Source organism: Streptomyces sp. NPDC059010, from assembly GCF_042740355.1.
In the GTDB taxonomy this organism is placed as follows: domain Bacteria; phylum Actinomycetota; class Actinomycetes; order Streptomycetales; family Streptomycetaceae; genus Streptomyces.
This window is the reverse complement of record NZ_JBHYJA010000021.1, coordinates 119,723-162,938: the sequence shown is the minus strand read 5'-3', so window position 1 is coordinate 162,938 and position 43,216 is coordinate 119,723. Positions and strand designations below refer to the sequence as shown.

Sequence of the window (43,216 nt, the reverse complement as noted above, 5' to 3'; positions counted from 1 at the left end):
GGGGCGGAGCCCCCTGGGAGCGGGGTCGAAGGGGCGGCAGCCCCTGGGGGATGGGACGGGTAGGGGCGGCGGGGGCGAGGAAGCTAACGGGTTCGCTCCACGCGGCGTTCGTCCCAGACGGGCTCGGTCGTCTCCCGTACCCGGCCGTCGCTGCCGAACACCAGGTACCGGTCGAAGGACCGAGCGAACCACCGGTCATGGGTGACCGCCAGCACCGTGCCCTCGAACGCCTCCAGCCCCTCCTGAAGCGCCTCGGCGGACTCCAGATCGAGGTTGTCGGTCGGCTCGTCGAGGAGCAGGGCCGTGACACCCTCCAGCTCCAGCAGCAGGATCTGGAAGCGTGCCTGCTGGCCACCGGACAGACGGTCGAACGTCTGCTCGGCCTGCTGGGTCAGCTCATAGCGCCGCAGCCGGGACATCGCGGCCCCCCGGTCCTGGGCATGCTCCTGCCACAGGATGTCGAGCAGGGTCCGGCCCATCAGCTCGGGGTGCGCATGGGTCTGCGCGAAGTGCCCGGGCACGACACGAGCGCCCAGCTTCCAGGCCCCGGAGTGTGCCACGTCCTCCCCCGCCAGCAACCGCAGGAAGTGCGACTTGCCGGAACCGTTGGAACCGAGGACGGCGACCCGCTCACCGTAGAAGACCTCCAGCGAGAACGGCTTCATCAGCCCCGTGAGCTCAAGCTCCTCGCAGGTGACGGCCCGCACCCCGGTACGCCCGCCCTTCAGCCGCATCCGGATGTCCTGCTCACGCGGCGGCTCCGGCGGCGGCCCCGCCTCCTCGAACTTGCGCAGGCGGGTCTGAGCGGCCTGGTAGCGGGAGGCCAGCTCATGGCTGATCGAGGCGGCCTGCCGGAGACTCAGCACCAGCTTCTTCAGCTGGGCGTGCTTCTCGTCCCAGCGCCTGCGCAACTCCTCGAAGCGGGCGAAGCGTTCACGCCGGGCCTCGTGATACGTGGCGAAGCCACCACCGTGCACCCAGGCGTCCGCCCCGGCCGGCGAAGGCTCCACCGACACGATCTTCTCGGCGGCACGGGCAAGCAGTTCACGGTCGTGGGAGACGAAGAGGACCGTCTTGCGGGTCTCCTTCAGCCGCTCCTCCAGCCACCGCTTGCCGGGCACGTCGAGGTAGTTGTCGGGCTCGTCGAGCAGCAGCACCTCGTCGGTGCCGCGCAGCAGCGCCTCAAGGACCAGCCGCTTCTGCTCACCGCCCGACAGGGTCCGCACCTGCCGCCACTGCGCCTTCTCGTACGGCACACCGAGCGCGGCCGTGGTGCACATGTCCCACAGCGTCTCGGCCTCGTACCCGCGCGCCTCGGCCCAGTCGGCGAGCGCCTGCGCGTACTTCAGCTGGGCGGCCTCGTCATCGACGGTCATGATCAAGTGCTCGGCGGTGTCGACGGCCTGCGCGGTCTCGCGGATACGCGGCGGCGCGACCGACACGAGCAGGTCGCGTACGGTCGTCTCGTCCCGTACGGACCCCACGAACTGCCGCATCACACCCAGCCCGCCACTGACGGTGACGGTGCCGCCGTGCGGCTTCAGCTCCCCGGAGATCAGTCGCAGCAGGGTCGTCTTACCGGCGCCGTTGGGCCCGACCAGCGCCACGACGGCGCCTTCGCCCACCCGGAAGGACACGTCGCCGAGCAACGCCCTCCCGTCGGGGAGGTAGTACTCAAGATGCGCGGCTTCCAGATGTCCCATGATGCCGAATTGTGCGGGCCGTCGCGGAGCTGCGGCAAACCGTTATACGGAACGCCGTCCCGGCGGCCCCGTCGCGGCCCCGTCCCCGGGTGCCTACGGCGTGTCCTCGACGACCGGCCACCCGGCGGGCCCGCCCTCTCCGGCCGGAGCCACCACCGCTCCCGCCCACGACAACGCCTTCCACCCGTCCTCGGGCGAGCCCTCAAGGATCACCACACCGGTGTTGTCGAGCGGTCGCGCGGCGGCGAAGGCCACATCCACGTTGTCCGCGCGGACAGCCGTCCACAGACGGATGACCGCGCCGTGGCTGATCATGGCGACGGTCCCGGCGCCGCTGTCCACGGCCTCGGCCACCACGGCGTCGTACCGCGCCAGCACCTCCGTGCCGTTCTCGCCGCCCGGGATGCGCTGGTCCGGGTCGCCGGCCGCCCACGCGAACACCGTCTTCATGTAGAGCCGGCCCCGATCGGAGTCGCCGGGCAGCATCTCCAGATCGCCCGCGGACACCTCGCGGATGCCGTCCCGGACGAGCACGTCGAGGCCGCGGGCGGCGGCCAGCGGGGCCGCGGTGTGCTGGGTGCGGGTGAGGGTGGAGACGTAGAGGGCCTCGATGTCCTCGTCGGCCAGCGCGGCGGGCAGGGCCGCGGCCTGCTGTTCGCCGAGTGCGGTGAGGCCCGGGCCGGGGACGGCCGTGTCCAGCAGGTGGCGCAGGTTGGACGGGGTCTGGCCGTGGCGGACGAGGAGCAGGCGCATGTGACGGGTTCCTCCGTGTGTCTCTCACCGCGGGCCGGACAGCAACCGGCGACTTCAGGGTACCCAGCCCTGTATGAGCCCAGACGTCGACCTCACCGTCCCCAGGCCCGGCCGGCACGCCCTGCGCGACCGGCTGCTCGCTCTCGACTCCCGGCTGTTCGAGTTCGCCGCCGAACAGCACTGGCCGTATGCCGAGCGGGTGCTGCCGCGGCTGAGCCGGAGCGCGAACCACGGCGTGCTGTGGTTCGCGACGGCCGCCGCCATCGCCGCCAGCCGCACGCCCCGGGCCCGTCGGGCCGCGGCGCGGGGGCTGGCCTCGCTCAGCCTGGCCTCGCTGACCATCAACACCCTCGGCAAGCGGTCGGTGCGCCGTCCCCGGCCGCTGCTGGATCCGGTACCGCTGGTCCGGCAGCTGAAGCGGCAGCCGATCACCACCTCGTTCCCGTCCGGTCACTCCGCGTCGGCGGCGGCGTTCGTGACCGGGGTCGCCCTGGAGTCGCCCACGTGGGGGCTGGTCGTGGCCCCAATCGCCTGGTCGGTCGCGCTGTCCCGGGTGTACACGGGCGTCCATTTCCCGAGCGACGTGCTGGCGGGGGCGGCGCTGGGCGCGGGCGCCGCGTTCGCCGTACGGGGCATGGTGCCGACCCGTGACCGGCTGGTGCCGCCGGCCCGGCCCCGTACGGACGTGCCGGCGCTGCCGGACGGAGCGGGTCTGGTCGTGGTGGCCAACACGGGGTCGGGCACCGCCGACCGGGTGCACGCCCTGCTGGACGCGCTGCCGCGCGCCGAGATCGTCCAGTGCGAACCGTCCGACACCAGCGAGGAGTTGCGCAAGGCGGCGGCCCGCGCCCGGGTGCTCGGCGTGTGCGGCGGGGACGGCACCGTGAACGCGGCCGCCGAGGTCGCGCTGCTGCACGGTCTGCCGCTGGCGGTCCTCCCCGGCGGCACGATGAACCACTTCGCCCATGACCTGGGCGTGGAGGACGCACACGATCTGAGCCGGGCGGTCCGGCGCGGCGAGGCCGTGCGCGTCGACGTGGGCCGGTTCACCTGCGACGGACAGCAGGGCCTGTTCCTCAACACCTGCAGCCTGGGCGTGTATCCGGAGCTGGTGCGTGAGCGGGACCGCTTCGGGGCACGGTTCGGCGCCTGGCCGGCCGGGGTGTTCGCGGCCCTGCGCGTCATGCGCCGCGAACGTCACCCGCTGCACGCCGAGGTCGCGGGCCGCGCCCACCCGTTGTGGCTGCTGTTCGCCGGGAACGGCACCTACCACCGGGTGGGCCTCGCCCCCGCCCGGCGGCTGGACCTCGCGGACGGGGTGCTGGACGTCCGCGTCGTGCACGGTGGCCGCCGGCCCGCCCTGCGCCTGCTCGCGGCAGCCCTCGCGGGCCCGCTGACCCGGTCCCCCGCCCATGCGGCGGTCCAGGTCGGCCGGCTGCGTCTGTCGGGGGTCACACCGGGCGCGCTCCTCGCCTACGACGGCGAAGTCACCGAGGTGGGCGGCGAGGTGACGCTGGAGAAGCTGCCGGAGGCGCTGACCGTCTACCGTCCGCTGCCGAACACCCGATAGTCCACATTGTAAAACGCGGGTCTCAGTATTCGACATGCGCGCGTACGGTGGTGAGCCGGTACACGAGACGAGGGGAAGAGCCATGTCGAAGGCATTGCCGAAGACTCCGTCGAAGGCCCGGGAGACCGCCGTCTACACGCACGGGCACCACGAGTCCGTGCTGCGTTCGCACACCTGGCGCACCGCCGCCAACTCGGCGGCGTACCTGCTCGGCTCACTGAAGCCGCACATGCGGATCCTGGACATCGGCTGCGGCCCGGGCACGATCACCGCCGACCTGGCGGCCCTGGTCCCCGACGGACATGTCACCGGTGTCGACCGGGCGCCGGAGATCCTGGAACAGGCCCGGGCCACGGCCGCCCGACGCGCCCTGACGAACGTCGAGTTCGCGGTCGCGGACGTGCACGCCCTGGACTTCCCGGACGACACGTTCTGCGTGGTCCACGCCCACCAGGTGCTGCAGCACGTCGGCGATCCGGTGGGCGCGCTGCGCGAGATGCGGCGGGTGACCAGGCCGGGCGGCTTCATCGCGGTACGCGACTCGGACTACGCGGCCATGACCTGGTACCCGGCGTCCCCGGGCCTGGAGGACTGGCTGGACCTGTACCGCCGGGTCGCCCGCGCCAACGGCGGTGAGCCGGACGCCGGACGCCGGCTGAAGTCCTGGGCGCTGCGCGCCGGGTTCTCCGACATCACGGCCACGTCGAGCACTTGGACCTTCTCGACGCCTCAGGAGCGGGCCTGGTGGAGCGGGCTGTGGGCGGATCGGACGCTGGCCTCGGCGTATGCCGAGCGGGCCACGGAAGGGGGGCACGCGACCATCGCGGAACTGCGGGCCGTGTCGGAGGCGTGGCGGGAGTGGGGGCGGCGGGAGGACGGCTGGTTCAGCGTGCTGCACGCGGAGATTCTGTGCCGTAAGGAAGCCTGAATCTCGAATTTCTGGAAACCCGGGCGAACAGGAGGTCAGATTATGGTTCCTATTCTGCTCGTACTGCTACTGGCTCTGATTCTCTTCGGTGCCGGATTCGCGCTGAAGGCCCTGTGGTGGATCGCGGTCGCGGTTCTCGTGGTGTGGCTCCTGGGTTTCGTCATGCGTGGCACCACCACGGCGGGCGGCAGGGGCCGCTGGTATAGGTGGTGAATTCGCCCCCGGGGGAAGTCCCGAGGGAATGATGCCCCCGGGACTTCCCCCGGGGGCATCATTCCCGGGGAAGCAGCGGTCCCAACGGCCCGAGGTCCAAGTTCAGGTCCTCGGGCCGCAGTCCGTAGCGCTCACGCAACTCGGCCATACGGTCTTCGAGGAGCATCAGCGTGAGCCCGATCCGTTCCTCCTGCTCCTCGCTCAGAGCGCCCTCGTCGAAACGGCGCAGCGCCTGCCGCTCCATCAGCTGACGGAGCAACTCGACGACCGTCAGGACGAGTTTCACCAGGTCGCGCTCGACGGTGTCGGGATCGAGGTCCAGGCGGTTGCGATGTGACGTCACGTCAATTGCCCCCAGGGCGACGGGACCTGCTCGTTGACCGAGCTGATCAGCGCGTTCAGATCGATGCGGACGAGGTCGACGTCCGCGATGCGCAGGGTGATGTCCCCCGTGACGACGACGCCCCCGGCGAGCAGCCGGTCGAGCAGGTCCACGAGGGCGACCTCACGGCGTTCGACGACGGTCACGGCCCCTCCTCCGGCTCCTCCGCGAACTCGCCGGAGAAGGAATAGGCAGCCCATGGGCCGGTGAGTTCGACCCGGATTCCGGGGGCACCGTCCTTCTCCCGGTCCACGAGTTCCACGAATTCCTCGGAATCCGCGCGCGGCACCAGATAGGCGGCATTGAGCACGTTCTGTCCGGAGGATCCGGAAAGCGCGGCGCTCTGCGGGGCATGCAGCCGGGAGTCCTCGGCGAAAGCGGAGAGTGTTTCGTGCAGTCGGCCGGCGAATTCGGTGGCTTTCTGCCACACGTCCTCACGGGCGCGCGTCTGCCGGCGGCGCCGGCGCAGATAGTCGCGCCCCGACGCGGCCCCGGTGCCGGGCCGACCGGACTCGGCAGCCTCGGCGGATCGGGCGGACTCGGCGGATTCCGTGGATTCCGTGGGCTCTGGCTCGACGTACACCTTGACGCCCCACTCCACTCGCCCTTCCAGCCGGTCGAGAACGCGCCGGAAGTCCTCCTCGCGGGCCTCCATCATGGTCCGTACGCCGCTGTCGTCCCGAAAGACGGTGGCGAGCCGCAGCGGCAGCGGGGTGGTGACGACGGTGAGCGCGTCGATGACCTGCTGGTGGGCGCGGGCCGTCGTGCTGAGCCAGTCCAGGTCCTCCAGGTGGGCACGCAGCGCAGCCTCGGCGAAGTCCGCCTCGGGCACCGTGCTGACGACCGCGATCAGGCCGTGGTGTGTCAGCTGCTTCGGCGGCGCCCCGGCGACCCCCGTCAGCTGGGCCTGGAGGGCGGAGCGAAAGGGGCGGCAGACGGCGTAGACGTAGCGCAGTGCGCTCATGGGGCCTCCTCCTGTCTCGGGGCGGGCTCCAGCTGGGCCAGACGCTCACGCAACTCGGCGTTCTCCCGGGCGAGTTCGTCGCGGCGGGCGCGTGTACTGAGCGCCGGGTCGTCCTCCCACCAGTCGATGCCCATCTCCTTCGCCTTGTCGACCGAGGCGACGATGAGGCGCAGCTTGACGGTGAGCAACTCGATGTCGAGCAGGTTGATCCGGATGTCGCCCGCGATGACAATGCCCTTGTCGAGCACCCGCTCCAGGATGTCGGCAAGGTTGGCGCTGCTGCCCTGGCCGTAGGGCTCGGGCAGCCGGCCCGGCATCGTCATCGTCGGCTCCCGCCACCGGCGTACTCGGACTCTTCCTCGTCCTCGTACTCGGGCTCGTCCTCGTAAGCGTCCTCGGGCTCCTCCTCGTCCTCGCGCTCTTCGCCGTCGTCCTCCTCGTCCTCCTCGTACTCGCCCTCGGGCTCCTCGCCCTCCGGCTCCTCGTCCTCCGGCTCCTCGTCCTCGGCGTACTCACCGGTCTCGCCGGTCTCGCCGTCGTCCTCGTCTCCTTCGTACTCCTCCTCGCCCTCCTCCGCGACCGCGTCCTCGTGGCTGCGGACGACCTCGCCGTCGCGGATCTCGCCGCGCCAGCCGTCGTCGGCCTCTCCCTTGAGGGTGACGAAGCGGACGTAGTTCTTCAGATCGAGCCGGGCCCGGCGGCCCTGGGCGCGCCAGATGTTGCCGGTCTTCTCGAACAGACCCTTGGGGTAGTACTCGATGACCAGCAGGACGCGGGTGAGGCTGTCGTCGAGGCGGTGGAAGGAGACGACACCCTTCGTGGTGCCCTTGCCACCCTCCGAGGTCCAGGCGATCCGGTCGTCCGGGATCTGTTCGGTGGTGTGGGCCTTCCAGCTGCGGTTGGACCAGAACACCTTCAGCTGCCAGTCGGAGTCCGTGTCGTCGGCGCGGTTCGCGCTCTTCACACCCTTCGCGAAGGTGCTGAAGTCCTGGTACTGGGTCCACTGGTCGTAGGCTGTGCGCAGCGGCACGCCGACGTCGACGTACTCGATGATCACCGTGGGTTTGTTGCCGGCCCCGCCCTTGCGCTTGCTCTTGCCGCCACCGAGGTTCTTGAACGCGTCGACCACGTTGTCCTTGACGTGTCCGGCGCCGACCTCCAGCGCGCTGCGCAGCGGGCCCTTGCCGTCGGCGAGCTTGCGGCCGCCGTCGAGGGCGAGCTTGGCCAGGCCCGGGCTGCGGCCCTCGGCGATGTCGTTCAGCTTGACCGTGGCCTCGCCGAGCCTGCGTCCCGCGCCGACCAGCAGCCGCTGGGTCTGCGCGGCGAGGTACTCCTGCAGTTCGTCCTTGAGCCGGTCGGCGGCCTCGCTCTGGGCCACTGCGGCCAGGGGTTGCTTCGCCGTCTTGCCGGCCTCGGAGGTCGCGGATCCGAGCGTCTCGGTCATGATCCGTCACCGCCCTTCGTCCCGCGCGTCCGGCCGCCGCGGGCGGACCCACCGGCCCCGGCCGTCTTCCTGGCGGCCGACCTGCCGGTCCCGTCGCGCTTGGCCGCGGCCTTCTTGGGCGCTGTCCTCCCGGCGGCGGTCTTCTTCGCCGCCGTCTTCTTCGCGGGGGCCTTCTTCGCCGACTTCTTGCCGGTCTGCCGCGCCGAACCGTCCGAGCGGGCCGAATCCTCCGAGTCCCGCTCCGAGCCCCGCTTCGAGTCCCGCTTGGCGGTCCCCTTCCCGGACGGCTCGTCGGACTCGGAGTCCTCCGTGTCGTCATGGTCGTCGTCCTGCGCGCGAGACTCCTCGGTCTCGTCCTCCTCCGCGTCCGGTGTCGGCACCGCGCCCGACAGCTGCTCGCGCACCTCGGCGGTACGGCCGTGCAGCCGGTCGGCGAACGCGTCGAGCTGCCGCTCGACCAGGGCGCCGGACGCGGCCTGGCCGACGCCGCGCAGATCCTCGCGCAGCTGTTCCCCGATCTCCTTGAACTGCGGGTTGTTCAGCAGCTGCTGGGACACCAGGTCGGCGACGCCCTTCGGGCTCAGATGCATCCGCTTTCCGGCCACGACGCTACCGACGGCCAACGCCAGTTTCAGTTTCCTCGTCCGTCCGAGGAAGTATCCGGCCCCGATCGCGAGGCCCAGTCCCACTCGATTCATCATGCCGTCCCGTCGCTGTTCCCGTACCCTGCGCGCAGACCGATCTCCAGTCGGTCGAGAAGCTCGTCCTCACGGCGGTCGAACTCCTCCTCGTCGATCTCGCCTGCGACCAACTCCTCCTCCAACTTGGCCAGTTCGGCCCGCACTGCGGCCGGGTCGTAGTAAATGCGTTCCGCTTCGCGCAACACCTGTCCGATCACCCATGCGCTTCCGCGCACCGGGGCGAACGGCAGCAGCAGTACCTCTCCGACCAGTCCCACCGCTTCACTCCTTCGCCGTTGGGCCGCCGGACACGGGGTCCGCGGGCTCGGCGGGACCGGGCTCGACGAAGCTGTACGGCGGCAGCGGGCCGTTGACACGCAGGTCCAGGTGCGGGTGGCCCTCACGGAGCTGCTCGACGGCGGTCAGGAACGTCTCGACCGAGTCGCGGGCCACCAGGAACGACACGTTGGCGAGCCAGCCGCTGGAGTCGGGTCCCGCGCTGACCGCGTCCGCGGCCGGTTCCAGGGTGTGCTGCACATCGGTCGCGTCCTCGGCCTCCTGGGCCTTGACCGCGGCGACCACCATCTCGCCGAGCCGCAGCCGCTGTTCGTAACTGCCGCCGCCGGCCTGCCGGTTGGCCTCGGTCATGGCCCGGATCTCCGGGTTTCCGGCCAGCACCCGGTGCAGTACGGCCTCCTCGGCGTGCGTGGCCTTCACGTTGTACTCGACCTTGCCGTCCAGGGCCCTCAGACGTTCCCTGTAGTGCTCGGCCCGCTCGGCGAGGACTCCGGTGACCGTGTCGTCGTCGGGCGCGACGCTGCCGAACCGCATGGGCAGGACGCAGCCGGCCGCGCCCGCCTCGGCGAGCACATGGGAGTGGGCGAGCAGTTCCCTGCGCTTGGGGCGTAGGCCTTCGGGGGCGTCGCTGACGAGGGCGGCGAGCCTGCCCTCCTTCAGGACGCGCACGGGGCGCGGCGGCTCGCCCACCCCGCTCACTTCCTCGGGGAGGGCGGGATGCGAGCTCGCGGTGATGCCGTAGACGTACGTGCTCACTCCTGCTCCTCCTCCCTCTCCGCCTTCCTGCGCGCCGTGGTGGACTTGCGGGCGCGCTGCCTGGGCCGCTCCCGCTCCTCGCCTTCGTCACGCGCCTGCTTGAACGCGTCGGAGAGGGTCTCGGCGGCGCCGGACAGCGCTCCCTTGGACTTGCCGCGTGCACCGGACTCGGTGACCTCGCCGACGATGTCGGGCAGGCCGGGGTCCTTGTGCGGCCCCGCCTCCAGGTCGAGCCGGTTGCACGCCTCGGCGAAGCGCAGATAGGTGTCGACGCTGGCCACGACGATACGGATGTCGATCTTCAGGATCTCGATGCCGACCAGGGAGACACGCACGAACGCGTCGATGACGAGTCCCCTGTCGAGTACGAGTTCCAGGACGTCGTAGAGGCCGCTGCTGCCGCCTCCGCCGCCGGTCTGCTGTGCCGGGACAACGGTCATGCCGACCGCTCCTCCTTGCCTCGGGACGGTGTGCTGGGCGGTGGCGAGCGACCTACCGGCCGCCGGGCCTGTGTGCGTCGGAGCGCCCCCGTTCGTACCGGCGCAAGCGCCGGTAGCCGGTGAGCTGTCCTTGGTGGTCGAGATCGACCTGGTAGCTCGCCATCAGACTCATCGTGTCGGGTACGCGGGCCAGTTCCAGGACCTCGATTTCGAGGGTCCAGCCGTCCTCCGCCTGTTCGAAGGACGTCACCTTCTCCGCGTTCATGCCGGTGAGTTCGGCGAGCTGGGCCCGTGCCTGACGCAGGACCTCGATGGGGGCCGGCTGGTTGTCCGCCCCGCCTGTCTGCCGTCTGGATGTTTTGGGGGTTTTCTGTGAATCGTTCATGGACGCCTCCCGCGCCGAGTGACCTGCGAGGCGCGGGTCAAACACGTCATGCGTTTTCTTCAGCTTCTTCAGCCGCGCAGTGCGTCGAGCCTGCGCCTGGCGGGCCCGAGCGCGCGGCCCCGTCGCATCAGCCCGGACCAGGGATCGGTGCGGGCCTGCCGCACCGCGTCGGCGATGCTCCAGCGGCGCGCGTCAAGCTCCGGATCTTCCAGGTCGTCCCAGGTCAGCGGCGTGGCGACGGGGGCGCCGGGCCGGGCGCGGACGGTGTAGGGCACGACGGCCGTCTGGGCGTAGGCGTTGCGCTGCACGTCGAGGTAGAGGCGGTCGCCGCGGTCCTTCTTGCGGGCGGCGGTGGTGAGCCGGTCGGGGTGGGCCGACTCCAGTGCGCCGGCGACGTCCTTGGCGAATTCGCGGACCTCGTCGAAGTCGTGGTGACCGGTCAGCGGTACGACGATGTGCAGCCCGCGCGATCCGGTGGTCATCGGCGCCGACGGCAGCCCCAGTTCGTCGAGCAGCTCGCCGAGCAGCCGGGCGGCCTGCCTCACCTGCTCGAAGTCGTCGTCGGCCGGGTCCAGGTCGAACACCAGACGGTCGGGGCGGTCGATGTCCGAGGTGCGGGAGAGCCAGCGGTGCAGAGTGAGACAGGCCTGGTCGGTGAGGTAGACGAGGGTGGCGATGTCGTCACACACCGTGTGACAGACGGTGCCGTCCTCCTTGGGCACCTCGAAGCGGGTGATCCACTCCGGGTAGTGGTCGGGGGTGTTCTTCTGCATGAACCGGGGTCCGTCGACACCGTCGGGATGCCGCTCCAGCATCAGCGGGCGGCCCCGCAGATGCGGCAGCATGAAAGGGGCGACGGACCGGTGGTAGTCGACGAGGTCGCCCTTGGTGTACTCCTCGGCGCCCCCGTCGCCGGGAAAGAGCACCTTGCCGACGCGCTTGACCTCGACCGTACGGCGGCCCGCCCGCACCTTCCTGGCATCGTCGGCGCCGGTCACCGTACGACTGCCTCCTCCACCAGCAGCTGACCCGAGGCGGCGATGGACGCGGCATCGATGCCGGCGGCGTGCAGCTGCTGGTCCGGGGAGGCCGAGCCCGGCATCCTGCGGACGGCCAGGCGGACCAGGCGCGGTACCGGGCGCCCGTCGAGGAAGGGGTCGAGGACGGCGTCGCCGATGCCGCCCTCCTCGTGGTGGTCCTCCACGGTGAGCAGACAGCCGGTCTCCTCGGCGGCCCGGCGCAGGGTGGACCGGTCGACGGGCTTGACCGAGTACAGGTCGATGACCCTGACCGGGATGCCCTCCCGGCCCAGGGCGTCCGCGGCGGCGAGCGCCTCGTGCACGGTGGCGCCGGCCGCGACGACGGTCAGCCGGTCCCGGTCGCTGGAGCGCAGCACCTTGCTGCCGCCGACGGGGAACTCCTCGTCGGGGCCGTAGATCACCGGGCTGTCGCCGCGCGAGGTGCGCAGATAGCGGACGCCGTGCAGGGCGGCCATGGTGGCGACGAGCCGCGCGGTCTGGTTGGCGTCGCACGGGTACAGCACCGTCGAGCCGTGCACGGCCCGCATCATCGCCAGGTCCTCCAGGCCCATCTGGCTCGGCCCGTCCTGCCCGATGGCGACACCGGCGTGCGAGCCGACGAGGTTGATGTCGGCACCGCTGATCGACGCCATGCGCACGAAATCGTGGGCGCGGGTGAGGAAGGCGGCGAAGGTGGCGGCGTACGGCACCCAGCCGCGGGCCGCGAGCCCCACCGCGGCGGCGACCATCTGCTGCTCGGCGATGTAGCACTCGAAGTAGCGGTCGGGGTGTGCCTTGGCGAAGAACTCGGCGCGGGTGGAGTCACCGACCTCGCCGTCCAGGGCGACGACGTCACCGCGCGCGCCGCCGAGGGCGGCCAGCGCCTCACCGTAGGCGTTGCGGGTGGCCACCTCTTCCCCCTTGTCCCAGCGGGGCAGTTCGAGGTTCCCGGTGTGCACGGCGTGCAGCACACGGGCGGCGGGCGGTTCGTGGACGCTGACGCGGATGTCGCGGACCCCGCCGAGTTCGGCGATCGCCTCGTCGGGGTCGGGCAGCGGCTTGCCGTGCAGTCCCTCCCGGTCCTGGACGGACTCGACGCCCTTGCCCTTGAGGGTGCGGGCGAGGATCACGGTGGGCTGCCCGGTGGTGGACCGGGCCTCCCCGTACGCCCGGTCGACGGCGTCCACGTCATGTCCGTCCACCTCGACGGTGTGCCAGCCGAAGGCCTTGAAGCGGCGGGCGTAGGCGTCGAGATCGTGGCCGTGCCGGGTCGGGCCGCGCTGGCCCAGCCGGTTCACGTCGACGATCGCGGTGAGGTTGTCCAGATGCTCGTACGCCGCGTGCTCGGCGGCCTCCCACACGGATCCCTCGGCGAGCTCGCTGTCCCCGCACAGCACCCAGACCCCGTACCCGGCCCGGTCGAGCCGCTTCCCGGCCAGCGCGATCCCCACCCCGATCGGCAGCCCCTGTCCGAGCGAACCGGTCGCCGTCTCCACCCACGGCAGCCGCCTGGGCGTCGGATGCCCTTCGAGACGGCTGCCGATCTTGCGGAAGGTGACCAGCTCACCGTCCTCGATGGCCCCGACCGCCTTGTAGACGGAGTACAGCAGGGGCGAGGCGTGTCCCTTGGAGAGGACGAAACGGTCGTTGCCGGGGTGGGCGGGCCGGTCGAAGTCGTAGCGGAGGTGGTTGGCGAGGAGCACTGCCATCAGATCGGCGGCGGACATCGACGACGTGGGATGCCCCGATCCCGCCGCGGCGGAGGCCCGCACACTGTCCACACGCAACTGCTGGGCGAGCTCGACGAGTTCGGCGGTGTTCATGAGGCTCCTTCCGAAGGGTTGGGGTTGCTGGGGTTGTGGGAGCTGCCGGGGTTGTGGGAGCGGGGTCGGGGGGCTTCGGGGTGCGGTTTGTGAACCGCGGGGGCGTCGGGGGTGTCAGAGGTGTCGGTAGCTGCCTCGTGGGCGGCTCGTAGGTCGGAGCGCCTGATGGGGCCGGGGGGTTCGGGGTGCGTGGCGGAGTCGGGGTCCTGAACGGGGTCACCCGCGGGCTGGTTCCTCGCGGGCTCACCACCCGGCTGGTTGCGCGCGGGCTCATCACCCGGCTGATTCTTCGCCGGCTCACCGCCCGGCTGGCTCCTCGCGGGCTCGTCTGGCACCCGGCGTTTCTCGGTCATCTCGGGCTCCCCTGTCCGGTCGGCAACCGCGGGTGTCCGGTCGGCAGCCGCGGAGTCTGTTCCCTCCGCCCCCTGCGGCCCCGGCGCCCGGACCAGTTCCGGCGATGCGGTGTCCAGCGGCACCGCCCACGAGCGGACGAGCCCCAACTGCACGGCCTGGCGCGGCAGTACGGCGTCCAGGAGCCAGTCGGCGGCGACGCGGATGCGGTTGCCGGGCATGGCGGCGAGGTGGTAGCCGCGGGTGACGGCGCCCGCGGCCACGCCGGAGAGCGGCACGCCGAACGGGTTGGCGGCCGCCTTGACGCCGCCCAGGTCCACGGCGAAGCCCTTGTCGCGATGGCGATAGGGGCGCGGCTCGCCGAAGCCGAGTGACGCGGCGACGTTGTGGGCCACGGCCTTGCCGTGCCGCCAGGCGTGCTGCGCGGTCATCGGCGTGAACTGCCCCGGCTTCTCCAGGTCGGGCACCGCGGCCCCGTCCCCGGCGGCGAACAGCTCGGGCCGGCCCGGCACCTGGAGGTACGGGTCGACGAGGAGCCGGCCCCGTTTCAGCGGCAGCCCGAGGGACTCGGCGAGCGGATCGGGCCGTACGCCGACGCACCACACCACGGTGCGGGTGTCGACGAACGAGCCGTCGGTCAGCAGCACCCCGCTGTGCGTGGCCTCCTTCACCGAGGTGCCCATCCGCACCTCCACGCCCCGCTGCCGCAGCACCCGGTCCGCGGTGCGGGAGAGCCTCTCGTCCAGCTCGGGCAGGACACGTTCGGCGATGTCGAGCAGCAGCCAGCGCGGCCGCATCCCGGCCCGCAACGGCTGTTTGCGCACCTGGGAGTCGGTGAACAACTGGCCCTGCGCGGCGACCTCGGTGCCGGTGTATCCGGCGCCGACCACGACGAAGGTGCAGCGCGCCGAGCAGGCTTCGGGGTCGTCGGCGGCCGCCGCCAGTTCCACCTGCCGGGTCACGTGGTCACGCAGGTACAGCGCCTCGGGCAGTCCGCGGAAGCCGTGCGCGTGCTCGGCGACGCCGGGGATGGGCAGCAGCTTGTTGACGCTGCCCGCGGCGAGGATCAGCCGGTCGTAGGGCAGGGTGCCGCCGTCGCCCTCGGGCCCGGTGTAGTGCACGGTGTGCCCGTCGAGGTCGATCGCGTCGGCCTCGCCCAGCACCAGCCGTGCGTGGGGCAGGGTGCCGGAGAGCGAGACGGTCACCCGGCGCGGTTCCAGGATGCCGGCGGCGACCTGGGGCAGAAGGGGCAGATACAGGAAGTAGTCCGTCGGGTTCAGCAGGGTGATGTCGACATGGTTCCGGGCCAGCCGGGAGAGGGTGCGGGCCGCCCGGTAACCGGCGAATCCGGCGCCGACGATCACGATGCGGGGTCGACTCACAGTGGGCCTCCGACGCTGTCGCGTACCTCGGGAGCCTTCCGCGTCCCCCTGGTCAGGGCCGCCAAACGTGGACCGCGGGCAGCGGCACATTACGGCCAGTCGCCCCGGACGGCCCGGTTTCCGACCGGACCCCCGGGTACCCGGAACGGCGACCGTCCCCCGCCGCCGACACGGAGGTACCGTGCCGCGGCACTCCCGGAGGAGTCCCCATGCCCGAGTACGGCTACTTCCTGGCGAGCGAGGAGTTCCGCCCGGCCGATCTCGTCGAACAGGCGAGGATGGCCGAACAGGCCGGGTTCGAGTCGCTGTGGATCTCGGACCACTACCACCCGTGGAACGACGCGCAGGGCGAGAGCCCCTTCGTCTGGTCGGTGATCGGCGCGATCTCGGAGGCGGTCTCACTGCCGATCGAGACGGCCGTGACCTGCCCGACCGTGCGGATCCACCCGGCGGTGGTGGCCCAGGCCGCGGCGACCTGCGCGGTGCTGACGAACGGCCGTTTCCGGCTCGGCGTCGGCACCGGCGAGGCCCTCAACGAGCACATACTCGGCCATGTGTGGCCACCCGCGAGCGTCCGCATGGACATGCTGGAGGAGGCGATCCTGATCATGCGCCGGCTGTTCTCCGGCGAGGAGATCAGCCACTACGGCAGCCACTACCGGGTGGAGAACGCCCGTCTCTACACGGTCCCCGACGAGCCCGTCCAGATCGACGTCTCCGGCTTCGGCCCGGCGGCCACATCGCTGGCGGCCCGGGTCGGCGACGGCTACATCACGATGATGCCGGACGAGGACCTGGTCACCCAGTTCCGCAAGGGCGGCGGACACGGAAAGCCCGTGATGGGCGGCACGAAGGTCTGCTACGGCACCGACCGCGACGAGGCCGTACGCACGGTCCACCGGCTGTGGTCCAACCAGCTGCTGCCCGGCGAGATGGGCCAGATCCTGCCCTCGCCGAGCCACTTCGAACAGCTGGAGCCGCTGATCACCGAGGACATGGTGCGCGACCGGACGGTCTGCGGCGACGCCCCCGACGAGCACGTGTCCGCGCTGAACGCCTTCGCCGAGGCCGGCTTCGACCGGGTCTACGTCAACCAGATCGGCCCCGACCAGCGCGGCTTCTTCGACTTCTACCGTACGAAGGTGCTCCCGCAGCTCCAGCAGTGACGAGAAGGCGACCCCCACGATGAAACTGCGGCTCCCCGTCATCTCCGTCTACACGGTGCCCACCGACGCCCCCGAGGCGGACGGCACACTGGCCTGGAACGCCACGACCGTGGTGCTCGCCGAGGTGACGTCGGGCGACACCACCGGCACGGGCTGGACGTACGGCCCGGCGGCGATCGGCGACTTCCTGCGCGACCATCTCGCACCGCTCCTCGAAGGCCGTAACGCCCTGGACATCCCGGCCGCCCACGACGTGATGTCCCGCGCGATCCGCAACGCCGGCCGCCCGGGCGTCGCCGCGTGCGCGATCTCGGCGCTCGACATCGCCCTGTGGGACCTCAAGGCCCGCCTCCTGGAACTGCCCCTGGCCCGGCTGCTGGGCGCGTGCCGGGAACGGGTGCCCGTCTACGGCAGCGGCGGCTTCACGACGTACCACGACAAGCATCTGGCCGCGCAGTTGAACGGCTGGGTGCACGGCCAGCACATCCCGCGCGTGAAGATCAAGATCGGTGAGGACTGGGGCCACTCCGTCCAGCGTGATGTGGCCCGGGTCGAGGCCGCGCGTCAGGTGATCGGCCCCGAGGCCGAGTTGTACGTGGACGCCAACGGCGCCTACAACCGCAAACAGGCCGTCCGCGTCGGCCGGGCCCTCGACGAACAGGGCGTCGGCTGGTTCGAGGAGCCGGTGTCCTCGGACGACCTGCCGGGCCTGCGCCTGGTCCGCGACACCCTGGGCTGCGATGTCACGGCCGGAGAGTACGGCTACGACCTCCCGTACTTCGCCCGCATGATCGACGCGGGCGCGGTCGACTGCCTCCAGGTCGACGCCACGCGCTGCGGGGGCATCACGGAGTTCCTCCGCGCCGCCGCCCTCGCCCAGGCCCACGGCCTGGAGGTCTCGGCCCACTGCGCCCCGCACGCCCACGCCGCCGTCGCCGCCGCGATCCCCAATCTGCGCCACATCGAGTGGTTCCACGACCACGTCCGCATGGAGGACATGTTCTTCACCGGCGCCCTGGACCCGAAGGGCGGCACGGTTGCCCCGACCCGGGGCATGGGGCACGGACTGACGCTGCGGGCACTGGAGGTGGAGGAGTATCAGGTGGCCTGAGTGGAGGACCACCAGGTGGTCTGACGTCGCCTGAGGTGGAGGACTGTCAGAGGACTATCAGGGGGTCTGACGTCGCCGACGGCGCAGTCCGGCGGTCGCCAGGGCGGCCAGCGCCACGACGGCCCCGCCCGCCCCCATCCGCCCCCGGTTCCGCGACGCCCACTCCTGAGGGCCGCCGCCCACCGCTTCCTGGTCGAAGCGCCCGTGCGCCCCGAAGTCCCGCCCGTGCGGCCCGTCGGCCGGCGTCCACAGGTTCCCCGGCCCCACGGGCTCCCCCTCGTCCCGCTGTGCCTCGAACCCGCTGTGCGCCAGATACCGGTCCAGCACCCCGGGCGCCACGGCATTGGCGATCAGCGTCGCCACGGTGGAGCCGCCCACCCAGTACTCCCTGCGCCGCCCGTGCCCGGCGGCGTGCACGATCGCCCGCGCGGCCACCTCCGGCTGATACACCGGCGCCACCGGCCGGGCCCGGCCCGGCAGCCGGTTCAACACCCAGTCGAACTGCGGGGTGTTGAGCGCGGGGAGCTGCACCATCGTCGTACGCACCCGGCTCCCCCGGTGGAGCAGCTCGCAGCGCAGCGACTCGTTGAACCCCTGGATGGCGTGCTTCGCCCCGCAGTACGACGACTGCAGCGGAATCCCGCGGTAGGCGAGCGCGGACCCGACCTGCACGACCGTGCCCCGGTCGCGCGGCAGCATGTGGCGCAGCGCCGCCCGGGTGCCGAACACATAGCCCAGGTACGTCACTTCGGTCACCCGCCGGAACTCGTCCGGGCTGATCTCGGTGAACGGTGCGAAGATCCCGGCGAAGGCGTTGTTGACCCAGACGTCGATGTGCCCGAAGGCGTCGGCGACCTGCTGGGCCGCGTCGTCCACCGCCTTGGCGTCGGCCATGTCGACGGTGACGACCAGCGCCTCACCGCCGGCCCGCTGCACCTCGTCCGCCGCCCCGGCGAGACCTTCGCGTCCCCGGGCCAGCAGGGCGACCCGGTCGCCCCGTGCGGCGAAGGCGCGGGCGGCGGCCCGGCCCACGCCTCCGCTGGCCCCGGTGACCACGACGGTCCTGCCCCGCCGTCCCGGCAGGTTCCCCTTCCTCGGCCCGCGCACGGCGGCGTCACGCCCGGTGATGCGGCTGCTCGGGGTCGATGTCGTCGGGGTGCGGCGGTGCTCCCGGCGTCTCCGGCGGCGCCGCACCAGTCGTGCCCGTCGCCCCTGCACCTGCGCCTGGCACCCCTGTCGCTCCGGCCGCGGGCGGTGCGGGCGGCATCGGCGGGTAGGGCATGCCGGGCCCGCCCGGCGGGGCGGTCGGTGCCGTGCCGGCGGCGGCGTGTCCCTGCGCGGCCTCGGTCCCCGACCGAGGCGTAGGCCGGGACGCGGACGGGCGTGCCGCGCTGCGCAGTGCGTACGCCATCGCGCCGAGGATCACCGCGGTGATCAGCGCGGCGGCCCAGTCCGGCAGCCCGGCGGCGAGGCCGAGCCCCAGGGTGAGCGCGAGGGCCGCGCCCGCGTACAGGGCGACGGCGCCGGACGCGGCGTAGAGCGTGGCGCGGCGGCGTTGCCTGCGGGTCTGCTCGCGCAGCTCGTCGCGTACGGTCTCACGGGCCACCTGGGCGAGCTCGTCGACCAGTTGCTTGTCCAGATGCTCAAGATGATCCAAGCGATCCATGACGGCCGGGTACCCGCAGGGGCGTGCCCATAACGGGGAGTGAGGGGATCGCGTGCGGGGATCGCGTGAAACGATCTCCCGTCCCCGCGCCGTCCCAACTAGGCTCTCCGCATGGACATTCTGGGAGCCACGCTGCGTGTATGCGTCGACGACCTGGAGACCGCGGTCCCCTTCTACGAACGCCTCTCGGGCGGCAGAGCCCTCCGCTTCGAGCGCGGCGGTGTCCAGGTGGCGGCGATCGGCTGCTTCCTGCTCATGAGCGGCCCGGAGGCCGAGCTGGAGGTGCTGCGCAAGGTCGCGGCGACGATCGCCGTCAAGGACGTCGAGGAGACCCGCCAGGTGCTCAGCGAGCTGGGCGCGCGGATCATCGCGGGTCCGCTGCCGACGCCGGTGGGCCGCAATCTGATCGCGATGCACCCGGACGGGGCGATCTACGAGTACGCGGACCGGCAGGCCGAAGGTCAGACCTGATCGTCGGCCTGGCCGTCTGCCTGGTCGTCGGCCTGGTCGAGGGCGGTCACCACGATGTCCGTGAGCAGCGCCCCCGCCGTGCCCTCCGGGTCCAGATCGGGGTCGTAGATCGTGATGTTGAGCCCGACGCAGTGACCCGATCCGAGCAACGGCCGTAGCAGCGCGACGAGTTCGTCGGGCGTCAGGCCCTCCGGGTCGGGGCTGTCGACGGCGGGCATGACGGACGGGTCGAGGACGTCGGCGTCCAGGTGCACCCAGAAGCCGCCCAGCTGCGGAATCTCGAAGGCGTGCCGGGTGACCGACGCCAGCGCCCGCGCGCCCCATTCCCTTACGTCGCCGACGGTCACCACGGGAATCTTCAGGTCGGCGAGCTCGGCCCGGTCCTCGTCGAAGTAGTCACGGATGCCGAAGTACCGCACGTCCTCGTCCCGCAGATAGGGTCTGAGCCCCTCCAGGTCGGTCAGGTCCTCCTGCCCGCGCCCGGTGGCCAGGGCGACCTCCTCGCCGCCCGCCGCGCCGACCCGGTCGGAGTTGCCCGGGTGCCGGAAGTCGGGCGAGGCGTCCAGCACGACCAGCCCGAACCGGCCGATGCGGCGCAGGGCGAGGGCGGCGCCGAGGTTGATGGAGCAGTCGCCGCCGAGCACGACCGGGAAGTCCCCGGCGCGGACATGGCGTTCGATGCGGTCGGCGAGCCTGCGGGTGTAGGAGGCGAGGGCGGCCGCGTTGAACACACCGTCGCCCTCCCGCCAGTCCCCCCGGTCGTAGCGCGGCGGCACCACCACCCCGCCCTCCAGCGCCCGCAACCGCTGCACGATCCGCTGCTCACGCAGCGCTCCGGCGAGCTTGTGGCAGCCGGGCACGGTGCCGGGGGCGGGCGGGCGCAGGCCCAGATTGGAGGGGGCGTCGAGCACCACTAAATTCCGCATGCGGCTCATCCTCGCCGACGTAGAGTCGGCCCTCAACGTCAATTCGAGGGAGCGGGAGCATGAGCGAGCGGCACACCTATCGGGTGATCGTCCGGGGCACCTGGGAGGGGCTCACCGACGCGGCCCGGGCGCGGCTGCTCGCCGAGGCCGCCGAGCACGGTCTGACCAGCATGCGGTTCACCGAGGAGGGGTCGCTGTCCTACGAGCCGTCCCCGCTCAAGCACTTCTCGATGCGCTACGTGGTCGTCTCGGACGCGGCGGACGGCGAGGAGATGGCCGGCGCGCTCGCCGAGGAGCGGGCCGAGGCCACGCTTCGGGAGCTGGGCTACGGCTTCCGCGATCTGAGGTCGACGGTCACCGACCTGGACACGATGAAGATCAACCGGAAGCCCGCATCTCGGCGGTGATCGCCCACCGCTCGTGATCGCGCCAGGCCCCGTCGATGAAGAGCATGCCCGGCGAGAAGCCCTCCAGCCGGAAGCCGCAGGCGCGCGCGAGAGCTGTCGAGGCGGTGTTGGCGGGCTGGACGTTGATCTCCAGGCGGTGCAGTCGCATCGGGCCGAACGCGTGGCCCACGACCAGGTCGAGGCCCTCCCGCATCAGACCGCGCCCGGCCGCGTGGGCGAAGGCGCCGTATCCCAGGGCCCCGCACTGGAAGGCGCCCTCGACGATGTTGTTGATGTTGATGAACCCGGCGATGTCCCCGCCGTCGTCCTTCGCGCAGACCAAGAACCCCGCCTTGCCCGGATCCTCGATCAGCCGCCCGGCGTAGGCGGCGTAGGCCGCCGCGCTGTCCGGCGGGAAGAGCCACGGATGATGCAGTTCCTTGCTCTCCCGGGCGCGCGCGGTGAACTCGGCGGCGTCCCCGTGGGTGAAGTGGCGTATGCCCACGCGTGGGCCCTCGGCGAGGTAGCGGGAAGCGGGGTGCGGCATTCCGTCAGCCTACGGTCGGCTAACGACGCCGTCGCATGAAATACGCCCCGAACAACGCGCCGATGATGCCCATGGCCAGCAGGGCCAGCCACAGCGGCATCGTCACCAGGGGGATCAGCAGCCGGATCTCGGTCTCGTCGGTGTTCTCGAAGATGAAGATCAGCGCGAGGGCGACGAGCACCAGCACGGTGATCCTGGCAGGGGTCATCGCCCCGGCCAGGCCACCCCGCTTCCCGCCGGCCTTGGTGCCGCTCTCCGACGTCTTCGCGGTCATACCACCAAGGATGCTCCCTCGGACGCGATCACGCACGGTGAGTGCCCGGCCGGCTCCCTCAGTCGATCACCGGCAGCCGGAGCACCCCGGTGTCCTTCGGCGCGCTGACCACGGTCACCGGTTTGATCCCCCGGTTCCCGAAGTAGGCGTCGTCACTCGCCGCGATCACGAACCGCAGCCTGTGCCCCTTTTCGTACCGGTGCACGATCCCCGGCAGGGTCACGGTGAAACGCTGCGTGACGTCGGGCACACGCACCGGCGCGACCAGCCGGTGCACCAGGGTCTGGGTGCCGTCGGGCGCGACGTCGTACAGCTTGGCGAACAGGACGAGCTTGTCGGCGGCGTCCCCGGAGTGCTGGGTCCGTTCCGCCGTCGGGGAGACGACCCTCAGCGTGGCCCGTGGTGCCCCCACCACGTCGGTGGTGCGGGCGAGGGGCTCGCTGGTCCAGCCGAGGTGGGTGCCCTTGGTGTCGTAGGGCGCCGGGTCGGGGATCCCGAGTGCTCCGGCCAGCGAGCTCTCCGAGTGACTCGTCGGGACGAGCCAGTTGGTGTACGTACGGCTGCCGCGCGCCACTTTCCGGCGGTTGTCGACGAGTTTGCCGTCGCCGGAGAGGTACAGGGTCCGGCCGGGCACGGGGACCTGGTCGGCGGTGGCGTAGGTGCCGTTCGGGTCGGTGATCCAGTCGCGGTAGTAGGCGAAGGCCGGTCCGGTGTCGACGTTCCGCTTGCCCAGGTAGCGGTCGAACCAGGCGAGGATGCGGCGGCCGACGTAGCTGGTCTCCAGGTTGCCCTGGGCGATGTTGAGTTCACCGGAGGCCGGGTCGGTGCGGCCGCCGCTGTGGCCCCAGGACTGCCAGATCATCTTGGCCGGCGTCCCCTGGGCCTTGAGTGTCTTGTACGTCGCCGTCGCCTCGTTGAGGTTGAAGAGGCTGTCGGCCTGGCCCTGGACGAGGAGGGTGGGTGCCTTGACGCGGTTCAGGTACGACACCGGTGAGACGCCGCGGGCGTAGGCGAGCAGTTCGGCCGTCTGTTTCGCCGGGTAGCGGCCGGAGTTGAGGGTGCGGATGGTGTCGCAGGCCTTGGTGACGAAGTGCAGACAGGCCAGGGAGTTGATGCGGGACGGGTCGAGGTTCGGTTCCGTCAGGGGCTGGCCCTCGCCGATGAGGTAGAAGGCGTTGGCCCACTGCCATTTGAAGGCTCCGGGCACGCTGCCGCCGCCTGCGGCGTTGTTGGGGTCGAGGGCGTAGGCGAGGTCGTTCCAGGTGATCATCGGCACCAGGGCGTCGAGACGCCGGTCGACGGCGGCCGTGGCCAGTTGGATGGCCCCGCCGTAGGAGCCGCCGAGCATGCCGACGCGCGGGTCGCCGGGGGCGTCGAGGGTGACGAAGTCGGCCTTGGTGCCGTCGTCGGCGGCGCGGGTGCCGCCGAGGAAGTCGACCAGCCGTGCGGCGGCGACGCCGTCGATGGCGGGGTCGTCGAGCGCGATCAGACAGCCGGACCTGCCGAAGCCGAGCCCGGAGTAGACGAGGGCGACGTAGCCGCGCTGGGCGAAGGCCTTGCCGACGGCGCCGGTCGAGCCGTCGGACTTGCTGCCGCCGAAGCCGTTGGTGGCGAGTACGGCGGGTGCGGGCCGGGCCCGGTCCACGTCGGCGGGCCGGTACAGATCGGCGTCGACGGTGCAGGTACGGCCGCCCGCCTGGACGGTGAACTTCAGGGCGGTGACGGTGAACTGGCCGGTCGCGGCGGCGGCCGGTGCGGTGAGGGTGAGGGGGGCGGTGAGCGTGGCGCCGAGAACGAGAGCGAGGGGGGTTCGGGATCTGGGCACGCGACGGGACACGAAGACCTCCACACTGAGGCACGCTGAGGACAGCCCTGCTTACCAGCCAGTAAGGACTGGCCGGTTGCCATGGTGTGACACGTGTCAGAGCAGGTCAATCGGCGTGACCGAGTTACTTGACGGATATTCAGTGAAGGTCTGCCGACGCCGGTTCAGCGCAAGGCAGGTTCGTCCAGCGTCAATGTGCCCGCGTCGGCGTCGAGTTCGGCCATCACCCCGAAGGGCAGCGTCAGCGCGCCTTCGCAGTGGCCGAAGCCGAACTCCTCCACGACGGGCACCCCGAGCCCGCCGAGCCGGTCGGCCAGCAGGGCGCGCACCCGGTCGTACGGGTCGCAGTCGTGCCACGACCCGAGCAGCACGCCGCGCACCCCGTCGAGGAAGCCGGCGCGCAGGAGTTGGGTGAGGTAGCGGTCCAGCCGGTAGGTCTCCTCGCCCACGTCCTCCAGGCAGAGCAGACCGCCCTGCGCGGAGGTCCGGGCGTGCGGGACGCCGATCTCGGCGGCGAGCATGCTGAGGCAGCCGCCGAGTGTGACACCGCGCGCCCGGCCCGGGACCAGGGCGGAGCCGGTGGAGGTCGTGGAGGTCAGGGTGCGCACCGACTCCGGCTCGAACAGCGTGGCCCTCAGATGCTCCTGTGCCCGCGCGTTCTTGACGAAGTCGATGCCCGCCGCCATCGGCCCGTGCAGCGTGGCCAGCCCCAGCCGCATGGCGAACGCCTCGTGCAGCACGGTGATGTCGCTGAAGCCCACGAACACCTTGGGCCCGGCCGCCCGCATCGCCGCCCAGTCGAGCAGATCGACCATGCGCTGCGTCCCGTAGCCGCCCCGGGCACAGAGCACGGCGTCCACGCAAGGGTCGCACCAGGCGCGTTGCAGATCGGCGGCACGGGCCTCGTCCGTACCCGCGAGGTAGTCCAACTCCCTGTGCCGGTCCAGCACATGGGGCGTCACCACCGGGTCGAGGTCCCAGCCGCGCAGTACATCCAGCCCGGCCTGGAGCCGCTCCTCGGGCACGGGTCCGCTGGGGGCGACGACGGCCACGCGGGCGCCGGGGGCGAGTCGGGCGGGCCGCATGAGAGGCCGGACGGGATGGTTCACTTGGCGAGCTCCAGCTTCGGGATCCCGGGCGGGTTGAGCCCGAAGACCTGGGCGTACAGGGAGAGTTCGGACTCCAGGACCCGGATCATCGTCTCCGCCCGCCGGAACCCGTGGCCCTCCCCTTCGAAGGCGATGTAGGCGTGCGGCACTCCGCGCCCCTCCATTTGGGCCAGGAACCGCTCGCACTGGGCGGGCGGGCAGATCACGTCGTCCAGGCCCTGGAGCAGCAGGAAGGGCGCGGTGACGCGGTCGGCGTGCGCGACGGGTGAACGCTCGGCGTAACGCGTGGGTGCCTCGGCGAGCGGGCCGACCAGCGACTCCAGGTACTGGGACTCGAAGTCGTGGGTCTCGCCCGTGCCCCAGCCTGCGAGGTCGAGGATCGGGTAGAGGATCGTGCCGCAGGCGTAGACGTCGGTCATGGTGAGCGACGCGGCCGCGGTCCAGCCGCCCGCGCTGCCGCCCCGGACGGCGATCCGGCCGCGGTCGGCGGTGCCCTCGTCGGCGAGGGCGAGCGCGACGGCCGCGCAGTCCTCGACGTCGACCACGCCCCACTGCTCGCGCAGCCGGTTGCGGTACTCCCTGCCGTACCCGCTGGAACCGCCGTAGTCGACCTCGGCGACACCGATGCCGCGCGAGGTGAAGTAGGCGATGGCCAGGTCGAGTACGAGCGGCGCCCGGTCGGTGGGGCCGCCGTGCGCCCAGACGACATACGGCGGCGGTGTGCCGCCGGGGGCCACGCAGCCAGGGTTGTGGGGCGGGTAGACGTGGGCGTGGATCTCGTCCCCGGCGGGGCCGGTGAAGGTGCGGATCAGCGGTTCGGGGTAGTAGGCCGGGTCCACGGCGTCGTCGTGCGCGGCTCCGATCACCCGGGACCGGCCGGCCCGCGTGTCCAGCTCGACCACCTCGTGGGCGCTGCGCGGACTGGCACCGACGGACACGACCCGCTCGCCGCTCACGGCGAGCGTGGGCGCGAACTCGGTCCAGGGCCCGGCGGCGTCGACGATCTCGCCGGATTCGGGGTCCAGGATCCCGAGGGCCGTCGACCCGCGACCGTGCACGACCGCGATCAACCCGCTGTCCAGCGGGGCGAACCAGCGCAGGCCCAGTTTCCACAGCGGGCCGCCGAACTCCTCCTCGCGGGGGCAGAGCGGTTCGCCGTCGCGGTAGAGGTTCCACCACCCCGTGCGGTCGGTCGCGTACAGCAGACGGTTGTCCGGCGACCAGTCGACCTGTGCGATGGACTCCTCCGGTCCACCGGCGACGATGTGCGGCCGGCCCAGTGTGCCGTCGGCGCCGACCTCGGCGACCAGCAGTTCCGTCCCGTCCCACGGCATCCGCGGATGATCCCAGGCGAGCCACGCCGCGCGCCGTCCGTCGGGGGAGATACGGGGGCCGGTGACGAACCGGTGCCGGGCGTCGGTGAGTTCGCGTACGGCGTCGCGGTCCTCGGCCGCCGAGCCGTTCAGCGGGACGGCCACCGGGACGCGCCGCACATCGGTCGGCCCCTCCCCCGTGAACTCCTCCAGCACGCACCAGACTTCACCGAGGTCGAGTCGCAACCGCGGCTCCACCCAGCGCAGTCCGCCGCCCACCGACGACACGGGCGTGATCGGACGCGGCTCGCCGCCCTCCTCGTACCGGTAGAGCCGCTGGTCGGCGAAGTCGACGAAGACGACGAGCCACCGGCCGTCGACCACCGCGCCCGCCCAGGGCTGTCCGCCGTACTCGACAACCCGGCTGCGCACGTTCCACGGCGCGGGCAGCACCGGGACCTCCGTGCCGTCGGCGCGGCGCCGCACCAGGGTGCGCCGCCCGCCCTCGGCCGGCCGCGGCTCGGTCCACCACGCCTCGTCGCCGACGAAGCCCACGTACTCGGGGTGCCCCTCGTTCGCCGCGGCGAGGGCCGCGTCGATGGGCGAGGGCCAGGAACCGTACGCCAGCGTCCGCACTGTCTCTCCCAACTCGCCTAGGCCGCGCGCAGAAAGCGGTCGAGCACCCGGACGCCGAAGTGCAGTGCCTCGACCGGCACCCGCTCGTCGACGCCGTGGAACATGGCCCCGTAGTCGTAGCCCTCCGGCAGCCTGAGCGGCGAGAAGCCGTATCCGGTGATGCCGAGCCGCGAGAACTGCTTGGCGTCCGTACCGCCGGGCATGCAGTACGGCACCACGTGGCCCTCGGGCGCGAACTCCTCGACGGCGGCGCGCATCCGGGCGTACGTCGGCGAGTCCACCGGCGACTGGAGGGCCACCTCACGATGGTGGAACTCCCACTCCACGTCGGGACCGGTGAGCTCATCGATGGTTGCGCGGAACTCGTCCTCGACGCCAGGCAGATACCGGCCGTCGACGTAGGCCACCGCCTCCCCCGGGATCACGTTGACCTTGTAACCCGCCTCCAGCATGGTCGGGTTGGCGCTGTTGCGGACGGTCGCCTCCACCAGCGCCGCCACCGGGCCGAGCTTCTCCAGCAGGCCGTCGACGTCGTCCAGGTCGGCCTCCAGGCCGTACAGCGCGGCGAGTTCGGTGAGGGCGGCGCGGACCGTGGGGGTCAGACGGACCGGCCACCGGTGGGCGCCGATGCGGGTGACGGCGGCGGCGAGGCGGGTCACCGCGTTCTCCCGGTTGGGCCGGGAGCCGTGCGCGGCGCGCCCGCGGGCCGTGAGTTTGAGCCAGCCGGTGCCGCGCTCCCCCGCCGCGAGCGGATAGATCTGGCGGCCACCGCCGTCATGGACGGTGAACGCGCCGGACTCGCCGATGCCCTCGGTGCAGCCCTCGAACAGCCCGGCGTGCCGGTCGGCGAGGAATCCGGAGCCGTCCTCGGCGCTGGCCTCCTCGTCCGCGGTGAACGCGATCACGACGTCGCGCCGGGGCCGTACGCCCGCGCGGGCCCAGGACCGGACGACGGCCAGGATCATCGCGTCCATGTCCTTCATGTCGACCGCGCCCCGGCCCCACACGACCCCGTCGCGGACCTCCCCGGAGAAGGGGTGCACGCTCCACTCGCCGGCCTGCGCGGGCACCACGTCCAGATGACCGTGCACGAGCAGGGCGTCCGCCGCCGGGTCGGTGCCCTCGATCCGGGCGACGACATTGGTCCGGCCCTTGGTGCGCTCCAGCAGCGTGGGCTCCAGGCCCGCTTCGGCCAGCAGCGCGGCGGCGTACTCGGCGGCGGGGCGCTCCTGGCAGTCGCCGCCGCCCCGGTTGGTCGTGTCGATGCGGATGAGGTCGGACGTGAACGTGACGACCTCGTCCAGTGCCTGCTCGTCAGCCATACTGCTCCTCCACCGCGGCCGAGACGATAGTGGTGACCGCCTTGAAGGTACGGATTCCCTCGTACATCCGCTCGCTGGTGTACGCCACCTTTCGCTCGCCGATACGTTCGACACCCGGGACGACGGTCGCGGCCATCGCGAGATGCTCGGCGTCGAACTCGACCGCGACGGTGAACGGGCCGCCGCTCACCGGCTGCTGACGGACCGCCAGCACGGCCGCCTCCTTGGCCGCCGCGCGGATGTCGGCGGCGGTCCTGGCCGGCGTACGGCACACGGCGGCGTAGCGCGAGACATGGTCCTTGACGGCGACCTTCAGCGCCTCGGGCGCGTATCCGAGCGCGTCCTCGCAGGCCACGTCGTCCCCGGTGACGAGCACGACGGGCACGCCGTACTCGGCGACGACATGCGCGTTCAGCAGGCCCTCGCTCGCCCGTACGTCGTTCAGCCACACCCCGGTGATGGAGTTCGCGAGGTAGGTGTGGGCGAGGACGCCCTCCATGCCGGCGCCTCCGTGGTAGCCGACGAAGGCGATGCCGTCCACGTCGCCGTGCTGCACGCCCTCGACCATGGACAGCGCCTTGTGCCGGCCGGTCAGCATCTGCGCCCGCTCGTCGAGCTGTTCGAGCAGCAGATTGCGCATGGTCGAGTGCGCCTCGTTGATGAGGACGTCGTCGGCGCCGCCGTCGAAGAAGCCGAGTACGGCGGCGTTGACGTCCGAGGTGAACAGCGAGCGGCACCGCTCCCACTGCGGAGCACCCGGCATCACGTCGTCCGGCCAGGTCACGCCGGTGGCGCCCTCCATGTCCGCGCTGATGAGGATCTTCATGCTCCGTCACGTTACGCGCCGCCGGGGGAACCCGCCATGAAGCGGGCGAACGCCCCTTTCCCGCCCCCGGGGCGCGCTTGTCAGCCGCCGTGCACGGGCACTAATGTCACCACGCCTTGGTGAACGGGAAATCCGGTGTGATGCCGGTGCGGCCCTCGCCACTGTGAATCGGGAAGTCCGGCTCCGGCCCTGACGGGCAGCCACTGGGTTTTAGGGACCCGGGAAGGCGGAGCACGGGCGGTGGTACCCGTCAGCCAGGAGACCGGCCAAGGCACGTCAACCATCCACGAGGTGCTGGAGAGGGTCTGCTGAGCCATGCACATAGCCGAGGGTTTTCTGCCTCCGGCGCACGCGGTCGCCTGGGGCGTCGCGTCCGCGCCCTTCGTAGTCCACGGAGTCCGGTCACTCACCCGTGAGGTACGGGAGCACCCGGAGAGCACGCTGCTCCTCGGCGCCTCCGGAGCCTTCACCTTCGTCCTGTCCGCGCTGAAGCTGCCCTCGGTGACCGGGAGCTGCTCGCACCCCACCGGCACGGGCCTGGGCGCCATCCTGTTCCGGCCACCGATCATGGCGGTCCTGGGCACCATCACCCTGCTCTTCCAGGCGCTGCTCCTGGCACACGGCGGCCTGACCACGCTCGGCGCCAACGTCTTCTCCATGGCGATCGTCGGGCCCTGGGCCGGATACGCGATCTACAAACTGCTGCGGCGCTACGACGTGCCGCTGATGGTCGCCGTGTTCTTCGGCGCGTTCGTCGCCGACCTGTCCACCTACTGCGTGACCAGCGTCCAGCTGGCGCTCGCCTTCCCCGACCCGGGCAGCGGATTCCTGGGCGCGCTCGGCAAGTTCGGCTCCATCTTCGCCCTCACCCAGATCCCGCTCGCGGTGAGCGAGGGCCTGCTCACGGTGCTGGTGATGCGGCTGCTGGTGCAGTCCAGCAAGGGGGAACTGACCCGGCTGGGCGTACTCCTCGCCAAGAAGCGGTCCGGGACCGAGTCGGAGGCGGTAGCCCCATGAGCAGGAACACCAAGATCAATATCCTGTTGCTGGTCGTCGTGGCCGCGCTCGCCGTGCTGCCGCTGGCCCTCGGCCTCGGCGACCACAAGGAGGAGCCGTTCACCGGCGCCGACGGTGAGGCGGAGACGGCCATCACGGAGATCGAGCCGGACTACGAGCCGTGGTTCTCCCCGCTGTACGAGCCGCCGTCCGGTGAGATCGAGTCGGCCCTGTTCTCCCTCCAGGCGGCCCTCGGCGCCGGTGTCCTCGCCTACTACTTCGGCCTGCACCGGGGACGGCGGCAGGGTGCGGAGCGGGCCCTGAAGCGGGAGCTGGAACGGGAGCGGGAGGCCGAGAGCGTGTCCGGCGGCACCGCCGGGAAGTCCCCCACCGAACAGGACTGACCCCGCGTGCTGCCGATCGACGCGGCGGCGCACAGCAGTCGCTGGCGCCGCCGTCACCCCGTGGACAAGGCCGTGCTCGGACTCGGCCTCACCGTGCTCGCGATCTCGCTGCCACCCTGGCCGGGCGCCGCACTGGTCCTGCTCACCGCGCTGGCGGTGCTGCTGGGACCGGCGGGCGTGCCGGGCCGCCGGCTGTGGCGCGCCTACCGTGTACCGCTGGGCTTCTGTGTGACCGGCGCGCTCACGCTGCTCGTCCAGGTCGGCGGACCGGACGGCTTCGTCGCCCTCGCCGACGGCGGGCCGCAACGGGCCGGTGAGCTGATGCTGCGCACCTCGGCGGCCTCCCTCGGCGTGCTGCTGTTCGCCTTCACCACCCCGATGTCCGACCTGCTCCCCCGCCTGGTGAAGGCGGGCGTGCCCGCGGCCGTCGTCGACGTCGCGCTGGTGACGTACCGCATGAGCTTCCTGCTGCTGGACTCCGTACGCCGCATCCGGGACGCCCAGGCCGCCCGGCTCGGGCACACCGGCCGGGCCGCGGAGTGGCGCTCGCTGGCCGGGCTCGGTGCCACCGCGTTCGTCCGGGCCTTCGACCGGGCGGCCCGGCTCCAGGCCGGTCTGGCCGGGCGGGGCTACGACGGCACGCTGCGCGTCCTGGTGCCGCCGGCCCGGGTCTCCGTCCGCTTCACGGCCGCCAGTTGCGCGCTCCTCGCGGCGCTGGCCGCCCTCACCCTCGTACTGGAGAAGGCCCTGCCATGAGCGAGCCCACCGCCCTGGTCGCCCTGCGGGGCGCGTCCTATGCATACGAGGACGGTCCTCGTGTCCTCAGCGACCTCGACTTCGATGTGCACGAGGGGCGCGCGCTGGCGCTGCTCGGCCGCAACGGCACCGGCAAGACCACGCTGATGCGGCTGCTCAGCGGCGGGCTCAGGCCGCACGACGGCCGGTTGACGGTGGCCGGCACGCCGGTCCGCTACGACCGCAAGGGGCTGACCCGGCTGCGGACGACGGTCCAGCTGGTGGTGCAGGACCCCGACGACCAGCTCTTCGCCGCGTCCGTCTCCCAGGACGTCTCCTTCGGCCCGCTGAACCTCGGCCTGTCCGACGCCGAGGTGCGGGCCCGGGTCGAGGAGGCGCTCACCGCCCTGGACATCACCGCGCTCGCCGACCGGCCCACGCACCTGCTGTCGTACGGGCAGCGCAAGCGCACGGCCATCGCGGGCGCCGTGGCGATGCGGCCCCGGGTGCTGATCCTGGACGAGCCGACCGCCGGGCTCGACCCCGACGGCCAGGAACGCCTGCTGGCCACCCTCGACGTGCTGCGCGCGTCCGGCACCACGGTGGTGATGGCCACCCACGACGTCGACCTCGCCCTGCGCTGGGCCGACGACACGGCACTCCTCACCCCGACCGGCGTACGCACCGGCCCGGCGGCCACGATGCTGTCCCGAACCGACCTCCTCCGGCAGGCGGGGCTGCGGCTGCCCTGGGGGATCGCGGCGGCCCAACTGCTGCGCGCACACGGCCTGTTGGACGACTCGGCGCCCGGTCCGCGCGCCCCGGAGGAGCTGGCCGCGCTGGCGGCGGGCCACACGGCCCGCGCACTGCCGGCCGACGGCTGACACCGCTCCCGAACGACACCGCTGCCAGCCGACGCCCCTGTAGACAAGTACCTCCGGCCGAAGACAGGGGGTTGTGATGATCGACGTGATCGTCGCCGGTGGCGGACCGACCGGTGTGATGCTGGCCTGTGAGCTGCGGCTGCACGGTGTGCGCGTGGTCGTGCTGGAGAGGGATCCGGAGCCGACCCCGGTCGTCCGCGCGCTCGGCCTGCATGTGCGCAGCATCGAGGTGCTGGACCAGCGCGGTCTGCTGGAGCGGTTCCTCGCGCACGGCCGGCGGCACGAGGTCGGCGGCTTCTTCGCCGGCATCGAGAAGCCGTGGCCGACCGGGATGGACACCGCACACGGGTACGTCCTCGGTATCCCGCAGCCCGTCACCGACCGGCTGCTGGCCGAGCGCGCCGGGGAGCTCGGCGTCGAGATCCGGCGGGGCTGCGAGCTGGTCGGGCTGAGCCAGGACGAGGACGGTGTGACCGCCGAACTGGCCGACGGCACACGGCTGCGGTCCCGCTATCTGGCCGGCTGCGACGGCGGGCGCAGCACGGTGCGCAAGCTGCTCGGGGTCGGCTTCCCGGGAGAGCCGTCCAGGGTCGACACGCTGCTGGGCGAGATGGAGCTGACCGCGCCGCCAAAGACGCTGGCGGCCGTGACGGCCGAAGTCCGCAGGACCCAGAAGAGGTTCGGTGCCGTGCCCCTCGGGGACGGGGTGTACCGCGTGGTCGTACCCGCCGAGGGGGTGGCCGAGGACCGCTCGGTACCGCCGACCTTCGAGGAGGTCGAGCGGCAGCTGCGGGCGGTCGCCGGCACCGACTTCGGGGTGCACTCGCCGCGCTGGCTGTCCCGCTTCGGCGACGCCACCCGGCAGGCCGAGCGCTACCGGGTCGGCCGGGTGCTGCTGGCCGGCGACGCCGCGCACATCCATCCCCCGACCGGCGGGCAGGGCCTCAACCTGGGCATCCAGGACGCGTTCAACCTGGGCTGGAAGCTGGCCGCCGAGGTGAACGGGTGGGCGCCGGAAGGGCTGCTGGACAGCTACCACGCCGAGCGGCACCCGGTGGCCGGCGACGTGCTGGACGACACCCGCGCCATGATGCACCTGATGTCCACCGAGCCGGGCCCCCGGGCGGTGCACCGGCTGCTGTCGGAACTGATGGACTTCGACGAGGTGAACCGGTACCTGATCGAGAAGATCACGGCGATCGGGGTCCGCTACGACTTCGGTGAGGGACATGAACTGCTCGGCCGGCGGCTGCGGGACGTGAAGCTGAAGCGGGGGCGGCTGTACGCGCTGACGCACGGCGGCCGCGGGCTGCTGCTCGACCAGACCGGCCGGCTCTCGGTGGCGGGCTGGGCGGACCGGGTCGACCATGTCGCCGACGTCAGCGACGAGCTGGACGTACCCGCGGTGCTGCTGCGGCCGGACGGACATGTGGCGTGGGCCGGCGAGGACCAGCGGGGTCTGCTCGGGCAGCTGCCGCGGTGGTTCGGCGCCGCGTCCGGCTGAGCGCGCGGGCATGGGCCGGTCGGCCGTCCGGCCGGGGGTGTGCACATGGGTGATACACCCCGCGACCGGACGGCAAAGACCCGGCGGCCCCCACCGCTCCCTGTTTGATGAGGTCACCCACGACCGAAGCGAGGGAGCATGGCCGACGGCACCATGGACACTCAGCCGCCCGAAGGGCTGAAGGCCGATGCGATCGGTTTCGTCGACGCGCTCGTCATCGGGCTCAACGCGACGTCACCCGCGTACTCGCTGGCCGCGGCCATCGGCCCGGTGGTGGCCCTCGTGGGTGTCTACGCCCCCGGCGTCATGCTCGCCTCGTTCGTCCCGATGCTGCTGATCGCATCGGCGTTCTACTACCTCAACAGGGCGGACCAGGACTGCGGGACGACCTTCTCGTGGGTCACCCGGGCGATGGGTCCGTGGGCCGGGTGGCTCGGCGGGTGGGCCATCACGATGACCGGCGTCCTGGTCATCGGGTCGCTGGCGGACGTCGCGGTGACGTTCGCCCTGCTCGCCTTCGGCCTGGACGGCTGGGTCGACAACGAGTTCGTGCGCGAGCTGCTCACGGTGCTGCTCATCCTGGTGATGACCGCGGTGTGCGTCATCGGCACGGAGGTGTCGGCCAGGGTGCAGAACATCCTCATCCTGGCGCAGGTCGTCTGTCTGCTCGCCTTCGCCGTGGTGGCGCTCTACCGGGTCTACGCCGACACCGGCACCCTCGACTCCGCCGACCCGGCCCTCAGCTGGCTGGACCCGTTCGGCGCCGGGGGCGCGGAACTGACGGCGGGTCTGCTGCTGGGCGTGTTCATCTACTGGGGCTGGGAGTCGGCGGTCAACCTCACCGAGGAGGTCGAGAACCCCGCCACCGCTCCCGGCAGGGCGGCCGTGTGGTCGACGGTGATCCTGCTGGTGACCTATGTGTCGGTCGCCTACGCGGTCGTGGCCTACGCCGGACCGGCGTACCTGGCCGAGAACGCCGAGGAGGAGGAGTTCATCTTCGCCCTGCTCGCCGACGAGGCGATGGGCGCCTGGGACTGGGTCGTCCTGCTCGCGGTCTCGACGTCCGGGCTGGCGTCGACGCAGACGACCATCATCCCCGCCTCCCGTACGGCACTGTCCATGGCCCGCCGGCAGGCCCTGCCGAGGCACTTCGCCCACATCCACCCACGGTTCCGCACCCCCGACGTGAGCACCTGGTGGGTGGCCGGCATCGCCATCGCCTGGTACATCGCCGTCCGCCGGATCAGCGAGAACGCCCTCTTCGACTCGCTCACCGCGCTGTCCCTGCTGATCGCGTTCTACTACGCGCTCACGGGCGTCGCCTGCGCGGTCTACTACCGCCGCCATCTCACCGAGAGCCTGCACCACTTCGTCCTCATCGGCCTCGGCCCCCTGGTGGGCGCCGGACTGCTGGCCTGGCTGCTGGTGGAGTCGGTCTCCGACATGTCCGATCCCGCGAACTCCTACAGCGGCGTCTCGTGGTTCGGGCTCGGCCCGCCGCTGGTCATCGGCATCGGCATCACCCTCGCGGGTGTGATCCTCATGGTCGTGTGGCGTCTGACGGCCCCCGCCTACTGGGCGGAACGCCCGGAGGTGGTCGACCCCGATCTCGTCCACGGCGACAGGGAGCACTGACGATGCCGGTCACTCTCGGCCGGCCCTGATCAGCCGGCTCCGTCCCCGCTCTCGACCGGATAAGGCACGAACGTGCTGCTGTTCTGGTCGATCCGCAGCCGGCGCCCGAGCGGCGGCGCGGCCCGCTGGGGGCAGTCGAGGCGCTCGCAGACGCGACAGCCCATGCCGATCGGGGTGGCCGCGGCGGTGTTGGCGAGGTCGAGGCCGTCGGAGTAGACGAGCCGATGGGCATGGCGGATCTCGCAGCCAAGGCCGATGGCGTACGTCCGCCCCGGCTCGCCCCAGCCGCCGCGGTGCCGGGTGACCACCCGGGCGGCCCACAAGTACCGCTGGCCGTCCGGCATTTCGGCGATCTGGACATGGATCCGGCCGGGCGCGGCGAACGCCTCGTAGACGTTCCACAGCGGGCAGGTGCCGCCCGCCCGGGAGAAGTGGAACCCGCTGGCCGACTGCCGCTTGGACATGTTCCCGGCCCGGTCCACCCGGACGAAGGAGAAGGGCACCCCGCGCAGCCGAGGCCGTTGGAGGGTGCTCAGGCGGTGGCAGACGGTCTCGTAGCCGAGGCCGTAGCGGTCGGTGAGCCGCTCGATGTCGTAGCGCACCTCCTCGGCCGCCGCGTGGAAGGCGGTGTACGGCAGGATCAGCGCGGCGGCGAAGTAGTGGGCGACGCCGATCCGGGCCAGGGCATGGGCGGGCGAGCCGGGTTCGAAGTCCTCGGCGGCCCGGCGGTCCAGGTCGTCGCCGTATTCGAGGAGGGCCAGCTGGGTCGCCATCCGGAAGGCGCGCTGGCCGGGGCGGAGGCGGCCGGAGAGGTGGAGGGTGCGGGTCGTCGCGTCGTAGTGGTGGAGCCGGTTGTCGGTGTCGTGGGGGTGCGGACGACTGCCGGTGTCGTGAAAGTGCGGTCGACTGCCGGTGTCATGGGGGTGCGGTCGACCGCCGGTGTATTGGGGGTTCGGACGGTCTCCGGCTTCGGTGGTCAGGCGGACTCCGTGGGCGTCGGTCAGTCTCGCCGCGAGGGTGCCGATGACCTCTCCGGGCCGGATGCCGATCTGGGCGGCGAGGTGCTCGGCCGCGAGGTCGGTCTCGTGCAGGTAGTTCTGGCGGCGGTAGAAGAAGTCCCGGATCTCCTCGTGCGGTGAGTGCGGCGCCGCGTGGCCGGTGTCGCGCCCGTCCGCGAGCCGCTCGGACAGCGCCTGGTTGCGGCGGCCCAGTCCGACCAGCACCTGCGCCACCGCCGGCATGCGCGAGGCCAGTTCGGCGAGGTCGGACGAGGAGACCCGGGACTCGGCGATCTCCCCGGCCAGCGCCTCGCGCAGGTCGGCCACCAGCCGGGTCGTGTCACGTTCGGAGAAGAAGCCCGGGTCGAGCCCGAACGTCTCGGTCAGCCGCAGCAGCACGGGCACGGTGAGCGGACGGGAGTCGTGCTCCATCTGGTTCAGATAGCTCGGGGAGATGTCCAGGGCGCGGGCGAGTTCGGCCTGGCTCATCCGGCGTTCCTCGCGCAGCCGCCGCAGCCGCGCGCCCGCGTAGGTCTTGCTCACTTCGGCCCCTCCTCCGTGTGCGGACAGGGGCAGCGTACGCGAGGAGCACCCGCCGCCTCCCTTCGCAAAGTTGGCAGACGAGGGCCGGAAGATTCGCAGAAGTTGGCAACGGTCCACGGTTGTTGGCACTCAGTGCCAGTGCCAAAGTCGTCGGTGCGGCCAGCGAGTTGCACTGGTTCGCACTCAGCACGAGACACGCAGTGCCAATCCCTGCCTGTCCAGGCACACGGATTGGCACTCAGCACAGACCGAGGAGACGGTGACAGTCATGGCAGAGGCGAGCACGCAGGCGGCCGGGGAACTCGCGCGGCGCTGGGCCACCGACCCGCGCTGGCAGGGCATCGAGCGCACCTACACCGCCGAGGACGTGGTACGGCTCTCCGGCAGCGTCCGTGAGGAGCACACCCTGGCCCGGCGCGGCGCCGAGCGGCTGTGGCGGCAGCTGCACGAGCGCGACTACGTCCACGCGCTGGGCGCGCTCACCGGCGGCCAGGCAGTCCAGCAGGTCAAGGCCGGACTCCAGGCCATCTACCTGTCCGGCTGGCAGGTCGCCGCCGACGCCAACCTGGCCGGGCACACCTACCCCGACCAGAGCCTGTACCCGGCCAACTCGGTGCCGCAGGTGGTCCGCCGGATCAACAACGCGCTGCTGCGCGCCGACCAGATCGCCACCGCGGAGGGCGGCGAGGACACGACCGACTGGCTCGCGCCGATCGTCGCCGACGCGGAGGCCGGGTTCGGCGGCCCGCTCAACGCGTTCGAGCTGACCAAGGCGATGATCGCGGCGGGGGCCGCCGGTATCCACTACGAGGACCAGCTCGCCTCCGAGAAGAAGTGCGGCCACCTCGGCGGCAAGGTCCTGGTACCGACCTCGCAGCACATCCGCACCCTGAACGCGGCCCGGCTGGCCGCCGACATCGCCGGTGTGCCGACGCTCATCGTCGCGCGTACGGATGCGCTCGCGGCCAGTCTGCTGACCAGTGACGTCGACGAGCGGGACGCCGAGTTCGTGACCGGGGAGCGGACGGCGGAGGGGTTCTACCGGGTGCGCAACGGGATGGCGCCGGTCATCGCACGCGGGCTCGCCTACGCGCCGTACGCCGACCTGATCTGGGTGGAGACCGGTACGCCGGATCTCGCGCAGGCGCGGGAGTTCGCCGAGGCGATCCATGCCCGGTACCCGGACCAGATGCTGGCGTACAACTGCTCGCCGTCCTTCAACTGGAAGGCGGCGCTGGACGACGACCAGATCGCCAAGTTCCAGCGGGAGTTGGGGGCGATGGGGTACCGGTTCCAGTTCATCACGCTGGCCGGGTTCCACTCGCTCAACCACGGGATGTTCGACCTGGCCCGGGGGTACGCCGAGCACGGTATGACCGCGTATGTCGAGCTGCAGGAGCGGGAGTTCGCCGCGCAGCAGCATGGGTTCACTGCCGTCAGGCATCAGCGGGAGGTTGGTACGGGGTATTTCGATCTGGTTTCGACTGCTGTCAATCCGGCTTCTTCGACCACGGCTCTGGCCGGGTCGACCGAGGAGGAGCAGTTCCACTAGGTCGTGGGCGGGCTGCGGGCCGGTTGTGGCTGGTCGCGCCCGCGCGGCGGAGCCGCATATCAGCACAGCCCCGCGCCCCTTTGAGGGGCGCGGTCCCTCAGCCCTTTTCAGGAGAATCCCCATGTCCGCAACCGCACTTACACACTGGCTGCGCGTGCTCGCCGCTCCCGGTCACCGGCACGACGAGGTCCTCACCCCGGCCGCCCTGGACTTCGTCGGCCGGCTGGTCGGGGCCTTCGGGGAACGCCGACTGGAACTTCTCAAGGAACGGCGTCGGCAGGCGCTGCGCCTTGGCTCTGGCTCGCCGCTCGACTTCCCCATGGTCACCTCCGGCATCCGCGCCGATCCCAGCTGGCGTGTCGCACCGCCCGCCCCTGGGCTGGCCGACCGGCGCGTGGAGATCGCCGGGCCGCCGGATCGCCGGACGGCCGTCGACGCGCTCAATTCCGGGGCCGATGTGTGGATGGCGGACTTCGCGGATGCCACCGCCCCCACCTGGGACAACGTCATCGACGGCCAGCTCACGTTGATCGACGCCATCGAGAATCGCGAGCAGCCCGCCACCACCATCGTGGTCCGGCCGCGGGGCTGGCATCTCGATGAGGAGCATCTGGAGTTCGACGGCCGGCCCGTGCCCGCCGCTCTCGTGGACTTCGGGCTGTACTTCTTCCACGGTGCGCGGCGTCAGATCGACGCCGGTCACGGGCCGTACTTCTGCCTGCCGAAGCTGGAGAACCGGTACGAGGCCCGTCTGTGGAACGACATCTTCGTCACCGCGCAGGAACTCCTCGGCATCCCGCGCGGCACGGTCCGCGCCACCGTGCTCATCGAGACGATCACCGCCGCCTTCGAGATGGAGGAGATCCTCTACGAGCTGCGTGAGCACTCCTCCGGCCTCAACGCGGGCCGTTGGGACTATCTCTTCAGCCTGATCAAGACCTTCGGCCACCGCACCGACTTCCTGCTCCCGGAGCGCGGGCAGGTCACGATGACGGCGCCCTTCCTGCGGGCGTACACCGAACTCCTCGTGCGTACCTGTCACAAGCGGGGCGCGCATGCCGTCGGTGGTATGGCCGCCCAGGTGCCGGGCAAGGATCCGGCCGCTCACGAGGCGGCGGTCGCCAAGGTGCGGCTGGACAAGGAGCGGGAGGCGGAGGACGGCTTCGACGGATCCGGGGTCGCGCATCCCGGGCTGGTGGAGCTGTGCCGGGAGGTGTTCGACGGGGTCCTCGGGGACCGGCCCCACCAGATCGACCGTACGCGTGACGAGGTCGAGGTGACGGCGGCCGAGCTGCTGTCGGTGCGCCGGACCGGCGGGCCGCCGAGCGCCGAGGGTGTGCGAGCCAATGTCGCCGTGGCGCTGCGGTACTTCGCCGCCTGGCTGCGTGGGCGGGGTGCCGTCGCGCTGTACGGGCTGATGGAGGACGCGGCGAGCGCGGAGATCGCCCGGGTGCAGATCTGGCAGTGGCTGCGGCACCGGGTGGTCGAGCGGGAGACGGTGGTACGGCTGCTCGAAGAGGAGCTGGTTTCGCTGGGTGCGGAGGATCCGTGGGCGCCGTTGGACGAGATTCGCGCGCTCTTCGAACGCACCGCGATGGCGGGTGAGTTGCCGCTGTTCTTCACCCCGGACGCGTACACGCAGCACCTCGTGCGACGAGTGGAGGAGGGGGCATGAGCGGGGACTTCAGGCGCGTCGGCGTGGTAGGCGGCGGGCAGATGGGGGCCGGGATCGCGGAGGTCTGTGCCCGGGCCGGGCTGGACACCGTGGTGTGCGAGGCCGACGCCGTCGCGGCCCGGGCCGCCCGGGAGCGCGTGGCCGCCTCGTTGGAACGGGCCACCAGGCGGGGCAAGTTGACGGAGGCCGAAGCACAGGGCGCGCTGACGCGGCTGGTCTTCACCGGCTGTCCGGAAGACCTGGCGGATCGGCAGCTCGTCATCGAGGCCGTCGTCGAGAACGCCGACGCCAAGGTGGAGGTGTTCACCGCGCTCGACAAGATCGTGGCGGATCCGGCGGCGGTCTTCGCGACCAACACCTCCTCCCTGCCCGTGATGCGCCTCGCCATGGCCACCGGCCGCGCCGACCGCGTGGTGGGACTGCACTTCTTCAACCCGGTGCCCGTGCTGCCGCTGGTCGAGGTCGTCACCTCCCTGCACACCGCTCCGGAGACGGCCGCCGCGGTCGAGGAGTTCGCCACCGGGGTGCTCGGCAAGACGGTCGTCCGCTCCCGGGACCGCGCCGGTTTCGTCGTCAACGCGCTGCTCGTGCCCTACCTGCTGGCCGCGATCCGCATGGCGGAGTCCGGGTTCGCCACCGCGGCCGACATCGACGCCGGCATGGAGCTGGGCTGCGCCCACCCCATGGGCCCGCTGAGGCTGGCGGACCTGATCGGCCTCGACACGGTCGCCTCGATCGCCGAGTCGCTGTACGACGAGTTCAGGGAACCCCTGTACGCCCCTCCCCCGCTGCTCCAGCGGATGGTCGAGGCGGGACTGCTGGGCCGTAAGACCGGGCGAGGGTTTCACATGTACGGCACCGGCATCTAGGGTTGCCGGTGCAGCTGGTTCGCCCCGTCCGCCAGGCGGGATGCGTCGTAAGAGGGAACCCGGTGGGAATCCGGGACTGCCCCGCAGCGGTGAGCGGGAACGACCGCCGTCATACGCACTGGGTCCGACGTACCGGGCCTGGGAAGCGACGGCCAGTAGGTGTCCTCGGGTGATGAGGACGTGCCCGCGAGTCCGAAGACCTGCCAACTGCCCGTGCGCGGACGATTCCGCGCGCGGACATCCCGGTGACCCCGAGGGCGGGTCGGCGTGCATACCGAACGGGCGGCCAGGGGCCGTTGCCGTCCGGTTCCGTCACCCCTTCGCGCTCTCGTCCCCCGTCGCCGGGATCTCAGGGATTCATCTCGCGAAGGAGATCTCCGTGACCACCGAGTCCGCAGCCGCGGCAGCACGGACCACCGTGTACGGCTACCCCCGGCAGGGCCCGAACCGGGAACTGAAGAAGGCGATCGAGGGCTACTGGAAGGGCCGCGTCACCGCCGACGAGCTCCGCTCCACCGCGGCCGGCCTGCGAGCCGGCAACTGGCGGCAGCTGGCCGAGGCCGGCATCGACGAGGTCCCCACCGGGGACTTCTCGTACTACGACCACGTCCTCGACACCACCGTCATGGTCGGCGCCGTCCCCGACCGGCACCGGGACGCCGTCGCCGCCGACCCGCTCGACGGGTACTTCGCGATGGCGCGCGGCACCAGCGACGTGGCGCCGCTGGAGATGACCAAGTGGTTCGACACCAACTACCACTATCTGGTGCCCGAGTTGGGCCCCGAGACAGTGTTCGTGGCCGACTCCGCCAAGCAGGTCGCCGAGTTCGAGGAGGCCGTGGCCCTCGGTCTGACGGCCCGGCCGGTCCTGGTCGGCCCGGTGACCTATCTGCTGCTCGCCAAGCCGGCCCCCGGCGTGGCCGCCGACTTCGAGCCGCTCACCCTGCTCGACCGGCTGCTGCCGGTGTACGCCGAGATCCTCGCCGACCTGCGCGCGGCCGGCGCCCAGTGGGTGCAGCTGGACGAACCCGCCCTGGTCCAGGACCGCACCCCGGCCGAACTCAACGCCGCCGAACGCGCCTACCGCGACCTCGGCGCTCTCACCGACCGGCCGAAGCTGCTGGTCGCCTCGTACTTCGACCGGCTCGGGGAGGCGCTGCCGGTGCTGGCGAAGGCGCCGGTCGAGGGGCTCGCGCTGGACTTCACGGAGTCCGCGGCCGCCAACCTGGACGCGCTCGCGGCCGTCGGCGGACTGCCCGGCAAGCGCCTGGTCGCCGGTGTCGTGAGCGGGCGCAACATCTGGGTCAACGACCTGTCGAAGTCCCTCGCCACCCTCGGCACCCTGCTGGGCCTGGCCGACCGGGTCGATGTGTCGGCCTCCTGCTCCCTGCTGCATGTGCCGCTCGACGCGTCCGCCGAGCGGGACATCGAACCGCAGATCCTGCGCTGGCTCGCGTTCGCCCAGCAGAAGACGCGGGAGATCGTCACCCTCGCCAAGGGCCTCGCCCAGGGCACCGACACCATCGCCGCCGAACTCGCCGCCAACCGCGCCGACCTGGCCTCCCGCGCGGGTTCCCCGGTCACCCGGAACCCGGACGTCCGGGCGCGTGCCGCCGCCGTCACCGAGGCCGACGCGCGCCGCTCCCGGCCGTACGCCGAGCGGGCCGCGGCCCAGCGGGCCCACCTCGGTCTGCCGCTGCTGCCGACCACCACCATCGGCTCCTTCCCGCAGACCGGCGAACTGCGCACCGCACGGGCGGACTTGAGGGCGGGCCGGATCGACACGGCGGGCTACGAGGACCGCATCAGGGCCGAGATCCATGAGGTGATCGCCTTCCAGGAGAAGGCGGGCCTGGACGTCCTGGTGCACGGCGAGGCCGAACGCAACGACATGGTCCAGTACTTCGCCGAGCAGCTGACCGGCTATCTCGCCACCCAGCACGGCTGGGTCCAGTCCTACGGCACCCGCTACGTCCGTCCGCCGATCCTGGCCGGCGACATCTCCCGCCCCGTACCGATGACGGTGCGCTGGACGTCGTACGCCCAGTCCCTCACCTCCCGTCCGGTCAAGGGCATGCTCACCGGGCCGGTCACCATGCTCGCCTGGTCGTTCGTCCGCGACGACCAGCCGCTCGCGGAGACGGCCCGCCAGGTCGCCCTCGCCCTGCGCGACGAGGTGGGCGACCTTGAGGCGGGCGGGACTTCGGTGATCCAGGTCGACGAACCGGCCCTGCGGGAGACCCTGCCGCTGCGCGCCGCCGACCGTGCCGGGTATCTGGCGTGGGCGACCGAGGCGTTCCGGCTCAGCACCGGCGGGGTCCGCCCGGACACGCAGATCCACACGCACATGTGCTACGCCGAGTTCGGGGACGTCGTCCAGGCCATCGACGACCTCGACGCCGACGTCATCAGCCTGGAGGCCGCCCGCTCCCATATGCAGGTCGCCCGGGAACTCGCCGCGCACGGCTACCCGCGCGAGGCCGGACCGGGCGTGTACGACATCCACTCGCCGCGCGTCCCGAGCGCGGTGGAGGCCGCCGAGCTGCTCCGCACGGGGCTCCGGGCCATCCCCGCCGAACGGCTGTGGGTCAACCCCGACTGCGGCCTGAAGACCCGCGGCTGGCCCGAGACCCGGGCCTCGCTGGAGAACCTGGTCGCCGCGGCGCGCACGGTCCGAGGGGAGTTGTCCCCGTCCTGACCGGGGCCCCGGGTATGGGCCGGGGGGGCCGGAGCGCCCCGGCCCCCGCGGGTGT

At 71.8% G+C, this 43,216-nt stretch carries 43 protein-coding genes and 2 riboswitches; of the genes, 17 read left to right on the top strand and 26 right to left on the bottom strand.

Translation table 11 applies throughout. The features are described 5' to 3' along the window. Window positions 1-83: 83 nt before the first annotated feature. Both ACFWYS_RS23905 and ACFWYS_RS23900 read right to left on the bottom strand, forming a co-directional pair. Window positions 84-1,703 (bottom strand): ABC-F family ATP-binding cassette domain-containing protein, encoded by a 1,620-nt coding sequence (locus ACFWYS_RS23905; RefSeq protein ID WP_384772426.1) that lies wholly within the window; start codon window positions 1,701-1,703, stop codon window positions 84-86. 93 nt (window positions 1,704-1,796) lie between these two features. Further along, window positions 1,797-2,456: a histidine phosphatase family protein gene (locus ACFWYS_RS23900; RefSeq protein ID WP_384772423.1), complete on the bottom strand. Its 660-nt coding sequence runs from the start codon at window positions 2,454-2,456 to the stop codon at window positions 1,797-1,799. 73 nt (window positions 2,457-2,529) lie between these two features. On the opposite strand from ACFWYS_RS23900, the gene ACFWYS_RS23895 reads away from it, so the two are divergent. The 3 genes from ACFWYS_RS23895 (at window position 2,530) to ACFWYS_RS23885 (ending at window position 5,167) form a co-directional block, all read left to right on the top strand. Continuing rightward, complete coding sequence (locus ACFWYS_RS23895; RefSeq protein WP_384772420.1) at window positions 2,530-4,026, top strand: bifunctional phosphatase PAP2/diacylglycerol kinase family protein; 1,497 nt, start codon at window positions 2,530-2,532, stop codon at window positions 4,024-4,026. Window positions 4,027-4,108: 82 nt separating this feature from the next. Further along, window positions 4,109-4,954 (top strand): class I SAM-dependent methyltransferase, encoded by an 846-nt coding sequence (locus ACFWYS_RS23890; RefSeq protein ID WP_384772418.1) that lies wholly within the window; start codon window positions 4,109-4,111, stop codon window positions 4,952-4,954. Between the two features lie 42 nt (window positions 4,955-4,996). Continuing rightward, on the top strand, window positions 4,997-5,167 hold the full coding sequence (locus ACFWYS_RS23885) for a hydrophobic protein (RefSeq protein ID WP_384772416.1): 171 nt from the start codon (window positions 4,997-4,999) through the stop codon (window positions 5,165-5,167). A gap of 58 nt (window positions 5,168-5,225) precedes the next feature. Here the strand turns inward: ACFWYS_RS23885 and ACFWYS_RS23880 are convergent, their stop codons facing one another. From ACFWYS_RS23880 to ACFWYS_RS23820, 13 genes are all read right to left on the bottom strand, one after another. After that, window positions 5,226-5,510, bottom strand: coding sequence for a gas vesicle protein K (locus tag ACFWYS_RS23880; protein ID WP_384772413.1), 285 nt, complete (start codon window positions 5,508-5,510; stop codon window positions 5,226-5,228). Further along, window positions 5,507-5,695, bottom strand: coding sequence for a gas vesicle protein (locus ACFWYS_RS23875; RefSeq protein ID WP_384772410.1), 189 nt, complete (start codon window positions 5,693-5,695; stop codon window positions 5,507-5,509). The genes ACFWYS_RS23880 and ACFWYS_RS23875 overlap by 4 nt, the downstream gene beginning before the upstream one ends. Next, a complete protein-coding gene (locus ACFWYS_RS23870) occupies window positions 5,692-6,513 on the bottom strand; it encodes a GvpL/GvpF family gas vesicle protein (protein ID WP_384772408.1) in 822 nt (273 codons plus the stop codon). The genes ACFWYS_RS23875 and ACFWYS_RS23870 overlap by 4 nt, the downstream gene beginning before the upstream one ends. After that, window positions 6,510-6,836: a gas vesicle protein gene (locus tag ACFWYS_RS23865; protein ID WP_384772405.1), complete on the bottom strand. Its 327-nt coding sequence runs from the start codon at window positions 6,834-6,836 to the stop codon at window positions 6,510-6,512. Before ACFWYS_RS23865 ends, ACFWYS_RS23870 begins: the two co-directional genes overlap by 4 nt. Next, entirely contained in the window at window positions 6,833-7,957 is a 1,125-nt protein-coding gene (locus tag ACFWYS_RS23860) for an SRPBCC family protein (protein ID WP_384772402.1), read from the bottom strand. Before ACFWYS_RS23860 ends, ACFWYS_RS23865 begins: the two co-directional genes overlap by 4 nt. Then, window positions 7,954-8,655, bottom strand: coding sequence for a DNA primase (locus tag ACFWYS_RS23855; protein WP_384772436.1), 702 nt, complete (start codon window positions 8,653-8,655; stop codon window positions 7,954-7,956). Before ACFWYS_RS23855 ends, ACFWYS_RS23860 begins: the two co-directional genes overlap by 4 nt. Beyond that, on the bottom strand, window positions 8,655-8,915 hold the full coding sequence (locus ACFWYS_RS23850) for a gas vesicle protein GvpG (RefSeq protein WP_384772400.1): 261 nt from the start codon (window positions 8,913-8,915) through the stop codon (window positions 8,655-8,657). Before ACFWYS_RS23850 ends, ACFWYS_RS23855 begins: the two co-directional genes overlap by 1 nt. A 4-nt stretch (window positions 8,916-8,919) precedes the next feature. Then, on the bottom strand, window positions 8,920-9,690 hold the full coding sequence (locus ACFWYS_RS23845; RefSeq protein ID WP_384772398.1) for a GvpL/GvpF family gas vesicle protein: 771 nt from the start codon (window positions 9,688-9,690) through the stop codon (window positions 8,920-8,922). Further along, a complete protein-coding gene (locus tag ACFWYS_RS23840) occupies window positions 9,687-10,130 on the bottom strand; it encodes a gas vesicle structural protein GvpA (RefSeq protein ID WP_384772395.1) in 444 nt (147 codons plus the stop codon). The genes ACFWYS_RS23845 and ACFWYS_RS23840 overlap by 4 nt, the downstream gene beginning before the upstream one ends. Before the next feature lie 52 nt (window positions 10,131-10,182). Further along, window positions 10,183-10,515, bottom strand: a complete 333-nt coding sequence (locus ACFWYS_RS23835) for a gas vesicle protein (RefSeq protein WP_384772392.1) — start codon at window positions 10,513-10,515, stop codon at window positions 10,183-10,185. Window positions 10,516-10,583: 68 nt separating this feature from the next. Beyond that, window positions 10,584-11,513: a non-homologous end-joining DNA ligase gene (gene ligD, locus ACFWYS_RS23830; protein WP_384772390.1), complete on the bottom strand. Its 930-nt coding sequence runs from the start codon at window positions 11,511-11,513 to the stop codon at window positions 10,584-10,586. Continuing rightward, window positions 11,510-13,357, bottom strand: a complete 1,848-nt coding sequence (locus ACFWYS_RS23825) for a transketolase (RefSeq protein ID WP_384772387.1) — start codon at window positions 13,355-13,357, stop codon at window positions 11,510-11,512. Before ACFWYS_RS23825 ends, ligD begins: the two co-directional genes overlap by 4 nt. After that, window positions 13,354-15,090: an FAD-dependent oxidoreductase gene (locus ACFWYS_RS23820; RefSeq protein ID WP_384772384.1), complete on the bottom strand. Its 1,737-nt coding sequence runs from the start codon at window positions 15,088-15,090 to the stop codon at window positions 13,354-13,356. Before ACFWYS_RS23820 ends, ACFWYS_RS23825 begins: the two co-directional genes overlap by 4 nt. Window positions 15,091-15,299: 209 nt before the next feature. On the opposite strand from ACFWYS_RS23820, the gene ACFWYS_RS23815 reads away from it, so the two are divergent. Beyond that, a complete protein-coding gene (locus ACFWYS_RS23815) occupies window positions 15,300-16,256 on the top strand; it encodes an LLM class F420-dependent oxidoreductase (protein ID WP_384772383.1) in 957 nt (318 codons plus the stop codon). Between the two features lie 19 nt (window positions 16,257-16,275). Beyond that, on the top strand, window positions 16,276-17,367 hold the full coding sequence (locus ACFWYS_RS23810; protein WP_384772380.1) for an enolase C-terminal domain-like protein: 1,092 nt from the start codon (window positions 16,276-16,278) through the stop codon (window positions 17,365-17,367). 57 nt (window positions 17,368-17,424) lie between these two features. On the opposite strand, the gene ACFWYS_RS23805 is transcribed toward ACFWYS_RS23810, so the two are convergent. After that, window positions 17,425-18,474 carry an SDR family oxidoreductase gene (locus ACFWYS_RS23805; protein ID WP_384772377.1) on the bottom strand — a complete coding sequence of 350 codons (1,050 nt, stop codon included), beginning with the start codon at window positions 18,472-18,474 and terminating at the stop codon, window positions 17,425-17,427. Window positions 18,475-18,481: 7 nt separating this feature from the next. Then, window positions 18,482-19,033 carry a phage holin family protein gene (locus ACFWYS_RS23800; RefSeq protein WP_384772374.1) on the bottom strand — a complete coding sequence of 184 codons (552 nt, stop codon included), beginning with the start codon at window positions 19,031-19,033 and terminating at the stop codon, window positions 18,482-18,484. A 111-nt stretch (window positions 19,034-19,144) separates the two neighbouring features. Here ACFWYS_RS23800 and ACFWYS_RS23795 point away from each other — a divergent pair, with 111 nt between their 5' ends. Beyond that, window positions 19,145-19,504: a VOC family protein gene (locus ACFWYS_RS23795; protein ID WP_384772371.1), complete on the top strand. Its 360-nt coding sequence runs from the start codon at window positions 19,145-19,147 to the stop codon at window positions 19,502-19,504. On the opposite strand, the gene ACFWYS_RS23790 is transcribed toward ACFWYS_RS23795, so the two are convergent. Continuing rightward, entirely contained in the window at window positions 19,495-20,430 is a 936-nt protein-coding gene (locus ACFWYS_RS23790) for an arginase family protein (protein WP_384772368.1), read from the bottom strand. The two genes, ACFWYS_RS23795 and ACFWYS_RS23790, sit on opposite strands and share 10 nt — an antisense overlap. 59 nt (window positions 20,431-20,489) lie before the next feature. Between ACFWYS_RS23790 and ACFWYS_RS23785 the strand changes: the two genes are divergently transcribed. After that, window positions 20,490-20,837: a DUF6204 family protein gene (locus ACFWYS_RS23785; RefSeq protein ID WP_384772365.1), complete on the top strand. Its 348-nt coding sequence runs from the start codon at window positions 20,490-20,492 to the stop codon at window positions 20,835-20,837. On the opposite strand, the gene ACFWYS_RS23780 is transcribed toward ACFWYS_RS23785, so the two are convergent. The 7 genes from ACFWYS_RS23780 to ACFWYS_RS23750 form a co-directional block, all read right to left on the bottom strand. Then, a complete protein-coding gene (locus tag ACFWYS_RS23780) occupies window positions 20,809-21,363 on the bottom strand; it encodes a GNAT family N-acetyltransferase (protein WP_384772362.1) in 555 nt (184 codons plus the stop codon). The two genes, ACFWYS_RS23785 and ACFWYS_RS23780, sit on opposite strands and share 29 nt — an antisense overlap. A 19-nt stretch (window positions 21,364-21,382) precedes the next feature. After that, window positions 21,383-21,637, bottom strand: coding sequence for a DUF1049 domain-containing protein (locus ACFWYS_RS23775; protein ID WP_384772359.1), 255 nt, complete (start codon window positions 21,635-21,637; stop codon window positions 21,383-21,385). 58 nt (window positions 21,638-21,695) lie between these two features. Continuing rightward, window positions 21,696-23,474, bottom strand: coding sequence for a CocE/NonD family hydrolase (locus ACFWYS_RS23770; protein ID WP_384772356.1), 1,779 nt, complete (start codon window positions 23,472-23,474; stop codon window positions 21,696-21,698). Window positions 23,475-23,626: 152 nt separating this feature from the next. Then, window positions 23,627-24,547 (bottom strand): LD-carboxypeptidase, encoded by a 921-nt coding sequence (locus ACFWYS_RS23765; RefSeq protein ID WP_384772433.1) that lies wholly within the window; start codon window positions 24,545-24,547, stop codon window positions 23,627-23,629. Window positions 24,548-24,567: 20 nt separating this feature from the next. After that, on the bottom strand, window positions 24,568-26,520 hold the full coding sequence (locus ACFWYS_RS23760; RefSeq protein ID WP_384772354.1) for a prolyl oligopeptidase family serine peptidase: 1,953 nt from the start codon (window positions 26,518-26,520) through the stop codon (window positions 24,568-24,570). A 17-nt stretch (window positions 26,521-26,537) separates the two neighbouring features. Beyond that, window positions 26,538-27,842: a M20/M25/M40 family metallo-hydrolase gene (locus ACFWYS_RS23755; RefSeq protein ID WP_384772351.1), complete on the bottom strand. Its 1,305-nt coding sequence runs from the start codon at window positions 27,840-27,842 to the stop codon at window positions 26,538-26,540. Further along, window positions 27,835-28,668: a M55 family metallopeptidase gene (locus tag ACFWYS_RS23750; RefSeq protein ID WP_384772349.1), complete on the bottom strand. Its 834-nt coding sequence runs from the start codon at window positions 28,666-28,668 to the stop codon at window positions 27,835-27,837. Before ACFWYS_RS23750 ends, ACFWYS_RS23755 begins: the two co-directional genes overlap by 8 nt. Before the next feature lie 100 nt (window positions 28,669-28,768). Continuing rightward, a riboswitch (cobalamin riboswitch) is annotated at window positions 28,769-28,954 on the top strand. A 29-nt stretch (window positions 28,955-28,983) separates the two neighbouring features. Between ACFWYS_RS23750 and ACFWYS_RS23745 the strand changes: the two genes are divergently transcribed. The 6 genes from ACFWYS_RS23745 (at window position 28,984) to ACFWYS_RS23720 (ending at window position 34,826) form a co-directional block, all read left to right on the top strand. Beyond that, window positions 28,984-29,685, top strand: coding sequence for an energy-coupling factor ABC transporter permease (locus ACFWYS_RS23745; RefSeq protein ID WP_384772346.1), 702 nt, complete (start codon window positions 28,984-28,986; stop codon window positions 29,683-29,685). Beyond that, window positions 29,682-30,068, top strand: a complete 387-nt coding sequence (locus tag ACFWYS_RS23740) for an energy-coupling factor ABC transporter substrate-binding protein (RefSeq protein ID WP_384772343.1) — start codon at window positions 29,682-29,684, stop codon at window positions 30,066-30,068. Before ACFWYS_RS23745 ends, ACFWYS_RS23740 begins: the two co-directional genes overlap by 4 nt. A gap of 6 nt (window positions 30,069-30,074) precedes the next feature. Further along, on the top strand, window positions 30,075-30,824 hold the full coding sequence (cbiQ, locus tag ACFWYS_RS23735; protein WP_384772342.1) for a cobalt ECF transporter T component CbiQ: 750 nt from the start codon (window positions 30,075-30,077) through the stop codon (window positions 30,822-30,824). After that, window positions 30,821-31,687, top strand: a complete 867-nt coding sequence (locus tag ACFWYS_RS23730) for an ATP-binding cassette domain-containing protein (RefSeq protein ID WP_384772339.1) — start codon at window positions 30,821-30,823, stop codon at window positions 31,685-31,687. Before cbiQ ends, ACFWYS_RS23730 begins: the two co-directional genes overlap by 4 nt. 76 nt (window positions 31,688-31,763) lie before the next feature. Next, a complete protein-coding gene (gene rox / locus ACFWYS_RS23725; RefSeq protein ID WP_384772336.1) occupies window positions 31,764-33,191 on the top strand; it encodes a rifampin monooxygenase in 1,428 nt (475 codons plus the stop codon). Between the two features lie 138 nt (window positions 33,192-33,329). After that, a complete protein-coding gene (locus ACFWYS_RS23720) occupies window positions 33,330-34,826 on the top strand; it encodes an APC family permease (RefSeq protein ID WP_384772333.1) in 1,497 nt (498 codons plus the stop codon). A gap of 29 nt (window positions 34,827-34,855) precedes the next feature. Here the strand turns inward: ACFWYS_RS23720 and ACFWYS_RS23715 are convergent, their stop codons facing one another. Further along, a complete protein-coding gene (locus ACFWYS_RS23715; RefSeq protein ID WP_384772330.1) occupies window positions 34,856-36,367 on the bottom strand; it encodes a short-chain fatty acyl-CoA regulator family protein in 1,512 nt (503 codons plus the stop codon). 268 nt (window positions 36,368-36,635) lie between these two features. Here ACFWYS_RS23715 and aceA point away from each other — a divergent pair, with 268 nt between their 5' ends. From aceA to metE, 4 genes are all read left to right on the top strand, one after another. Then, window positions 36,636-37,919, top strand: coding sequence for an isocitrate lyase (gene aceA, locus ACFWYS_RS23710; protein WP_384772327.1), 1,284 nt, complete (start codon window positions 36,636-36,638; stop codon window positions 37,917-37,919). Between the two features lie 121 nt (window positions 37,920-38,040). Further along, entirely contained in the window at window positions 38,041-39,594 is a 1,554-nt protein-coding gene (gene aceB, locus ACFWYS_RS23705) for a malate synthase A (protein ID WP_384772325.1), read from the top strand. After that, window positions 39,591-40,463 carry a 3-hydroxybutyryl-CoA dehydrogenase gene (locus tag ACFWYS_RS23700; RefSeq protein ID WP_384772322.1) on the top strand — a complete coding sequence of 291 codons (873 nt, stop codon included), beginning with the start codon at window positions 39,591-39,593 and terminating at the stop codon, window positions 40,461-40,463. The genes aceB and ACFWYS_RS23700 overlap by 4 nt, the downstream gene beginning before the upstream one ends. Beyond that, window positions 40,462-40,686, top strand: a riboswitch (cobalamin riboswitch). It overlaps the preceding gene by 2 nt. Window positions 40,687-40,842: 156 nt before the next feature. Then, the gene (gene metE, locus ACFWYS_RS23695; RefSeq protein WP_384772319.1) at window positions 40,843-43,161 is read left to right on the top strand and encodes a 5-methyltetrahydropteroyltriglutamate--homocysteine S-methyltransferase; all 2,319 of its coding nucleotides are present in this window, start codon (window positions 40,843-40,845) and stop codon (window positions 43,159-43,161) included. The last annotated feature ends 55 nt before the right edge of the window (window positions 43,162-43,216 follow it).

Bases quoted from the DNA above. Each gene is read 5' to 3' on its own strand.
- ACFWYS_RS23825 (WP_384772387.1), bottom strand. From the start codon at position 13,357: ATGAACACCGCCGAACTCGTCGAGCTCGCCCAGCAGTTGCGTGTGGAC.
- ACFWYS_RS23730 (WP_384772339.1), top strand. From the start codon at position 30,821: ATGAGCGAGCCCACCGCCCTGGTCGCCCTGCGGGGCGCGTCCTATGCA.
- ACFWYS_RS23870 (WP_384772408.1), bottom strand. From the start codon at position 6,513: ATGAGCGCACTGCGCTACGTCTACGCCGTCTGCCGCCCCTTTCGCTCC.
- ACFWYS_RS23740 (WP_384772343.1), top strand. From the start codon at position 29,682: ATGAGCAGGAACACCAAGATCAATATCCTGTTGCTGGTCGTCGTGGCC.
- ACFWYS_RS23780 (WP_384772362.1), bottom strand. From the start codon at position 21,363: ATGCCGCACCCCGCTTCCCGCTACCTCGCCGAGGGCCCACGCGTGGGC.
- ACFWYS_RS23790 (WP_384772368.1), bottom strand. From the start codon at position 20,430: ATGCGGAATTTAGTGGTGCTCGACGCCCCCTCCAATCTGGGCCTGCGC.
- ACFWYS_RS23815 (WP_384772383.1), top strand. From the start codon at position 15,300: ATGCCCGAGTACGGCTACTTCCTGGCGAGCGAGGAGTTCCGCCCGGCC.
- ACFWYS_RS23855 (WP_384772436.1), bottom strand. From the start codon at position 8,655: ATGAATCGAGTGGGACTGGGCCTCGCGATCGGGGCCGGATACTTCCTC.
- ACFWYS_RS23865 (WP_384772405.1), bottom strand. From the start codon at position 6,836: ATGACGATGCCGGGCCGGCTGCCCGAGCCCTACGGCCAGGGCAGCAGC.
- ACFWYS_RS23795 (WP_384772371.1), top strand. From the start codon at position 19,145: ATGGACATTCTGGGAGCCACGCTGCGTGTATGCGTCGACGACCTGGAG.
- ACFWYS_RS23810 (WP_384772380.1), top strand. From the start codon at position 16,276: ATGAAACTGCGGCTCCCCGTCATCTCCGTCTACACGGTGCCCACCGAC.
- aceB (WP_384772325.1), top strand. From the start codon at position 38,041: ATGTCCGCAACCGCACTTACACACTGGCTGCGCGTGCTCGCCGCTCCC.
- ACFWYS_RS23885 (WP_384772416.1), top strand. From the start codon at position 4,997: ATGGTTCCTATTCTGCTCGTACTGCTACTGGCTCTGATTCTCTTCGGT.
- ACFWYS_RS23755 (WP_384772351.1), bottom strand. From the start codon at position 27,842: ATGGCTGACGAGCAGGCACTGGACGAGGTCGTCACGTTCACGTCCGAC.
- rox (WP_384772336.1), top strand. From the start codon at position 31,764: ATGATCGACGTGATCGTCGCCGGTGGCGGACCGACCGGTGTGATGCTG.
- ACFWYS_RS23840 (WP_384772395.1), bottom strand. From the start codon at position 10,130: ATGACCGTTGTCCCGGCACAGCAGACCGGCGGCGGAGGCGGCAGCAGC.
- ACFWYS_RS23860 (WP_384772402.1), bottom strand. From the start codon at position 7,957: ATGACCGAGACGCTCGGATCCGCGACCTCCGAGGCCGGCAAGACGGCG.
- ACFWYS_RS23900 (WP_384772423.1), bottom strand. From the start codon at position 2,456: ATGCGCCTGCTCCTCGTCCGCCACGGCCAGACCCCGTCCAACCTGCGC.
- ACFWYS_RS23720 (WP_384772333.1), top strand. From the start codon at position 33,330: ATGGCCGACGGCACCATGGACACTCAGCCGCCCGAAGGGCTGAAGGCC.
- ACFWYS_RS23700 (WP_384772322.1), top strand. From the start codon at position 39,591: ATGAGCGGGGACTTCAGGCGCGTCGGCGTGGTAGGCGGCGGGCAGATG.
- ACFWYS_RS23745 (WP_384772346.1), top strand. From the start codon at position 28,984: ATGCACATAGCCGAGGGTTTTCTGCCTCCGGCGCACGCGGTCGCCTGG.
- ACFWYS_RS23835 (WP_384772392.1), bottom strand. From the start codon at position 10,515: ATGAACGATTCACAGAAAACCCCCAAAACATCCAGACGGCAGACAGGC.
- ACFWYS_RS23750 (WP_384772349.1), bottom strand. From the start codon at position 28,668: ATGAAGATCCTCATCAGCGCGGACATGGAGGGCGCCACCGGCGTGACC.
- ACFWYS_RS23905 (WP_384772426.1), bottom strand. From the start codon at position 1,703: ATGGGACATCTGGAAGCCGCGCATCTTGAGTACTACCTCCCCGACGGG.
- ACFWYS_RS23765 (WP_384772433.1), bottom strand. From the start codon at position 24,547: ATGCGGCCCGCCCGACTCGCCCCCGGCGCCCGCGTGGCCGTCGTCGCC.
- ACFWYS_RS23775 (WP_384772359.1), bottom strand. From the start codon at position 21,637: ATGACCGCGAAGACGTCGGAGAGCGGCACCAAGGCCGGCGGGAAGCGG.
- ACFWYS_RS23785 (WP_384772365.1), top strand. From the start codon at position 20,490: ATGAGCGAGCGGCACACCTATCGGGTGATCGTCCGGGGCACCTGGGAG.
- ACFWYS_RS23890 (WP_384772418.1), top strand. From the start codon at position 4,109: ATGTCGAAGGCATTGCCGAAGACTCCGTCGAAGGCCCGGGAGACCGCC.
- ACFWYS_RS23895 (WP_384772420.1), top strand. From the start codon at position 2,530: ATGAGCCCAGACGTCGACCTCACCGTCCCCAGGCCCGGCCGGCACGCC.
- aceA (WP_384772327.1), top strand. From the start codon at position 36,636: ATGGCAGAGGCGAGCACGCAGGCGGCCGGGGAACTCGCGCGGCGCTGG.
- ACFWYS_RS23800 (WP_384772374.1), bottom strand. From the start codon at position 19,033: ATGGATCGCTTGGATCATCTTGAGCATCTGGACAAGCAACTGGTCGAC.